The following is a 55,932-nucleotide window of genomic DNA, read 5'->3' on the forward strand; positions in this document are numbered from 1 at the left end:
ACCCACGCGCTGTTCTTCGGGCTCGTCCTCGCGGGGCTGTGGGTGCCGTACCGCGCTTCCGGCAAGCGGTGGAGCCCCGCGCACTACCTGCTCGCCTTGGCCGTGGCTGCCGTCGCGTTCGTGCTGACCGGGCTGCCTCCGACCGAGGTCGCGCCACACCCGCTGATCGTGCTGCTCGCGGCCGGTATCGCGGTCTGCGCCCTTGTGCTTCCCGGCCTGTCCGGCTCGTTCCTGCTGCTGACCTTCGGGCTGTACACGGTGACCCTGGACGCGGTCAACGAGCGCGACATCGGCTACCTGGCCACGTTCGCGCTCGGAGCGTTCGCGGGCCTCGCCCTGTTCGTGAAGCTGCTGCAATGGCTGCTGCTGCACCATCACCACCTCACGATGGTGGTGATGACCGGGCTGATGGCCGGGGCGCTGCGCGCCCTGTGGCCGTGGCAGCCCTGGGAGGGCGAGCAACGCACCCTGCTGGCCCCGAGCGGCGACGTCGCCGTCACGACCGGCCTGATCGTGCTCGGTGCGCTCGTGGTCGCGGGCGCGCTGGTCGTCGAGCGACGCGTGGCTTCCGGCGCACACCGCGGGTACGCGTACCGGTGACCCGGTGAGACCCGCAGCGCCGTCCGCCCGGGACGGCGCCGGGACCGGCACGCGGACCGGCACGACCGGTGACAGTGCCGGCCATCGCCCTACCCCCGGCAGGCGCACTACCGTGGGGACATGAGCTCCGAGCTGTTGAACCGCCTGCGCGCCGAGGTTGGCGGCGAGTCCGTGATCACCGACGAGGACATCATGGGCAGCTACTCGCGGGACATGATGCCGATAGCGCCGTACGGCAAACCGCTGGCCGTGGTGATGCCCGCCGACGTCGAGGGTGTCCAGGCGTGCGTGCGGGCGTGCGCCGATGCGTGCGTGCCGGTCGTGCCGCGTGGCGCCGGTAGCGGCCTGACGGGGGCCGCCAATGCCATCGACGGCTGTGTCGTGCTGGTGACCACGAAGCTCGACGAGATCGTGGAGATCGACGCCGCGAACCGCCTCGCGGTGGTGCAGCCGGGCGTGGTGAACCTGGACTTCCGGGACGCGGTCAGCAAGCACGGCCTGTTCTATCCCCCGGACCCCTCCAGCTACGACTGGTGCACCATCGGCGGCAACCTCGCCACCAACGCAGGCGGCCTGTGCTGTGTGAAGTACGGTGTGACCACCGACTCGGTGCTCGGGCTCGAGGTCGTGCTCGCCGACGGGTCACTGCTGCGGACCGGCCGCCGCACGGTCAAGGGCGTCGCGGGCTACGACCTGGCCAAGCTGTTCATCGGCAGCGAGGGCACGCTCGGCGTGATCACCCAGGCGACGGTGAGCCTGCGCCCGCTGCCGCAGGCGCCTGCCACGCTCGTCGCGGGGTTCCCCACCACCGCAGCCGCGGGCGACGCGGTGGCCAGGATCGTCGGCGAGGGCCTTGTGCCCTCGCTGATGGAGATCATGGACGCCGGCTCGATCCGGGCCTCCGAGGACTATCTGCGTACCGATCTCGGTACCGGGGACGACACGCAGGCACTGCTGCTGTGCCAGTCGGACTCCGGGGGCGAGGTCGCGCGCCGCGAGATGGAAGCGCTCGAACAGATGTGTCGCGACGCGGGCGCTGGCATGACCTACTCGACCGACGATCTCGCCGAGGGCAACATGCTGCTGCATGCGCGCAGGGTGGTGCTGACCGCGTTGGAGCTCTACGGCACCTGGCTCACCGATGACGTCGCCGTGCCCCGCACCAGGATCGCGGAGCTGATGACCGGCTGCGCGCGTATCGGCGAGGAGGTCGGCCTGCGGGTCGCCGTCGTCGGGCACGCCGGGGACGGCAACATGCACCCGACCATCGTGTACGACCCCTCGTCGGAGGACGAGACCGCGCGGGCACACCGCGCGTTCGACGACATCCTGTCCGTCGGCCTGTCCCTCGGTGGCACCGTCACCGGGGAGCACGGCATCGGCAAGATCAAGCAGGCCTGGCTGGAGCGTGAGATCGGCCCGGTCGGCATGTGGGTGCACCGGCAGATCAAGGGGGCGCTCGACCCGCACAACCTGTTCAACCCGAACTCCATGTTCGCCGTGCACGGCGAACATGGTCCGGAGGGGGACAACGCAGGCGAGTAGTCGCCGTGCGGGTACTGCCGTGGCGCTCACAGCAGGGTGAGTACCCCGAGCCCGATCCCCGTGACGAGGCCGAGGGCGCAGGACAGCAGTAGGACGCGCCGCGCCCCGATTCCGCGTGGGCGGCGCTCACTCGCCCCGGATCCCGTCGCGGCGGCCTCCACGCCGCGCTCGGCGTGCGCCTGCAGTGCCCGGGCGAGCTCGTGCTCGTGCTGGACAGGTGGTTCGTGCATGGTCTTGGCAGCGGAGCCTACTGCCGCATGGCACGGTGCAGCGACTCGAGCGCGCGACTGGCGGTGGATTTGACGGTGCCCTTGGAGATCCCGGTCGCGTCCGAGATCTCCGCCTCGCTGAGCCCCCCGTAGTAGCGCAGCACGAGCACTTCCCGCTGCCGGTGCGGCAGGGTGCTCAGCGCATCCACGACCGCCTGGTGCTCGCTGCTGAGCATGGCGACGCTCTCCGCGGACCGCGCGTTGACCCCGTGCGGCGGGATGTAGTCGCGGGCGGTCTTGCGGCGGCGCAGCACGCTGCGGGCGCGGTTGACGACGGCGGCGCGGAGGTAGCCGAGCGCGGCCGAGGAGTCCCGCAGCTCCGCCCACTTGCGGTACAGCCCCGCGAAGGAGTCCTGCACCACGTCCTCCGCGGTGGCGGCGTCGTCCACAAGCAGTACGGCGAGCCGTATCAGCTGCATCCGGTGTCGCCGGTACAGGTCCTCCAGGGTGAGCGGCTCGGCTTGCTCGTGCGGTTCGGGGGCATCGATGGTGCGCAGATGGCCGAGCGTGCGCTCGACCGTTCGCTCAGCACTGGAATCGGACACGGACACGGACCAAGCGTATCTGTGTGCGTGGTCATTTGCCTACGCGCCGTGAACACCTGCGACCGTGCGTCGCACCGGTACCCGCATCACCGCCGGTGCCGTAGCGGTACGGTCGCAGCGCACACCGATTCGGTTGGGAGGCGTTCGTGGCCTGGTACCTGGTGGAGATCGAGTACGTGCAGGACAAGCTCGCCGATGTGCGGCCGAGGCACCGCGAGTTCCTCAACGACCTGGCCGAACGCGGCCGGGTCGCGGTGGCAGGCCCGCTCGCCGACGACACCGGCGGCATCGTACTGGTGCAGGCCGAGGACCTCGACGATCTGCACACGGTGATCGACGCCGACCCCTACCACGTGGAGGGCGTCATCGCGCGGCGCTCGGTGCGTGAGTACAAGCCGGTACTGGGTGCCTGGGTGCCGTGAGCGCGGTGGCTCAGTACGCCCCGCCCAGCTTGCTGTGATCCCATGTGACGATCTTCGTCGGGGTGAGCACCAGACCGACGCGCTTGGTCGCCTGGGCGCGTAGCGCGTCGACGGCCTCGTCGGGGATCTCGGCGCCGTCGAAGGTGTACCGGCGCATCAGGTCCGTGCCGATGGCCAGCGTCCGCTCGGTGTCGTCGATGATCTCGACGTCGGTCTCCATCGAGACCCCGCTCAGCTCCTCGTAGGCTTCGCCGGACTCGACGAGCACCGTGGCCTGCGCGAGCCTGCGCAGGTTGGCGACCTTCTGCGAGCGGCCGTACGTCCACGTCTCCAGGCGCAGCGCCCCGCCGTCCGTGTCACCGCCCCCGTGCGGGACGTACCACAGTGGCGCCAGGTGCGGCCTGCCGTTCGGCCCCATCGTGGCGACGTTGATCACGCGCTGCTCGGCAAGGTAGTCGCGGATCTCGCTGTCGGTCATCTTGATCTGGTCGCGCCGGGACATGCGGCCTCCTGCGTCATCGACGAACCGATGTTGATCTCGCCGGGTAGCTTAGCCGTAGCCTACGTGTCCGCGTCGCGCTGCGTGGCCGCACGCCCGCCGTGCCCGGTGATCGCGGACTCCCGCGCGCCGCGGCGTTCGATGTCGGCCAGCGCGTCGCGGTCGGCCCGGGGCACGCCGGTCATCCGCCCGCCGATCTCGATGACCGGCGGGAGGAATGCCCTGAGCAGCTTCAGCCCACCCACCCAGCGGGGCACGTGAATGGTGCGGGCCCTGCGCAGGATGCCGCGTTCGAGGCAGTCGAGGGCGACGGGCAGCGGGTAGGTCTTGCCGAGCAGGCCGGGCATCCCGGTACGCAACTTGCCGAAGACGGGGTGCGCGTCGGCGGACTCCACCAGGTCGGTCCTGATCCACGTGGGGTGGGCGACCCCGACGCGGACGCCGAGGTGTTTCAGCTCGGCGCGCATGCTGTTGGACAGCGCCTCGACGCCTGCCTTCGCTGCCGCGTAGCTGGCCATGCCCGGCGCGTGGCAGATCGCGGCCAGCGAGGACACGGTCAGCAGGTACCCCTTGCGTTCGAGCACGTGCGGCAGGGTGACCCGGAAGGTGCGCCATACCCCGAGCAGGTCTACCTCGATCACCTTCTCGAAGGCGTGCACGTCGACCGAGCGGGTGAAGCCGGTGGAGGCGATGCCGGCGTTGGCCACGACGATGTCGATCCCCCCGAAGTGCTCGACGACACCGGCCGTGGCCTGCTCCAGGTCGTCCCAGCTTGTGACGTCCGCGGTCCAGGAACGCGCGTTCGGCCCGATGCGGTCGGCGACCGCGCGCTGCTCGTCGGGCTCGAGTCCCACGAGCGCGACCTTGGCCCCGCGGGCGGCCAGCCGCTGCGCGAGGCCCGCACCGATGCCTCTGGCAGCTCCGGTGATCAGCACGACCCTGCCCTCGACGGTCTCGGTCCTCGTCAGGGCGGACAGCGGGTTGAACGGCATGGTGCCTCCAGGTCCTGTGCAGTGTGTCGGAGTAGCAGCATAACTTACTCGTAGTAAGATAATCACGGGTAACTGTTGCTGGTATTCGCGCCGCCTTGTCCTCGGGTGCGGGCGCGCCGGACGCTGCGCGGTGTTCGTACGATGAGGGTGAGCCCGTCGGTAGTCGAACCCGACAACGTCAGGCGCACCCAACCCACCGTTCCAGCCGGTGCCGCAATCAGGACGGCAGCTGCGAGGAGGAGCAACGATGCCCATCGCCACACCCGAGGTTTACAACGAGATGCTCGACCGCGCGAAGGCGGGCGAGTTCGCGTATCCGGCCATCAACGTGACCTCGTCGGAAACGCTGAACGCGGCGATCAGAGGCTTCGCCGAGGCGGAGAGCGACGGGATCATCCAGTTCTCCACCGGCGGCGCGGAGTTCGCCTCCGGGCAGAAGGTCAAGGACATGGTCACGGGGGCGACGGCGCTGGCCGAGTACGCCCATGTGGTCGCGGAGAAGTACCCGGTCAACATCGCGCTGCACACCGACCACTGCCCGGAGGACAAGCTGGACGGCTTCGTCCGCCCGTTGCTGGAGATCAGCCAGGAGCGGGTCAACAGGGGGCAGAACCCGCTGTTCCAGTCGCACATGTGGGACGGTTCGGCCATCGACCTGGAGGAGAACCTGCGGATCGGTGCCGAGCTGCTGGAGAAGGCCAAGGCAGCGAAGATCGTCCTGGAGGTCGAGATCGGTGTCGTCGGCGGTGAGGAGGACGGCATCGCCAACGACATCAACGAGAAGCTGTACACGGCCGAGGGTGACTTCGTCCGCACCGTCGAGGAGCTGGGCGCGGGCGAGAAGGGCCGTTACATGCTGGCGGCCACGTTCGGCAACGTGCACGGCGTCTACAAGCCGGGCAATGTCAAGCTCCGGCCCGAGATCCTCAAACGCGGCCAGGATGTGGCCGCCGAGAAGCTCGGCCAGCCCGCGGGCTCCCGCCCGTTCGACCTGGTCTTCCACGGTGGCTCCGGCTCGCTGGACTCGGAGATCCACGAGGCGGTGTCCTACGGCGTGGTGAAGATGAACGTGGACACCGACACGCAGTACGCTTTCACCCGCTCGATCGCCGACCACTTCTTCCGCAACTACGACGGGGTACTCAAGGTCGACGGCGAGGTCGGCGACAAGAAGGCCTACGACCCGCGCAGCTACCTCAAGCAGGCCGAGGGGTCGATGGCCGAGCGAGTCGTGCGTGCGACCGAGGACCTCAAGTCGGCGGGTAAGAAGCTCGGCTGAGTACCGTGCGGGGCGCTCGCGTGCCCGGCCGTCCCCGTCGTCTGTGTGCACGGAGCAGTGCGAGGGCACGCGAGCCCCGACCGGCCCGATGGGAGAATCACTACGATGATGCCGAAGCGACTGATCGCGACAGTGCTGGCCGCCGCGCTGGTGCTTTCCACGGCGAGTGTGGCTGTGACCTTGCTCTTGTGAGCGAGCGGCAGCCGGCCATGCGGCGTCGCTTTCGGATCCACCCGCCTCGACCAGGAAGGCACCATGAACAGCACCGACTTGCTCGGCCCTGACCCCACCCTGCTTCCCGAGCGCACCGACGCGCAGGCCGCGATGGACGCAGAGACCACACCGTCCGAGGTCGCCGCCGAACACCCGGACTTCAGCGAGGCCTGGGCGGCACTGGCGGAGAAGGCACTGGCGGCGGGGGAGCCCGTTGCCGCGTACGCCTACGCCCGGACCGGCTACCACCGGGGGCTCGACCAGCTCCGCAAGTCCGGCTGGAAGGGCTACGGCCCCGTGCCGTGGCAGCACCGGCCGAACCAGGGCTTCCTGCGTTCCGTGGCGGCGCTGGCGAGCGCGGCGCAACGGATCGGCGAGACCCCCGAGTACGAGCGCTGCGTTCAGCTGCTGAACGACTCCGACCCGGAAGCCCTCGCCGCGACGGGCCTGCAGGGCGGTTCCTGAGTCATCACCCCGGTGGGGTGGCCGGCGACGCTCAGCCGACCACTCCCCGGGCCAGGCGCAGGTCCTCGGTGTGCCGGTACCAGCTCAGCCGGGTGACCTCGCGCGGGTGCGCGACCCCGTCGACCACGGGCACCGTCGGGTCGCAGCCCAGCTGGAAGGCCCGGCCGGTGTAGGTCTTCCGGCGCCTGCCGAGCAGGCCACCGACCACCTGCAGCACCAGGCCGGGACCACCGGAGTTGTCCGGCTCGGCGTGGATGCGGCGGGCGAGGCCGCGCAGCGCCGTGGTGTCGTCGCAGTAGCCGACCCCACGCACCTTGGTCAGCACGCCACCACCCATGAGGACCCCTCCGGAATCGTCCCGGATCAACGGGACCCGGTCGATCTCGGCCCGCGTGGCGACGTCGAACGCGCGGGCGGGGTCGGTCGGCAGTCGCCACACCGCCGCGACGGCGGAGTTCCGCTCGACCGGCACGTATCCCACGGACAGCGTGGCCAGGCGGTCGGTGCGTAGCAGGCGGAGGACGACGGCAGCCAGGTCGCCGTCGGTCCCTGCCACGACGACGTCCGCGCCGGTCGCCCCCTCGCCCGGGTCGCCGGCGGCGTCTCCTGCCGACTCGGCGGCCCTGGCGAGCACGGGGTCGACCTCGTCCTTGCCGGGCCGGTGTCCGACGTGCGCGACGTGATCATCGGTTACGCCCGGCAGTGGTGGGATCCGTCTCCCGCAGGCGATCACTGCTCCCCGCACGGCACCTACCTCCGTTACCCTCGTGCATCGGCCGTGACTGGCCTCGCGTGCCATATGCTCGTCCGAGAAACCTGCTGTCGATCAACCTGGAGTGTCACATGTCGGCCATCGTGCTCATCGGAGCCCAGTGGGGCGACGAAGGTAAGGGCAAGGCCACCGATCTGCTGGGCGACCGGGTGCAGTGGGTTGTGCGGTACCAGGGCGGCAACAACGCCGGTCATACCGTGGTGCTGCCGGATGGCCAGAACTTCGCCTTGCACCTGATCCCCTCGGGCATCCTCACCCCCGGGGTGACCAACGTGATCGGCAACGGGGTGGTCGTGGATCCCGGGGTACTGCTCGACGAGCTCGACGGCCTCGACGAGCGCGGGGTGGACACCTCCGGGCTGTTGATCTCGGCGGACGCGCACTTGATCATGCCGTACCACGTCGCCATCGACAAGGTCGCCGAGCGCTACCTGGGTTCTCGCAAGATCGGGACGACGGGTCGCGGTATCGGCCCGTGCTACCAGGACAAGGTCGCCCGTGTCGGCGTGCGGGTGCAGGACCTGCTCGACGAGAAGATCCTGCGGCAGAAGGTCGAGGCCGCGCTGGAGGTCAAGAACCAGATCCTGGTCAAGGTCTACAACCGCAAGGCGCTGGATCCCGAGCAGGTGGTCGACGAGGTCCTCGAGGCGGGCGAGAAGTTCGCGCACCGCATCGCGGACACGCGTCTCGAGCTGGATCGCGCGCTCGGCAGGGGCGAGTCGGTCCTGCTGGAGGGGTCCCAGGGCACGCTGCTGGACGTCGATCACGGCACCTACCCGTTCGTCACCTCGTCCAACCCCACCTCCGGCGGGGCCTGCGTCGGTGCCGGTATCGGCCCGGGCAAGCTCACCACGGTGCTGGGCATCATCAAGGCCTACACCACGCGGGTCGGTTCGGGACCGTTCCCCACCGAGCTGTACGACGAGATGGGTGAGCACCTGCGCGCCAAGGGGGGCGAGCACGGCGTCACGACCGGCCGCTCCCGCCGCACCGGCTGGTACGACGCCGTGATCGCCCGCTACTCGGCGCGGCTGAACGGGATCACCGACTACTTCCTGACCAAGCTGGACGTGCTGTCCGGGCTGGAGCGCATCCCGGTGTGCGTCGGCTACGAGATCGACGGCTTCCGGCACGAGGAAATGCCGATGACGCAGACGGACGTGCACCACGCCGTGCCGATCTACGAGGAGCTGCCCGGTTGGGAGGAGGACATCAGCGCTTGCCGGTCCTTCGACAACCTCCCTGCCAACGCGCGTTCCTATGTCGAGCGCCTCGAGGAGCTCTCCGGAGCGCGGATCTCGGCCGTCGGCGTCGGCCCCGGCCGCGAGGCAACCATCGTCCGCCACGACATCCGCTAACCCCGTGCGGGGGGTGGGAGCCGAATGTTGCATTCGGCTCCTTCTATGGAACCGAGGTCACCTTCGGCTCCCCACGCCGAGCCGGCAAATCGTGACATGCCGGCCGCTGGCGCGGTCAGGTGCGATCCTTGATCACCTCGACGGCGATGTCCGGGTGGTCGATGAACAGCCCGTCGATGCCGGCGTCGAGGAAGATCTCGAGGCTGCGGAACAGGTCGCCGAGGTGGGCAGGCTGATCCGAGGAACGGTAGCCCGTGGGGAGGAACGCGTTCTCCGCCCGCCAGATGTAGGGATGCACCTCGAGCCCGGCGGCATGCGCGTCATCCACCAGCGAAGTCGGCTCGCCGAGTGACCCGTCGGGGTTGCGCGGGATCACGCTGCCCTTGGTCGGGCCGATGCCTTGCGCGTAGGTGGCGATCTCGGCAAGGCCTTCCGGTGTCATCATGTCGCGGTAGGTGTGTGCGTGCCCGGCGGTGACCCGGTCGTACGGTGCGCCGTGGCTGTCGGTGAGCTGGATGAACGGCACCCACAGGTGGTCGCGCAGCATCCGGAGGTTGGCGACCTCGAACGACTGCACGTAGATGTTGGCGCCCGCCCGGTTCAGCCCGTTGCTGTCCAGGATGTCGATCAGCGCTGGTTCCAGTGGCGTGCCCAGCCCCTGGAAGTACGTGGGGTGCTTGGTCTCCGGGTAGACCCCGACGTCGATGCCCAGCTGCCCGGACAGCCGCTTGGTGAGGTCGATGACCTCCTGGAACGTGGGGATCTCGAACCGGCCGTCGTAGATCGTGTTCTGCTGGCGCAGCTCGGGCATGGGCTCGCGGGCACGTAGCGTCTTGATCTCGTCGATCGTGAAGTCCTCCGCGAACCACTGGTCGCGGATGACATGGCCGTCGATCGTCTTGGTGGTCCGCCGCTCGGCGAACTCCGGATGGTCGGACACATCGGTCGAGTCACCGAGGTACGGCTCGTGGCGCGCGATGAGGACGCCGTCGCCGGTAATGACCAGGTCCGGTTCGAGGTAGTCGGCCCCCATGCGCGCGGCGAGCTCGAACGCCGCGAGCGTCTGCTCGGGCCGGTATCCGGAAGCACCCCGGTGGCTGATGATGTGCGGCACGCCGCGATCGTTGTGGGGCTTTCGTGTGCCTTGCATGGCGTCAGGCCTTCTGTTCGGTGTCGGGTGCAGCGCACCCGGCCCCGCCACGGCACGTGCTACGGGAACGGGTAACCCGACGGGGGTCGCACCACAGGGTGCGCTGGTGCTGCTCCGCGCCCCGTGCGTTCGCTGAGCAGCTTCTCATGCCGTGCGCGTCGTGGGCGCGTGCCGTGTGATCTTTCCGACTCCGTGTCGCCGCATGAGACCGACCGCACACCTGCGTAAACATCACGGAACGATCGAGCCTCCTCGCTTTCGCGAGAGTCGCACGGACCGGGCGGGGTCGGCAATCTCGACAACACGCGTTACGGGTGTTTACTGTTCAGGTCACGGGTACCGGTCGCGGGGCCTGTGCGTACCGACCGAGGACAGGAGGCTGGCGCGAGATGACGCGGACACGGCTGACCAGCGAGGAGGCGCGGGCGCTGACGCTCGGACCCGACTCGGTGTCCTGGCAACACGCCAGCGACATCCGTGGATTCCTCGGCGCGGGGTACGCCCTGCTGCTACAGACCGCCCACCCCACGGTCAGCTCGGGTGTGCGCGACCATTCCGAGTTCCGGGCCGAGCCGTGGCAGCGGCTCTACCGCACGCTGGACTACGTCAACCTCACCGTGTACGGCGGCGAGGACGCGGTGGAGGTCACCCGCAGGCTCCGCGAGATGCACAAGCGCATCAAAGGGGTCAACCCGGACGGCAGCAGGTACCACGCCCTCGAACCGGAGACCTACGCCTGGGTGCAGGCCACGCTGGTCCGGGCCGTGATCGATGTGAACCGGTGGTTCGTGGGGTCCATGACGGAGCGCGACCACGAGCGCCTGTACCAGGAGTGGCTGGGCCTGGCCCGGCTGCTCGGCATCGGTGCCGGGGACCTGCCGCCGAGCTGGGCGGAGTTCGACGAGTACTTCGACGAGATGGTGGACAGCAAGCTGGCGCGCACCACCTCGGCGGTGGACGTACTCGACAGCCTCGCACGGCCTGCTCGCCCGCCGGTCCTGCCGCGTTGGACCGAGCCGCTGTGGCGGGCGCTCAGCTTTCCCGCCTCCTACGTGCTGCGGCTGGCCACGACCGGGCTGTTGCCTCCCGTGCTGCGGGAACGGCTGGGTTTGCGCTGGGGTCCGATGCGGGAGCGTCAGCTGCGGGCCCTGGCGGCGCTGTCCCGCGCGTGCACACCGCTCCTGCCCGGCTTCCTCCGCGTGACCGGCCCCAACTACCTGCGCGCGCGCCGCCGGTACATCGCCGCCGACGAGTTCGCACCAGCCACCTACCACCACCACAGTGGGAGCCCAGGGTGAGCCGGGAGGCGAGCCGAGGGGCTCCTTCTGTCCACATGGTGTACCCGAGGGGGCCTTCGGCTCGCCTGCCGTGCGGTGTCAGCTGACGTAGGAGATCAGCCAGTCGCCGTCCTCGCGGACGAACTCGAAGCCGTCCACCGAGTCGCGGTCCGTGTCGTTGGTCTCGGCGATGTCCTCGGCGCTGAGCGTCGCTTCGCCGTCGGTGACCACGACGTCCTCCGCGTCCAGCCGGATGATCGACATGCGCTTGTCCCCGAGGTTGTCGTGGATGTCCTCGATGGCAGCCGGGCAGTCCGCGGCCTGCTCGGCGTAGAACGACTGCATGGTGTCGACGAGCAGACCGCACGCCCTGTCGCCGTCACCCTCGTCGATCGCGAGGTAGAACTCCTGCACGACGGCCACGACGGCTGCTTGCTCCTCGGTGTGCGCCGGTTCGGGGCTGGTGTCGTCCGTCCCGCCCTGCTCGGCAGCCGGCTCGTCCTGCTGCGTGTCCTCCTGGGCGTCCTCGTCGCCGCCGCACGCCGCCGCGAACGAGACGGCCCCGGCGGCGACGATCGCGCCGCATGCCTTGCGTCGTGACTTCCAGGTCTCGCCCACTGCTACCTCCACCGGCTCCGTTCGACCGCCGTCCAGTATGCCTGCAACGCCGACGCGCACGGCTGCCGACACATCCCCTCGCGTCGCCGGAGGCGGGGTACGGCTACCCTGCTGAGCGTGCGCGTCCTGGTTATCGGCTCCGGAGCCCGTGAACACGCCCTGCTGACCGCGGCGTCGAACGACCCCGCGGTGACGGCCCTCGCCTGCGCCCCCGGCAACGCGGGCACGGCCGCCGTCGCCGAGCAGCTCCCGGTCAACGCCGTCGACTCCGCCGACGTCGTCGCGCGTGCCCGCGAGTGGCTCGCCGATCTCGTGGTGATCGGCCCGGAGGCGCCGCTGGTCGCCGGTGTGGCCGATGCCGTGCGGGCGGCAGGGATCCCGTGTTTCGGCCCGTCCGCCGAAGCCGCCCGCATCGAGGGGTCGAAGGCGTTCGCCAAGGAGGTCATGCTCGCCGCAGGCGTGCCGACCGCAGCGAGCGAGGTTGTGGACAACCCCGCTCACCTCGACGCGGCCCTGTCCCGCTTCGGGCCTGTCTGGGTGGTCAAGGACGACGGGCTCGCCGCAGGTAAGGGTGTGGTGGTCACCGGGGACTACGACGAGGCCCGCAAGCACGCGTTGACGCTGCTGGAGAACGGCCACCCGGTACTGCTGGAGACCTACCTGGACGGGCCGGAGGCGTCGCTGTTCTGCCTGGTCGACGGGCACACGGTACGGCCGTTGCTGCCTGCCCAGGACTTCAAGCGGGTCGGCGACGGCGAGACCGGCCCGAACACCGGTGGGATGGGGGCGTACGCCCCGTTGCCGTGGGCTCCGGAAGGGCTCGTGGACGAGATCGTCGGGCGGGTCGTGCAGCCGGTGGTCGACGAGCTGGCCGGGCGCGGCACGCCCTACTCCGGGCTGCTGTACGCGGGCCTTGCGCTGACCTCGGACGGCCCGCGGGTCATCGAGTTCAACTGCCGTTTCGGCGACCCGGAGACCCAAGCCGTGCTCGCCCTGCTGAACACGCCGGTCGCGGGCGTGCTGCACGCCACCGCCACCGGCGTGCTCGACGAGCAGCCGCCGCTCGACTGGCGGGACGGCGCAGCCGTGACCGTCGTACTCGCGGCGGACGGCTACCCGGGGCCGCCGCACACCGGGGACACCATCACCGGTGCGGATGGTGCCGGTGTGCTGCACGCCGGCACCATCCGCACCGAGGACGGCACGGTCGTGTCCTCGGGCGGTCGGGTGTTGTCGGTGGTCGGGGTCGGCGATGACCTTGCGGCCGCGCGCGAGCAGGCGTACGAGCGTCTCGCCGGGGTGCACCTTCCCGGCGCGCACTACCGCACCGACATCGCGATGCAGGCGGTGCGCGGCGAGGTGGCGGTACCCGCGCACTGACTCTCGCGACCGCTGTTTCCACGAAACCCGGCGCGTCGTGGCGCCTGCGTTGGTAACCTCCGGAGAGGCCATCCGGACAGGCACGGTACGGCTACCGTGTGTGCCCGGGAGCAGGGCTGCACCTGCGGTGCGACGGTCGAGCTGAAGCGGTGGTGGTGATGCACGAGGATCCGGCGGACGCGGCCGTACCGTACGGCGCGCGCGCCACGTCGATCGAGGTAGAACCGGACAAGCTTGTCGAGGCCGCGGAGATCGTCGAGGAGGAGGTCTACGCGCTGGACTCGGTGCTCTACGACGCGGAAGGCGCGTCCCGGATGGGCCCACCGGCGAACGACATCGTCAGCGAGCACGCGATCCCGACCTGGAACTCGCTGCTGACCGAGCTCGGGCACTCGCACCTGGCGCGGGTGCGGGACTACGTCCAGGAGCTGAACGGTTTCGCGCACCAGCTGCGGCTGGCGGCCGAAGAGTACGAGTGCGCCGACGACGAGGCCGCAGAGACGCTACGCGAGCGTGGCGGCGGTCCCGGCTAGCCGATGGGGCCTCCAGCGTGGAGGTCGCGGCCACCGGAACCCTCGCGTGGCGGTCGGACCGGAGCCTGAGGTACAGCAGCCGTTCGTGAGTACGGGCGTGAAGGAGGCACCATGAGCGTCCCCGAGGCCGGTCGGACGATCCAGCGCATCAACGACCAGCGGTTCGACGGCTACACCGAGAACATGCTCGCCGAGCAGATCGACGAGTTCCGTAGCGGCCCCGGTACCGGCGATATCGGCGCGGCGGTGCAGGCGCTGCGGCGGCTCGCCGACGCGTTGCGCTCCGCCGAACAGACGCTGCGTACCGAGCTGGGTAAGCTCGGCGTGCACTGGTCGGGCGACGCCGCCGAGCAGGCGCGCCGGGTACTGACCGAGCACGCGGACTTCACGACCGAGGCGAGCGAGAAGATCGCCAGGGCGGCGGAGCTGCTGTTCGCGCAGAGCGAGTCGTTCAACCGGGCGCTGCACAAGCTGCCGGACGCCGGGACGCTGCGCGCCGGATCCGGCGGTACCGGTGTCGGTGACTTCCTCGGCAGCCTGATCGGATACGAGACGGACCAGGCCAAGCGCGTGCGCGAGGCCGAGGCCGCCAGGCAGCAGGCCGTCGACGTGTTGAACACCTACGCCGCGGAGACCGCGGAGCACCTCGAGGGTGTCGACACGGTGCCGCACCCCGGCCATCTGGTGCTGTCCCACCCGACCGGAGGGACCGGCGAGGCCGAGCCGTCACCCGACGAGCCCGAGACCGGCACGTGGGACATCGGGGGGCCGGGAGTGACCCCGCTGCATCCGGGCCCGGCGGAGGGGCCCAGCGACACCACCGCGTCGGCACAGGGCAACGCCGGGGGCTCGGGTGGGCACGACCGCTCGGCCGGTCGGCCCGGAGGCGAGCGGCCGGTCCCCGGCACCGGGCAGGCGCCGCCCGCCTCCGGTGGCGCGTCCTCGCCTGCGCCGGGATCGGGTCCGGTCCCCGGTGGGAGTGTGTCCTCTTCGGCTGCGGGCGGCGGTGGCCCTGCCGGTGCTGCGTGCCCGCCCGGCGCGGCTCCCTCGGCGGCGCCGGGCGACCAGCAGGTCGCGGGTAAGCAGCCGAACGGCGGCGCGACCGTGGGCCAGTCCGCGTCGGCAGGCACGGTGCACGGCACCGAGCAGCACCCGGCCAGGTCGGCGAGCCCGCACGCCGTGTCGAGCACACCCGGTGGGCATGCCGCTCAGGGTCCCGGCCAGGGGCCCGGTCACGGACCCGGCCACGGGCAGGGCGGCGCGCTGGCCGGTGCCGGCCAGCAGCACGGGCACGCGGCGCGCCCGCTACCCGGCGGTGGTGCGCCCGGTCAGGGCGGTCCGGAGGCGTCGCCCGGCAAGGGCAGGGTTTCCGGCCCGGAACCGCTGGCGGAGGGTAGTCTGTCCGGTTCGGAGCAGCTGGGGCAGGCAGGCGAGGTGCATGCGCGAAGCGGCGGCGAGACGGGCTCCGGGGCGCGCCCCTCGATCAACACCGTCGGAGCCACGGCCACCGCGCTCGGGGCGGCCGGTATAGCCGGTGCGCTCAGCGGTGAACCCGACAGGAAGCCCAGGGGCGAGCGCGCGGCGAGCCGGGTGTTGCGGGACTACCCGTTCGACGACGCGGATGGTGCGCAGGACCCGGTGACGATCGCGGCCGACGGGGATCCACGGGAGCACCTGCGCCCCGCGCCGGGCATCCTCGAGGAAGCGGCTTCCGAGGGCGGCCAGGATGGCTCCGGCGAGAAGGAGCGGGTGCGGCACCGGCCCGTCGAGGGGACCGATGTTGTCGCTGACCAGCGGCCCGTCGTCCCCGAGGTGATCGACGACGCCCAGCCGGAGGTGCCGGGACACCCCGGCGACACCGGTGCCGGGCGCGGCCCTGGCGAGCACGACGACGGGGACGGTTCGGCGCGGTGAGCGCGGCTTCCTCCGCGGGCAGCGTGGTGCTGTCGGCGCTCGAGTTCGACGTGCTGTGGGAGGCCGAGCAGCTCGGGTCGCGGCATCCGGCGCTGGCGGTGCCCAGCCCGGGCACGACGCACACGGAGCGCGCCGAGCTGGTCGAAGCGACGTGGCCCGCGCTGGAGCGCCGCGGGCTGGCGCGCGGGCGGCGTGCCGGCGGTGAGCTGTTGGACATGCTCGCCGTGCTCGCGCGGCCCACGGTGACGTTCGATGTGTGGGTGTGGGCCGATCGCCGTATCTCGGGACTGGCTGCCGGCACGGGAGACCACGCGATGCTCGGGGTGGTCGACGCCGGTGAGGTCTGGCTGATCCCGACCACCGACCCGGCCCTGGCGAGCGCAGCGATCTCGGTGGCCGGTGACGTCCCGCAGGGTGGCGGGCAGTCCGTGACGCTGCCGTACGAGACGCTTGTCGACGCGGATGCCCAGGCCGAGGGGGATCCGCACGCGCTGGTCACCGCACTGGAGGACGCGGGGGTGCGGCTGTGGGAAGCGCAGGAGGTCGCCGGCATGTTCCTCGGCACCACCTGCCGGGGCCAGGTCGGTGCCCAGCGCCGCGACAAGCAGGGGCTGACGCGGCGTGCCCCCCGGGTCGTCGCCTTCCACGACACCGATGCCGGCCGGTACCTGTTCCAGGTGGAACACATGTCCGACGGGTTGAGCTGGGCCACGCTGGCGCCCGCGGACAACCACCTGCTGGCCGCCAGGACCTGGGAGTTGCTTGCGGAGGTGTGACGTGTCGAACCGGCAGCACAGGGACACCGCGTGTGGTGGAAGGTGGCGTGTGGACGGACGCGTAGCGCGGAGCTGATCGTATCTGGCATGCCGTCCCGGCGTGGGTACACAGACGAGCTCGGTGGATGGATGTGTCAACTATCCTGGCGCCATGGTCGATGCCGCTCCGTTCCCCGGCCCATCCGCACGCTCCGATGTCGCACCGTTCCACGTGATGGAGGTGCTCTCCGCGGCCCAGGCGCGGCAGCGGACGCACGGGGATGTCGTCTCGCTGTGCGCGGGCCAGCCCACGTCCGGAGCACCGAAGCCCGTCAGGGATGCGGCCATCTCGCTGCTCACCGAGGGCGACCTCGGGTACACCAGCCAGCTCGGTGTCGTCGAGCTGCGGGAAGCGATCGCCGGCCACTACGCGCACCGCTACGGCATGCGGGTCGACCCGGACGACGTGGTCGTCACCACCGGCTCGTCCGGGGGCTTCCAGCTGGCGTTCCTCGCGGCATTCGATCACGGCGCCCGCGTGGCCATGCCGCGACCGGGCTACCCGGCCTACCGGAACCTGCTGTCCGCGCTGGGGTGTGAGGTGGTCGAGTTCGGGGTGGGCGCCGAGACGCGCTTCCAGCCGACCACCGAGCAGCTCGACCAGCTGGGCCCGATCGACGGGCTGGTGATCGCGAGCCCCAACAACCCGACCGGGACGATCCTGGCCTCCGAGGAGCTCTCCGCGATCGCGCTGTGGTGCGCGGAGCGCGGTGTGCAGCTGGTCAGTGACGAGATCTATCACGGGGTGAGCTTCGGCAGCTCCACCGGCGGCCCGGCGGAATCCAGCGCCTGGGAGTTCGGCACCGAGGCGATCGTGCTCGGGTCGTTCTCCAAGTACTTCGGCATGACCGGATGGCGGCTCGGCTGGATGCTGGTGCCCCCGCGGCTACGCCGTGCCGTGGACGTGCTGAGCGGCAACCTCGCCATCTGTGCTCCCGCGCTCGCCCAATACGCGGCCGTTGCGGCGTTCACCGACGAGTCGTACGCGGAGCTGGACGAGCATGTGCTCCGGTACCGCGCGAACCGGGACACGTTGCTGGCAGGTCTCGCCGAGCTCGGCATCGACCGGGTGGCCCCGGCCGACGGGGCGTTCTACGCGTATGCCGATGTCTCGGAGTTCACCGCCGACAGCCTCGGGTGGTGCCAGCGATTGCTTGCCGACACCGGCTTGGCCATCACGCCAGGCATCGACTTCGACCCGGTCGATGGTGGCGGTTTCGTGCGGTTCTCGCTGGCTGGCTCGGCCTCCGACATCACCGCGTGCCTGGAGCGGCTCGGCCGCTGGTTGTGACGCCGAGGAGTCCGGCGGGTTCGCCGGGACGGGCGATCCGGTCCGGGTCGTAGCCAGGGATACCCGGAGAAATCCCTGACTTCCGGGCGGAACACGAGCCATCCGGCCCGTGGGCTGGCAGGCTGGTGGAGAAGCAGTAATCCGAAAGGCGCGATCGTTCTCCCCGTGTGGCTCGGCGCGGCCGTTGCCACCGTCCGGTGGGCGGCCTTACCGGGTAGAAAGGTTGACCATGTTCTGGAAGATCATTGGTGCGCTCCTCGTGATCTGGCTGGCGTTCACCATCCTCGGGCCGGTGCTGACAGGCTTGTTCTGGCTCGCGGTCATCGGCGTGGTGTTGCTGGGTGCGACGGCGGCCTACGGAGCCATCAAGAGCAAGAGCCAGCCCAAGCGCATCGGCGACCAGCGCCTTCGCTGAGGCCGACGGTGCCGCCGGGTCGTGAGGCCGTCCCGGCGGCGCTCGGCGGAGTGGACACGGGGCGGTCGCCTGCACGCGCCTGCGTGCGGTGCCCTCAGAGGTGCAGTCGCATGCCTGCCTGTGAGGTGCTGTGCACCGCGCTGGAGGGTAGCTCGGTGCTGATGCGCTCGAGGGCCTCCTCGATGACCGCGGAGGTGATCGCCCTGTGGACCACGAATCGCACCCGGCCCGCCATCGGCATCGCCAGGATGTCCAGCTCCCGCAGTGAGTGCAGGGTCCTCTCCACGTCGGCCACCGCGCCGAGCACGATGTTGGTCTGCGGCGTCGGCACGTCCCAGCCGAGGTCGCTGAGCCCGGATGCCAGCCGGGCGGCGTTGGCGTGATCGGTGGCCAGCTCGTCCATCCGGTCGAGCGCCTTCAGGCACGACGCGGCGAGGACGCCGCCTTGCCGGACACCGCCACCGAGCATCTGGCGCGTGCGGCGCGCGTGCTCGATGAACTCGGCACTGCCTGCCAGTGCGGACCCGACCGGTGCGCCGAGACCCTTGCTGAAACACACCGACACGCTGTCGGCGCCGACGGTCAGGGCGGCAGGTGGCACGTTGAGCGCCACGGCGGCGTTCCACAGCCTTGCGCCGTCGAGGTGTACGGACAGCCCGCCGTCGCGGGCCGTGGCGACCAGCTGGGCGTGCTCGTCGGCGGGGATCACAGCGCCCCCGGCCGCGTTGTGGGTGTTCTCCAGGCAGAGCAGGCTCGTGCGGAGGGCGTAGTACGGGGCGTTCCGTCCGGCGCTGATGATGCGCTCGAGCGTGTGCGGGGACGGGCGACCGGGACCGAGGTCGGTTCCGATGGCTTCCGGCATGCCGCCTGCGAGCCAGGCGGCGGAGCCGAGCTCGTTGAGGAGCACGTGCGCATCGCGCGGGGCGAGGAACCGGTCACCGCGCTGCAGGTGCAGGCACAGCGCGATCACGTTCGCCATGGTGCCGCTCGGGGTCCACAACGCAGCCGGCTTGCCGAGAAGCTGGGCCGTGCGCTGCTCGAGTGCCCGAACCGTGGGATCGCCGTCCAGCACGTTGTCGCCGACCTCAGCTCCCGCCATCGCGGCACGCATGGGCTCGTCGGGGACGGTCAGCGTGTCCGACCGGAGGTCGATCAAGGCGCGGCGTACTGAGGTCACGGTTCGATCACATCACACACCGTCATCGTTATCAACGCTCAGAACAATTCCACAGGATGAACTTGCGCCAGCTCCCCGCGGGATCCCGGCGATGAGCGACGGTCTGCACGTACTGCGCGTAGTACGCCAAATCTCACCCACCTTCGCGAACGGGTGGTGGGAGCCGAAGGTGACATCGGGTTCTTAGAAGGCGCCCAATGTCACCTTCGGCTCCCACCACTTTGGTTTGGTGGGCGACGCAACCCGCCCCCCGCCCCGCGCGTCTACTCAATGTCGGCACTTCCACCGCCAGTCACGTGGTCCAAGCAGGGGGGCGGCGTGACAACACGGCACCGGATGGTCGGCGGCACCTCCCTGGTGCGGTCTGGGTGCTGGGGGGTTCGCCATCACCCTCGCTGGCGAACTCCCCAGCTCCGTACCCGTCCCGGCGCGGCCGTACGTCGGCGCGACGGGGTCTGCTGGCAAGATGTCCGACCATGACCGCTGGGAGCACCCCCAAGGGCGAACGTCGCCGGGCGGCACTGCTCGATGCCGGGGTGGAGCTTCTCGTCGAAGGCGGGTTCGGCGCGGTACGCCATCGCGCCGTGGCCGAGCGAGCCGGACTCCCCCTCGCATCGACGACCTACTACTTCGCCTCCCTCGACGAGCTCGTGGCCGCGGTGGTCGAGCGGCACGCGCGCGCCGACCTGGAACGCGGCAGGCAGCGCCTCGCCGAGCTCGACACCAGGGAGCGGCAGATCGACACCCTGATCGACCTCGTGCTCGACATGTTGCTCGGCCCCCGGCAGGACGGCGGCGAGGCGGACGCGGAAGCCGTACTCGTGCGCTACGAACGGCTCGTGGCCACCGGGCGCAGACCGCACCTGCGGCCGTTGATGCGCACCCTCGCCGGCGAGCTGCGGGAGCTGCTGGCCGAGATCTTCGCGCGATCCGGGCGGCCGACATCGGCCGACGAGCTCGAACGCCTCATCTCGCTCGTCGACGGGGCCGTGGTGAACGCGCTCATCGAGATCGACCCGGACCCGCGGGGGGCTGCTGTGCGGATGCTGCGCGCGGCACTCGTCGAGGAGCCGGGGCGGTGACCGCCGCTACGACGGCCGACCGGTAGCTCGACCGCCGCGCGGGCATGACAGGCGGGGCAGTACGCTGAGCAGGCGTGACCGCAGCTGACAAGCCCCGCATCCCGAACGTTCTCGCGAACCGGTACGCCTCGCGCGATCTCGCCACCCTCTGGTCTCCCGAGCACAAGGTGGTGCTGGAACGGGAGCTGTGGCTTGCCGTGCTGCGCGCGCAGTCCGAGCTGGGCGTCGCCGTGCCTTCCGGGGTGATCGACGACTACGAGCGCGTGCTGCACACCGTCGATCTCGACTCGATCGCCGAGCGCGAGCGTGTGACCAGGCACGACGTCAAGGCTCGTATCGAGGAGTTCAACGCGCTCGCCGGTCACGAGCACGTGCACAAGGGGATGACCTCCCGCGACCTCACCGAGAACGTCGAGCAGCTGCAGGTACGCCGCTCGCTGGAGCTGATCAGGGACAAGCTGGTGGCCGTGCTGTCCAGGCTGTCCGCGCTGGCAGGCGAGCACGACGACCTGGTACTGGCAGGCCGTTCGCACAACGTCGCAGCGCAGGCCACCACGCTCGGCAAGCGTTTCGCCACCGCAGCCGATGAGCTGCTGGTGAGCTTCGGGCGCCTCGAAGACCTCCTGGAGCGGTACCCGCTGCGGGGGATCAAGGGTCCGGTGGGGACCGCGCAGGACATGCTGGACCTCGTCGGGGACCACGCCACGATGAGCGCCCTGGAAGGCGCGGTCGCTCGCCACCTCGGCTTCGAGCACGTGCTCACCAGCGTGGGCCAGATCTACCCGCGCTCGATGGACTACGAGGTGGTCTCCGCGCTGGTCCAGCTCGCTGCGGCGCCCTCCAGCCTGGCCACCACCATCCGCCTGATGGCCGGGCACGAGCTGGCGACCGAGGGGTTCCAGCCGGGCCAGGTCGGTTCCTCGGCGATGCCGCACAAGATGAACACCCGTTCCTGCGAGCGGGTGAACGGGTTCGCCGTAGTGCTGCGCGGTCACTCGTCGATGCTCGCCGAGCTCGCCGGTCACCAGTGGAACGAGGGGGACGTATCGGACTCGGTGGTGCGCAGGGTGGCGCTGCCCGACGCGTTCTTCGCGCTGGACGGCCTGCTGGAGACGTTCGTGACCGTGCTCGACGAGTTCGGCCCCTTCCCCGCGGTCATCGACGCCGAACTCGCCCGCTACCTGCCGTTCCTCGCCACGACCAAGGTGCTCATGGCGTCGGTGCGTGCCGGCATGGGACGCGAGGTCGCGCACGAGGCGATCAAGGAGAACGCCGTCGCGGCGGCCCTTGCCATGCGGGAGCGAGGCATCCCGGGCAACGACCTGCTCGACCGGCTCGCAGCGGACGAGCGCATCCCGCTCGACCGGGCCGCGCTCGGCGAGCTCCTTGCCGACCCGGTCGCGTTCACCGGCCTGGCCACCACGCAGGTGGCCGATGTGGCGCGCAAGGTGGGCGAGGTCGTCAGCCGGTATCCGGGTGCGGAGTCGTACCGGCCCGACCCCATCCTCTGATCGCTCCGGGCTGCCCCAGGCCGCGCGCGGTGACCGGGAAACGAGCACGTTGCCCCTCGCGAGCCCTGCTAGCGTGCGGGTCATGGCCCCCCTCGTGACCGGGTTGATCCACTACCCGGTGAAAAGCTGTGCCGGCGTCGCCCTCGATCGCGCCCGGGTGGCGCCGACCGGCATCGAGCACGACCGCAGGTTCCTCATCGTCTCCGCAGCGGACGGGACGTTCCTCAGCCAGCGCACGAACCCGGCGATGGCGCTGATCCGCCCCGCGGTCCTCGACGGCGGCGCGCGGCTCTCGCTGGCGCTGCCCGGCGGGGACGAGCTCGTTGTCGATGTCGACCCGGACGGCCCGCCGCGAACCGTCACCGTGCACTCCTGGGAGGGCACGGCCATCGATCAGGGTGACGGCGCGGCGAGCCGGCTCAGCGAGGCACTCGGCGAGGAGGTGCGGCTGTGCTGCGCACCGGAGAGCATGGACCGGAGCCGTGCCGGCCGGTTCGCCAGCACCACCCACTTCGCCGATGCCTACCCGATCCTGCTCGCATCGCAGGCATCGCTGGACACGCTGACCGCGCGCCTCGGTGAGCGCGGCGGCGACGGTGTGCCGATGAACCGGTTCCGCCCGAACATCGTCGTCGGCGGGTGGGACGAGCCGCACACCGAGGACCGCGTCGACCGGCTCGGCGTCGCCGGCGTCGAGCTGGGCTTCGAGGAGGAGTGCACGCGCTGCACCATCCCGCTCGTCGATCAGGAGACCGGGCGCAAGGACGGGCCGGAGCCGATCCGGACGCTGGCCGACTACCGGCGTGGCCCGGAAGGCGGTGTGACCTTCGCGGCCAACTACGCGGTGCTCACCCCCGGCACCGTCGCCGTCGGCGACACCGTGACCGTGCACTCCTGGCTCGACCACCCGGAGCCGAGTCCCAGCTGAGCGGCAGCGGAACCGCCGTTGATCGCCAGCGCGGCGTGACCGGCCGAGTCGCGGAGCAGCACGAGGTCACCGGCCGGGGCGTCGGCGAACGTTCCGCCGTGCAGCGCTGTGTGGCGACTGCCGCGCACCGTGACCGCCACCGGCTCGCCGGCCCGCAGTCCCAGCTCGGCAAGCTGCGCACCGGTTGCCGCCAGCTGCACGTTGCCGAACCCGTCCACGGTGAGTGGCTCGGTGCGCAGCATGCCGTCGCCCAGCCGCGCAACCGGCTCGTCGATGCGTTCCAGCCGGCCGAGAGGAATCTCCTGCCCGAACCGCTCCGGGGCGACACCGGTGGCCAGGTGTGCCGCGGCGGGCGCGAAGATGTCCCTGCCGTGGAACGTGGCGGACACCTCGGGCAGCCGGTAGGCGCTGGAGGTGAGCTCGAAAGCCGCTTCGGCGCCACCGAGCGCGTCCGATGCCGGTAGCAGGAGGCCGTTGTCCGGCCCGACCAGCAGGCCCTGCGCCGCAACGAGGACGATGCCCCGGCGAGCCGTGCCGACACCCGGGTCCACCACAGCGCAGTGCACCCCGCAGGGCAGGTACGGCACCGCCTGGGCCAGTGTGTGCGCACCCTGCCGGATCGCGCCCGCGGGAATGCCGTGGGTGATATCAATCACACGTGCCTCCGGGGCGAAGCGGGCGATCACGCCGTGGCACGTGCCGACGAACGCGTCAGCGAGGCCGTAGTCCGTGGTGAAGGAGATCCACTCGTACCGCATGCACTTCCCTGTTGCGTACTTCGCTGTGCTGGCCGCGCGCTGCGTGCGCCTGTTGCGTACTTCGCTGTGTTAGCCGCGCGCCGCGTGCGCCTGTTGCATACCTCGCTGTGCTGGCCGCGCGCTGCTGGCGCCTGTTGCGTACTTCTCAGTATATAAGAGCGGGTGGATCATTCGGTCGGGTTCTGTCAGGATCTCAAGCGTGGCATTGGACGAATTGTACTCAGCAGCGACCGCGGCGAGTGCCGCGGCGGCGGCTGAGGCTCTCGCGCTCGTGCAGCGGCGCCACATCGATCTTCTCCGCGTGAACTCCGCACTCTGCCGCAGGTGACACCTGGCGAGTGGTGCCGTGATAATCGGCGCTACCCAGCCACTGCGAGCCCAGTGCACGGACTCGGTCGCGACCACAACCGCGACCGGAGAATACGCGAAGGTCGTCATGGAATCTCTGTTGCTGTTCGTCGTTGCCGGTTTCCTGGCTCAACTGGTCAACGGCAGCCTGGGCATGGGATATGGCGCACTGTCCACCACCGGGCTGCTCGCACTCGGAGTGCCGCCCGCGCCCGCCTCGGCCGCGGTGCACTACTCGCAGATGGGCATCGCACTCGCCTCCGGGGTCTCGCACTGGAAGTTCCGCAACATCGACTGGCGAACCGTGGGAATCCTGGCGCTGGCCGGTGCCGGGGGTGCCGTGGCGGGCGCCTACGCGCTCGTGGCGCTGTCGGAGTTCTCGATGGACGCCGCGAAGGTGTGGATCGCCTCGATCCTGCTGCTGCTCGGGCTGTACGTGCTGATCCGGTTCTCTTTCCTCAAGCTGGGCAAGCTGATCACCGAGAAGCGCCCGGACGCCCGGTTCTTCGCACCGCTCGGTCTCGTCGCCGGCTTCACCAACGCCACAGGCGGCGGGGGGTGGGGCCCCATGGCGACATCGACCCTGCTCTCCAGCGGCAGGCTCGAACCGCGCAAGGTGGTGGGTTCGGTCAGCGCCGCCGAGCTGTCCGTGGCGGTCGCCGGTAGCGCGGCCTTCCTGGTCATTCTCGGCGCCGGCGGGATCGACTACCGCTCCGTGGTGGGGCTGCTGATCGGTGGCGTCATCGCCGCCCCGCCTGCTGCCTGGCTCACCCAGCGGATCCCGCCGCGGCTGCTCGGCGCGATCGCCGGAGGGCTCATCGTGCTGACGAACGTGTGGATCCTCCTCGGCGCGCTCGAGGCCTCGCCTGCGGTGGCCGTGCTCGCCTACCTCGTCGCGGTCGCGCTGTGGGTCGCGGCGATCGCCGCGGCCATGCGCTCGATGCGTGAGGAACGCAAGCTGCGCGCCGCCATCGAGGCCGACATCGCCAGGGACCGCGCTAGCAAGGTCGCGGCCGCCGACGACGACGGTGGGCACGCCGCAGTGCGCTGAGCACGTACGACGGTGTTCCGGTGGCCGTGCGGGGTCGCCCGCCGCTGCCGCTCGCCGCGACGTAAGGTCGGATCGTGACCACGCTGACCGACTACCCCAAGCTCGCCGAGGGCAAAGTGCGCTCGCTGTACGCGGTGGACAGCGAGCACCTGCTGTTCGTCGCCTCCGACCGCGTCTCGGCCTACGACCACGTGCTGGACACCCCGATCCCGGACAAGGGCCGGGTGCTCACCGCGATGAGCGTGTTCTGGTTCGAGCTGCTCGCAGGCGAGATCTCCAGCCACCTGGTGGCCTGGGACGACCCGCGGATCCCCGCTGAGGTGCGCGGGCGGGCCCTGCTGGTGCGCAGGCTGGAGATGGTCCCGGTGGAATGCGTCGCGCGCGGGTACCTCACCGGTTCCGGGCTGGCCGACTACCGGGCGAGCGGCGCGGTGTGCGGCGTCGCGCTACCGGGCGGACTCGGTGAGGCCTCGCGGCTGCCGGAGCCGATCTTCACCCCGGCGACCAAGGCGGAGATCGGCGCGCACGACGAGAACATCAGCTTCGACTCGGTGGTGCGGGAGGTGGGCGCGCGCCGCGCGGAGCAGCTGCGGGAGGCGACCCTGCGGGTCTACGCGCGCGCTGCCGAGTACGCGGCGACCCGGGGGATCATCCTCGCCGACACCAAGTTCGAGTTCGGCGTGGATGCCGCGGGCGATCTCGTGCTCGCCGACGAGGTCCTCACCCCGGACTCGTCCCGGTACTGGGATGCCACGGCCTACCAGGAGGGCGTTCCCCAAGAGCCGTTCGACAAGCAGTACGTGCGGAACTGGCTGGTCAGTCCGGAGTCCGGCTGGTCGCGGAATGCCGGTACGCCGCCACCGCCACTGCCCGAGCATGTCGTCGCGGCGACGCGGCAGCGCTACATCGAGGCCTACGAGCGGGTCACGGGCCGGTCACTGGACGACTGGCCGGCGTGACGCCTGCCGCGCCTGCCGGGCCACAGGCGGGTGTCGGCGTGGCTCACACGGTGGTGGGCCTGCCGTGCTCCAGTACGCGCACCTCGGTGCCGTCCGGGGCGAGGTTGGTGAACAGGCCGTAGTGCATGGTCGGGTAGGCCAGCACGGCCTCGTGGATGGGAACGGCGACGCGCGGGCCGACGGCACGCAGGAAGTCCACGGCCTCGGATGCCTTCAGCCAGGGAGCCCCGGTCGGCAGACCGAGCACGTCCACCCGCTGCGACGGCACGTGGAAGGCGTCGCCCGGGTGGTAGAAGGCCCCGCCGCCGATGACGTAACCGACGTTGGCGATGCCTGGGATATCCGGGTGGATGATGGCGTGCTCGCCCCCGGTGACCTGCACCGATGTGTCGCCGATCTCCAGCCGCTCGCCCGGGTAGGTGGTGTGCGCGGTCAGCCCCAGCTTGTCCACGGTGTCCCGGGTGCCGGGGTCGGTGACCAGCCGGGCATCCGGGTTGGCCTCGAGCAGGGGCGGCAACGCCTCGCTGTCGATGTGGTCGTGGTGCTGGTGGGTGATCAGCACCGCGTCGAGGTCCTGCTCCTGTTCGTACCCGCTCGAGAACGCGCCCGGGTCGATCAGCAGTCGCGTCACCCCGGTGTCGACAAGTACACATGCGTGTCCATAGTGGACGATTCGCATCGGCTCTCCTCTCGTACGCACCGGGCCCTGGGCGGTCACCAGCCTACGGGTGCGGTCGCTCGCGACCAAGCGGGCCGCGCCGTGTTCGCGGCGGCGTCCGGGCGCGCCCCCGGGTATGATTCACCACACCGGCACCCTGTAGCGGGACAGCTATTGGCGTAGTGCCAGTAACGGCGTAACCTTGGTCCCAGCCGAGTCGACGGAGGCAAGAGATGACCAGCGTGCTCCCCGAGCAGTCCACGGTGCGGGAATCCTTCGAGTCGCTGAACCCGGCGACGGACGAGGTGGTGGGTACCCACCCCGTGCACTCTCGCGAGGATGTCGAGGCGGCCGTGTCCAAGGCGCACGAGGCCGCCGTCTGGTGGGAGGCGCTCGGCTACGCCGGTCGGGCCGAACGGTTGCGCCGGTGGAAGGGCGTGCTCACCCGCAGGCTGGCACAGCTGGCGGAGGTCGTGCGCGCCGAAACCGGCAAACCGACCGGGGACGCCCAGCTGGAGGCGGTCCTGGCGATCGAGCACATCGACTGGGCGGCGCGCAACGCGCGTAAGGTCCTCGGCCGCAAGCACCGGGCGCCCGGGCTGCTGCTGTCCAACAACGACGCGACCGTGGAGTACCAGCCGTACGGCGTGGTCGGCGTGATCGGCCCGTGGAACTACCCGGTGTACACCCCGCTGGGCTCGGTGACCTACGCGCTGGCAGCCGGTAACGCGGTGGTGTTCAAACCGAGCGAGTACACCCCTGGCGTCGGGCAGTGGCTGGTCGACACGTTCGCCGAGGTCGTGCCGGAGTACCCGGTCCTGCAGCAGGTGACCGGTTTCGGGACCACCGGCGATGCGCTGGTGCGCAGTGAGGTCAACAAGATCGCGTTCACCGGGTCCACGGCCACCGGCAAGAAGATCATGGCGGCGGCCTCCGAGAGGCTCACTCCGGTCGTGATCGAGGCGGGCGGCAAGGACCCGATGCTGGTCGACGCCGATGCCGACCTGGATGCGGCGGCCGACGCCACCGTGTGGGGCGCCTTCTCCAACGCCGGGCAGACCTGCATCGGCGTGGAGCGGGTGTACGTGCACGAGCGGGTGCACGACGAGTTCGTCGCGAAGGTGCTCGACAAGACCAAGGACATCCGAGGGGGCGCCGACTCGCGGGCGCAGTACGGCCCGATGACCATGCGCTCGCAGATCGAGGTCGTCCGCTCGCACATCACGGACGCGCTGGCCCGGGGCGGCCGTGCGCTGGCAGGCGGGCTCGAGGCCGTCGGCGACCGGTGTGTGCAGCCGACGGTGCTGGTCGACGTGCCGGAAGAGTCCAGCGCGGTGCGCGAGGAGACGTTCGGGCCGACCGTGACCATCGCGAAGGTGCGGGACATGGAGGAGGCCATCGCCAAGGCCAACGACACCGTCTACGGGCTCGGCTCGACGGTGTTCTCGCACTCGCGCGGCACCGAGATCGCGCGCAGGTTGCGTACCGGGGCTACGGCGATCAACGCGCCGCTGGCTTTCGCGGGGATCGCGTCGCTGCCCTTCGGTGGCGTCGGCGACTCGGGCTTCGGCAGGATCCACGGGCCGGAAGGCCTGCGCGAGTTCGCCAGGCCGAAGGCGATCGCCCGCCAGCGCTTCCCCGCGCCGCTGGCGCTGACCTCGTTCACCCGTAGCGACAAGACCGAGCAGCTCGTCTCCAAAGCGATGGCGATCCTGCACGGCCGCAAGTGAATGCTGAATGACGCTTTCAGTCCATCTCACGAGCTGAAAGCGTCATTCAACCATTGGTACGGACTGAAAGCGTCATTCAGCGCACCGCGCGGATGTCGTCGGCGGCTTTCTCGGCGATCATGATGGTGGGGGCGTTGGTGTTGCCGCGCGGGATTCGCGGCATCACCGAGGCGTCGACCACCCGTAGCCCGTCGACGCCGCGTACCCGCAACCGCGGGTCGACGACCGACTCCTCGGTCTCGCCCATCGCGCAGGTGCCGACGGGGTGGTACAGCGTCTGGGTCGCATGGCGCGCGTGCTCGGCCAGCTCCGTGTCGTCCATGCTGTCCACCTCCGTACGGTCCGGGAGGAAGGGCCGATCCAGGTAGGTGGCGAGCGGGCCGTGCCTGCCGATCTCGATCAGGGTGCGTAGCCCGGAGACCACGGCGTCGAGATCGGGCGGTTCGGCGTAGTAGTTGGGGTCGATCTCCGGCCGCCACAGCGGGTGCGCCGAGCGCAGGCGCAGCTTGCCCCTGCTGGCCACGTCCACGAGGGTCGCGGCGGAGGTGAAGCCGGGCAGCGTCGCCTCCCGGAGCCCGTGCTCGTAGAACAGCGTCGGCGCCACGTGGAACTGCATGTCCGGAGCCGGTTGCCCGTCTGTGGTGGACATGAACCCGCCGCCCTCGCCGATGTTCGACGTCAGCGGCCCGCGCCCGGTCAGCTGCCAGCGTGCCAGGCCGGCCGGGTTCGCCGATCCGGCGACATCCGTCGTGGCGCGGGTGGACCAGATGATCGGGGCAGCGGGGTGGTCGTGCAGGTTCTCCCCGACGCCGGGCAGGGCCGCCGCGACGTCGATGCCCAGCTCGGTCAGGTGCCCTGCGGGGCCGATCCCGGACAGCATCAGCAGTTGCGGCGAGTTGATCGCCCCTCCTGCCAGCAGCACCTCGCCGTCGGTATGCACGGTGTGTTCCTGCCCGTCGCGCAGGTAGCGCACCCCCACCGCGCGGGTACCGGACAGCACGACCCCTGTGGCGTGCGCTTCCGTGCGCACCACCAGGTTCGGCCTGTCCAGCGCGGGACGCAGGTAGGCATCCGCGGCCGACCAACGCCTGCCACCGTGGCAGGTGACCTGGTAGGTACCGGCCCCGTACTGGCTGGTGCCGTTGAAGTCCTCGGTGCGTTTGATACCGCAGGAGACCGCCGCGTCCACCCACGCGTGGGTCAGCTCGTGGGTGAACCGCCGGTCCTGCACCCGCAACGGCCCGGTCGTGCCGTGCAGCGGGCCCGCGAACCGGGTGTTGCTCTCGGAGCGCACGAAGTAGCGCAGCACGTCCCGGTAACCCCACCCGGTGGCACCGAAGTCGTCCCGCCACCGGTCGTAGTCGGCCCGGTTGCCACGGATGTAGATCATCGCGTTCATCGACGAGCTGCCGCCGAGCATCTTGCCGCGCGGCCAGTAGAGCGAGTCGTGCAGGTGCTTCTGCGGCGTCGTCCGGTAGTTCCAGTCCCGGTTGGTCTTGAACATCGCCGCGAAGGCCGCCGGGATGTGGGCTTCGTCGATGTCGTCGGCCGGTCCGGCCTCCAGGAGCAGGACCCGGGCGGCCGGGTCGGCTGTGAGCCGGTTCGCCAGCACGCACCCCGCGCTTCCCGCGCCGACGATGATGTAGTCGAAGGATTCAGTCCCGGCCACGTTGCCTCCCGCTTTCCGGTTTCGTCGGCCCGGCCGGAACGGCCCGGGTCGTGGTGGGCGCGGTCCCGCCGGTCGTGCCTGCAGCGTGCGCCAGCCACGCGTACGACCCTCCCGCCGCGATCAGCTCGTCATGGCTACCGAGCTCTGTGATCCTGCCGCCTTCCAGCACCAGGATCCGGTCCGCCACGCGTGCGGCGTCGAGCCGGTGCGTGATGGAGATGATCGTACGACCGGACAGGGCGGCGGACAGCGCCGTGGAAGTGGATCGCTGCAGATCCCGCATCGCGCCATCGTCGAGGGCGGACATCGCCTCGTCAAGCACCACAACGGGTGGATCGGCCAGCACCACGCGCGCGAGCGCGATCTGCTGGGCGTGTCCGGGCGTGACGGGATGCTCGCCCGGCCCGAGCCGGGTGTCCAGCCCGTGCGGCAGCGACTCGAACCACTCCCGCGCGCCGACCACGCGCAGCGCGTCGACCAGCTGCCCGTCCGTGCGCGGCCGCTCGGCCAGGGCGAGGTTCTCGCGCAACGTGGTGGCGAACACGTGGTGCTCCTGCGTCAGCAGGATCAGCTCACGACGCAGCTGCTCCGGCGGCAGGTGCGCGATGTCCACGCCCCCGATGCGCAGCGTTCCGGAGTCGGGTTGGGACAACCCCGCGAGCAGTCGCGCCAGTGTGGACTTACCGGAACCGGACGGCCCGACGACCGCGAGCCGCTCGCCCTGCGGCACGGCCAGGGTGATGCCGTGCAGCACCTCGCGGCCGGGAAGGTAGGAGAACCGCACACCGTCGAGCCGCAGGTCGTGTGCGGTGGGCCGCTCGGGGGCCGTGTCGTGGCCCGCCGGCACCCGCCGCACGCCGAGGATCCTGCGCAGGGCTGTGTTGCCGATCTGCAGCTCCTCCAGCCACAGCATCAGTTCGTTCAGCGGACCGCCCATCGCGAGCAGGTAGAGCACCACCGTGGTGATCGTGCCGAGACTGACGTGCCCGGCGTTGTATGCCCACGCGCCGAGCGGCAGGATCACCACGACAGGCAGCAGGTAGGACAGCTCAAGGCAGGACAGCCAGCGGGTGAGCAGACCGCGGTGTGCGTGTTCCGCGTCGCGCGCCGAACCGACGGCGCGCCGGTTGAGCTCGACCCGACGCCCCGCCTGCCCCAGCGTCTCGATGGTGCGCGCGCCGTGCACCGACTCCGTGGTGCCTGCCTGCACGGCGCCCCAGCCGGACAGGATGCGTTCGATGACGGGCAGCGCGCGCGGCAGGTACCAGCGGGTGCTCAGCACGATGACCGGGACGGCCACCAGCATCCCCGGCGCCAGCAGCGGGGAGGTCACGAGCACGGCACCGGCGGTCAGCGTGACGGTGACGGTCGAGGTGAGGATCTGCGGTGCCGCGTACCGCGCGGCGTACTCGATGCGGTCCACATCGGTGGTCGCCCTGCTGAGCAGGTCGCCGGTTCCTGCGGCCTCGATCGTGCCGACCGGCATGACCAGCGCGTGCCCGACGAACTCCTCGCGGGCGGTCGCGAGCACGTGCTCGCCGAAGGCCGCAGCCCGCATGTGGGCCATCTTGCTCAGCACGGCGTGGCAGGCAAGGATGCCGAGGAAGGCGAGCGCGAGCGCGTCGACGGACAGGCCGGTCTCACCGGCAACGGTGTCGACGATCAGCCCGAGTATCCGCGGGCCGGCCAGCCCGCAGGTGGCGGCGAGGAGGAACAGGGCGAGCATGCCGACGAACAGTCGCCGGTGGCTGCCCGCGACGCCGCGCAGCCAGCGCCGTACGTCCCGGGTGCCGGCCAGCGGCAGCGGTGCAGGGGTCATCGGGTTACCTCCTGGCCGTTGTCGTTTCCGTACGCGTCCTGGGCCGATTCCGCCGCCTGCCGCCACAGCTCGCTCCCGGTGAGCACCACGGTGGTGCGCCCGGCCCGCAGACGTGCGACCCGCCGGGAGATGCGCGCCTCGCTGTGCGCGTCCACTGCGGAGGTGGGGTCGTCGAGGATGAGCACGTCCGGGTCGAGCGTGAGGGCGCGAGCCAGGTTCAGGCGTTGACGCTGGCCCCCGGAGACCGACCGGCCGCGCTCGCTGACGGTCTCGGCGTAGCCGTGCGGGAACGCGTCGATGATGTCGGTCGCGTCGGCGGCGGCGACGGCCTGCGCCACACTCACCCGGTCGCCTGCTGCCAGCTCGGCACCGACCGGGCCGGAGAACCACAGGTCGTCGCCGAGCACCAGGACGACGCGGCGCCGCAGTTCGTGGTGGCTGACGCGCGCCGTGTCGATCCCGCCGACGCGTACCGCCCCCGGTTCGACGCCAGCGAGCCGTTCGGCGCGGGCGCGTCCGGCCGGTAGCACGCTCAGCCTGCCTGCGGGCAGGTGGGCGTGCTCGTCGGTCACCGAAAGCGGCCCGGGTGGCAGCGGCTGGGGGTCGGCGGGATCGCCGGTTTCGTCGTGCGAACGGCGACGCCGGACGAGGCTGTCGACCTTGCGGACCGCGACGATCGCCGACGCGAACTCCTCGGCCGCTTCCGTCGCGGCCTTCACCGGCACGACCAGGAACGCGGAGGCCCCGTAGAAGGCGATCAGCTGCCCCGTCGAGATGCTGCCGTCCAGGGCCAGCCGCGCCCCGAGCCAGGTCACGGCGACGGTGACCAACCCGGGTAGGGCGACCTCGGCCGCGGCCAGCCAGGACTGCACCGTGCCGACCCGCAGCCCGGCGCGGAGCACCTCGCGGCTGGTGCGGACGAACCGTTCCCGGAACCGCCCTTCTCCCCCGATGCCGCGCAGGATGCGCAGCCCGGACACGATGTCCGCGCCCATCGCGTTGACCTCGGACGCTCGCTCGCGCTGGGCTTCCTTCCTGCGCACAAGCGGCCGCATCAGGGGGCCGATACCGGCCACCGCGAGCGGGACACCCACCATCGCGACGGTGCCGAGCAGCGGGGAGATCGTGATGAGCGCGGCGCCGAGCACACAGAAGGTGATCAGCGCTCCCGCCGCGCGCCCGAACAGCTCCATGGCGTTGCCGGTCTGGTAGACGTCTTCGGAGCCCGTCGCGACGACGTCACCGGTCGGCACCTGGCGCGGAAGGTCGGCCCCCAGCCCGGTCACCGCCGTGATCAGTGCGTGCTGCGCGCTGGTCGACCCGTGCACCCACATGGTGTGCGAGGTCCATGCGGACAGTCCGGCGGCGCAGGCCTGCAGTAGCGCGAGGGCGAGTACGGCAGCGACCCAGAACCCCAGTGTTCCTGCGTCCCCGGCGGCGATGCCGTCGTCGATGGCCGCACCGACCACGAAGGGCAGGGCCGCGCCGGGCAACAGGGTGAACGCGCCTGCGATCGCCGAGGCTGTGGCCAGCCACGGCCGGGTGCGTAACGGTGTGCGCAACCGGAAGCGACGGCTGTTGTCCGCGGCCGTGCTCCTGGCGGCGCGGCGCATAGGTCAAACGAACCCGGAAGTGTTCATGCCCGGAAGCTACTCGCGGTGGCCCGGCGACTCAACGGAATTTTGCTTCGTGCCTACCGGTGGTCCGGCAACAGACGGCGTGTGATGCTCCGGGGCTCGTCAGGCGAGGTCACCGTCGCGCATGCCCGCCGTGCGCCGCGAACGCCACCTCGACACAGCCCTGCGCCCCTCGCTGCGCCTGGACTTTCGCCAGCACGCGTGTTCCGCTCTTGCAACAGCACGTCGTCGCACTTCTAGCGCCTACACTGACAGTTCCTTGATGCGCCGCTCGAGCAGTTCCAGCGTGCGTTGCGGGTTCAACGCGGCTGTCCTCGTGTCATAGGCGAGGCGGTAGACCCGCACGTACTCGCGACCGAGTATGGTCACTGGCGGTCAGGGCTTCAATATAGACGATGCCTGGCCTGCCCTCGATCAGCGTAACGAGCGTGAATGCAAGCGCGTGATAAGGATACGCTCCACCGTCGAAAGGCACGAGCCGTACGGCACAGCGATCGGAGGTGCTCAAGCTGGCCCCGCAGCACGTCCTTGCCGCCGATCTCGCGGTGCAGCGCCTCCATTCCGACGATGAGCTAGAGCCGCGTCGGCTCGCCCCGTATCAACGTCTCGATCCGCGCTGCTCGCTCCTCGGCTAGGGACTCCACCTCAGACGGCGCCATGCCGTCTGCACTGCTCAACATCGCGCGAGCTTAGACGAGCGTCGGGTCTGTGCCGAGGAAGTAGTCGGCGAAGAAGATCCTGACTTCGGTCGCGGCAGTTTTGAAGTCAACGTACTTGGTGACCCATTCGGGCATGCGGGCCGGTGGGAGCTTGCGCCTGGCCTCGATGGCGAGCTTGTTGAATACGCTCGCGCGGTCCGCCTCAATACCGAAGGCAGTTGCGAGCTTCGTGAGGTCTCGGTCGGTGACGCCCCGTCACCTTGCTCGATCTTAGAGATGTTTCCGGCGTCGGCGCTGGCGAGGTCCATGCCGCATTGATTGGCGACAGCTAACGCGCCCGTGCCGGGTGACCGAACCCGGCTGGTGAGTGCACGGCCACGGATCATCGGAGTGAAGCTCGGTCTGTCCCGAGGTCACACTCAACGCATTCGCCAGATGCGCAAGCTCAGACAACTTCCAGTGCTTCTCGTCGCTATTGATAACAGTTGACTAACGTAACGCAGTTGCTCGCATTCGTACGGTAACAGGCCGATGCTTCGGGGCGACATACACGGAAAGTATTAGGTGTATACGATAGATATGGGGCGAATAATATGGCGCGCAAGCAGTCGCCATCGGTGCGGACGACTCTTTATCGGCTAGTAGATGTACCGATCTTGCTGGATGGAGTCCGGTCCAAATATACCGACGAAAACTCGGATTTCTCATGGCAGTACGTGATCGTGAATGATCGGGAGGCACTTCTCGTTACGGGCGTCATGGTGACCCAACTCGTCCGGTGGGCAGATACGCTTCAGCAGCTTACAGACCATACGGTCGAAATCGGGAATAGGATAGCCGCTGCCGCGCTTTTGATTCGTAACGGAGACGACGCCGCTTGGGCGTTGACATACGGAATGGGGTTTCACTTGCTAGAGCAAGCCAAGGTTGACCCCGGCTTCGGGCAGCGCATTGCGATCCGAACAGTTGATCCCAACGAGCTCAACTCTCTGACGCGTACGACGCTCGATTATCGCTCGCGAACGGACCGGTTGTCCATCCCGAGTGGAGAGCATCTACGCGGGTTCGGCGTTTCGGATTTTGGTGAGCTGGTCACACGGCTAGTTGCCAAGGCAAAGATTGAGGGTCTGACAGCGGGAGCGAACCCGCTTGTTATTCGTGGTGCTGATGCACTCAACATGCCGCTAGGTAGGCGTCCCGACGCTTTGCTTGCCGATCTGGACTTGATCGATTCGATTTTGAATCTACAAGCGCCTGCCGAATTGGAAGTGTTGGAGCAGTTGGTTGCGATCAAGAATCAAACGAAGCTGAAAGATCGGCTGGAAAGTCAATTGGCTAGGAAACTCGCCGGGCACGATATCGGGCGTCTGGCGCTGTCGTGGCCACATGAGCAGATTGACGAGAACGGTACTCCTTCGTCCTACAGGCTGATTAGCGCGGGTCGTGAACACGGATTCGTGCAGGATGGAATCCCCGACCTCGATTCGCTCTTGGCTCCGCTTGGTGGGCTCGATCCAGAGGATAGACTTGCCAAGCTAGATCGCATGCGCATCGTGCTCTTTCGAGATGCTGAAGGGGAAGAAGCGATCACCAGCGCGATCGCTGCACGCAAGTGGCTTGCGTTCGAGACATACGAGGATGGCAGGTGCTACTGCCTACACGGCGGCTCATGGTACCTCATGGCCTCGAATTACGCGGAGAAGCTCAGCAGGCGTGTGCAGGAGATATTTGAACGCGATCCGGGTATTAGTCTGCCTGACTGGCCCGCCGACGGCGATGAGGACGAAGCAATGTACAACACGCGTGCAGCTCAGTCGCTCGGTGGGACGCTCATGGACCAGAAGCTTATTCACACCGGCCTCCATAGGCACGGGATCGAGGCGTGCGACATTCTCCTTTCCGAGGGGGAGTTGGTGCACGTGAAGGACATCGACAAATCTGCACCGGCTAGTCACCTGCTCGCCCAAGCGCTCGTGTCGGCAGATGCGTTACTTCATGATGAGGAGGCGCGGGACGAATTCCGTGCAATCGTCGAGCGCTCGAGAGGTGACGTATCGGAGATGACGACGCCCATCAGATCCGTCATCCTTGGAGTAGCGCGTAAGGCGCGGCCAATATCGGCGGAAGACCTGTTCACATTTACCAAGGTAAATCTGGTACGCCACGTGGCATCCCTGGAGGAGCGCGGTGTGCAGGTCTTCGTCGTGCCGATCATGCGACCGTGATCAATGAACGATATTGCGCGTCGAGCGACGTATGCCCGATTGCGAAGGTCCAAGTGATTGTTACCTAGTTGGGGTACTTGGGGTAGCGCACGTCAACATCCGTTGGTCTCGTGGGGAGGCTAGACGCCTCTAGGCCATCGGCACGCGGTTGCCCTTACGCCGGGACCACGTTGTAGTGCCGGGCCAGCTCGCTGAACGGCGCGCCTTGCCGACGTGGTGCGCAGTCGACGAGGCGTCGCATGGTCGCGATACCGAGTGGTTGCCTCCGTGCCCAGTCGGGCGCCAACGAGCGCGCCTCGTCGAGTAACGAAAGCGCCAGCTTGTGTCGGCGCACGTCCATCGCTGCGGCCGCGAGACGTAGCCTGTGCCCGGATTCCCAGAACGCGGGCACGCTACCGCGGCTCGCCGGGACGGTGCCCGCCTGATGTAGTGCGTGTGCGGCGTCGCCGGAATGGGCGATGAGTTCGACACGTTGGAACGCAACGACGCGAGGCCCGAATATGGCAGCTTCGTTCGCCGTGTCACGCTGCGTGCGGACGGCCGCAGCGTGTGCTTCGGCAAGTAGACGCTCGGCTCGCGCGGAGTTTCCTGAGAACAGGGCGGCTGATGCGGCATTGAAGAGTAGGTTGCCGAACACTCCGGCACGGGTGTCATTTTGATCGAACATAGCCGGTTGGATCTGTTCAGCTGCTTGTACGGCCACACGCTCGGCTTGCTCGAATCTGCCCTGCCTGACGAGAGTCCATGTGAGGTAGCGGATAGTGATGGCCGATTCTTCATCAGGCGCGTCTGAGTACCGTGCCGCGTCAAGACCCCGTTCGGCAGCTGTCCATGCGAGATCATCAAGGTCCAGCCGGCCCGCCAGTCCAGCACTGACCCGGTATGCGGTTGAGAGTGCCCGGTAGGCGCGAGCTTTGTCATCGCAGCCAGCGATGTCGATGAGCTGGCGAGACACCGTAAGTAGTTCGGGTAGAACGTGGATCAGCTCAGCGTGGCGCCCGTCGACGTATGCACGCCATGCCTGGTGAGCGTCGCTGAGTAATACATGAGCGGTGACGCCTTCGCGTGCTGCTCCTGTGTCGTCGTGCAGGCCGGGGATATGGTGTCCGGCTGTGATTGCGCATCGGAGCGGGGCAACGTCGAGATCTGCCGAGTCTCGTGTCGTGGTCTGGCCCAGCAAAACGTCGACTGTGACATCGAGGGCAGCAGCGAGCCGTCGCAACGTTGCTGGGCGGCAGGTCACCCGGAGACCTTGCTCGATCCGGGCGACGGTATCCACGCCAACGGATGCGGACTCAGCCAGGCGCTCCTGAGACAAGTCCCGTGCCTTGCGAAGGCGTGACACGTTTTCCGAGAGTGCGCCCACGCTCATGACCCCCTAAAGCCAGTCACAGAAAGCACTCATCCTATAACGTAATGCGTTCACCGTCATTGCACAAAGCGAGATTCCCGGTAGCGACAACAGACCAAGCCACGGACAGGCGCCGTGCGAGGGAAGGCTTCACTTTTGTAGCCACCTGGTCGACTGGGACGAGGTCAACCGAAAGGATCTCCGGGTCCGTGAGGTCGAGCGCGTCCACGTCAGCTTGATCGATCAGCCCTCCGTCGAAGATGAACGCGATACCTTCGGGCATGCGTGGATCCGACCGGATGTGATCGATCACGAGGGGTGGGCCGAGCGTCCTGACGATTCCGAGCTCCTCGCGCAGTTCGCGAACGGCAGTCGTCCACGGGGCCTCTTCGGCATCGACCGCGCCGCCAGGGATGTCCCAGTGCGGCTTGTAGGACGGTTGGATCAGTAGAACGCGCCGGTCACCGTCGCGTAGTAGTACCCCAGCCGACATGCGCTTGCGGTTGAGTGAGCGAACGTAGTCGTCGAACGGAAGGAGATCCACGGCCGCGAGACTACCCGCCGCCATTATTTGTGACCGCGCTGCCGAAGTCGCTCGGTGCCGCCTATGCCTCAGACGCATAGATCGTGTGACCTGCTGGTGAGAAAGCATGGCGGAGAGCGCTGTTGCTTAGTGGTCGAACACGCGACAGTAGCGAAGCAGACGGCCTAGTAGTTCTCCAGCCGCCATCGAACCAAGTACTTGAGGGGTGAGTAGTCATGAGCGGAGACAAGCCGGGCAGGCATGACGGTTCTCGAGATGGGCACGGCGAACCGCAACCGGAGAAGTGGACTAACGCCGGTAACAAAGACGACGGCGACAAGCACGACAAGGATGAGAAGTGACGCGCGCCGTGACCGACTGGTTCGATCTCCTCGCCGAGGTGCCCCGTGAACCGTTCCTTCCGGACATCGTATGGACCGACGGGTCCGGGCGCACGTTCGTTCCTGTATCCCGGGCCAGTGACCCGCAACTGTGGGCGAAGCTGACGCGCGGCGATCAACCAGTGATCACCCAGGTCGATGATGGTTACGCCGCGAGACACGGGGTGACCCCGACCAGTTCGGCGAGCATGCCGAGCGTCGTGGCGGGAATGCTCGATGCTCTCGACGTGCAATGCGGCGATAACGTGCTGGAGATTGGCACCGGTACCGGCTGGAACGCGGCACTTCTAGCGCATCGCGCCGGCGAGCGCGGCAGGGTCATCAGCGTGGAGATCGACCCAGCCGTAGCCGACAATGCGCGTCGAGCGTTGCGCGCCGAGGAAGCAGACGTCGAAGTCATCACAGCCAACGGCGAGTACGGGTATCCGCCGGCCGCGCCGTATGACCGGGTTATCGCGACAGCGTCAGCGCGTCACATCCCCCACTCATGGGTAGCACAAACACGAGTAGGTGGAATCGTCGTGGCGCCATGGGGCACCGATTACTGCAGTGCCCTGGCACGCCTTCAAGTAACGTCGGCGGGACATGCTGTCGGTTCGTTCAGCGCAGGCTACGCGTTCATGCGGCTGCGTTCACAGCGCCGTAGCCTGACCCATGCCGACGGCGGTGCGCTCGACATGTCGAGTGCCGATCATTCCCTTACAGAGCTGGATGCGAGTGACCTGTATCGGATGGTGGCAGCGTCGAAGGCAGCGTTCACGATCGGGCTCCTCGTGCCCCAGTGCAGGATGCATTACGAGGAAGACGCTCGCGGTCATAACCAGCACATTGTTGAGCTACACGACAGTACTTCGCGGTCGTGGGCACAGGTCGATGTTGATCTCGATCATGGCACTCCGTTCGACGTGTACCAGCAGGGTCCCCGTCGTCTGTGGGATGAAGCCGTAGCGGGCTACCGCTGGTGGCAGCAGCACTGCACACCGGATCCCAGCCAGTTCGGCATCACGATTGCCGAAGACGAGCAAGCAATATGGCTGAACAGTCAGGACGGCGAGTATCGCTGGACACTCGCACCGTGACATCGCCGCCGCAAGTTGGTCGTGGGACATCCGTATGCGTGGGTACTTGTACGGGTGTGTGCTGTGCGTGCCTCCGGCTCGGGCACGGGGCACGGTAAGGAATCGGAAGGGACACTGACAGATGGAAGGCACTGGGACCGTGGACTCGCTTGAGGCGCAGCAGGAGGCGGACACGGAGTACACCGGCTACGTCCACCCACTCGATCGGCTTGTGCCGGATCCGTCCGGAAAGGCTCCGCTGTGCGACGAGGAGACGTTCGCCGCTATCCTCTCCGGCATCGTTGCCGACGAGGCTCCACGTTTGTTCGCGGTGGTGCAGGAGTACGGGCGGCGCGTGGATGCCCGTATCGCCGGTTGGGGACTGGCCTTCGACGATCGTGCCGAGGTGGTCAGCATCGACGGTGCGCTGCGGATGAAGCTGAACGCACCGGAGGAGGCGTTACGCGGATTCGGATTCGGCAGCCACGTCTCCGGCCGGCTCGTCTGGTTCGACCCGGATGCCGTCACGCCGGACCCGTAATCCGCTAGACAGCTCTTGCCGAGGTCGCGCTCGAACTGTATGGGTGGAGTTCACGAACGGCACAAGGAGATTCGCGCGGACGGTGCCTGCCGTGACAAGATCATTGCCGACGACGCGGAGAGGGTAGCGGAGCGCCGCCGAGGAGACGTTCCGGTAGGCGACACGACTAGCCGGACGGTAATAGTTCAGCGGCCGGATACGTAGGTCACGGCGACGTGGTCACGAACTCCGTTCCAGCATCTTCAGCACCGCGCGCTCCTCCTCGGGCGACAGGCCTGCCTGGCGTGGCCGGTCCAGGCCGAGCGCGCGCTCGTGTTCGAGCGCACCGAGTGCCGCGTCGTGCAGTGAGCGTGGTCGCAGCCCTGCCTCGAGCGCGGGCCGCGCGTCGTGCGAGGCCAGGCCGTAGTGGCTGGGTGGCAGCCACAGCGGCAGCGAGCGCGGGCCGCTCCACGGGTTGACCCCGGCCCGTTCCAGATCCTTTGCCGGTACGGCGACCATCTCGACCGGCACGCCCACCGCGGCGGCGATCCCTTCGAGAAGGTCGCGCAGCGCCATGGACTGCCCGACGCCGTCGAACGTCCCGGTCCGTCCGGTGGTGGCGGCGTCGACGATCCACGCGGCAAGGTCGCGGACATCGATGTACTGGATGGGCTGCTCCGGGGTGTCGGGGGCGAGGACCCGCCCGCCCCGCGCGAAGCGGGCGGGCCAGTAACCGAACCGGTCCATCGTGTCTCCGGGGCCGGTGATCAGGCCCGGCCGGACGACGAAGGCGCGGTCCCCGAGCTTGTCGCGCACCTCGTCCTCGGAGGCGACGTTCACCCTGCCGTAGGCGTCGGGGTCGCCGTTGGCGGTATTCGCCGCGTCGTACAACGGCGTGCGCAGCTCGGACCCCGGTGACTGTCCCGGTGTCGCGGTGTCCGCGTAGACGTTGACCGTGGAGACGTAGGTCCAGTGGCCTGCGCGCGGGCCGAGCGTGCGCACGGCCTCGGCGACCCACGGGTGCGAGCCTGCGGCGACGTCGACGACCGCGTCGAACTCCGCTCCGGCCAGCGGCTCCAGCGCGCCGGGATCGTCGCGGTCGAGCCGGACGTGGCGTACCCCGCCGGGAGGTTCCCCTGTGACCCCGCGTGCCGTGCAGGTCACCTCGTGCCCGCGCTGTACGGCCTCCCGCACGACGGTCCCGCCGACGAATCCCGTCCCACCCAGTACAAGTAGCCGCATGGACCCATCCTGCCGTGACCCAGCTCGCGACCACCACTCCTCTCGCCGAGTGCGAACGCGCAGGTTGGGTAGGCTGTCGCTGGTACACCGCCGCTCGCTGGCGACCCCGATTCACGACACGGAGAGAGCACGTGGCCAGAGTCGTCGTAGACGTCATGCCCAAGCCGGAAATCCTCGACCCGCAGGGCCAGGCCGTGGCGGGGGCGTTACCTCGCCTGGGTTTCCACGGCGTGCGTGACGTGCGCCAGGGTAAGCACTTCGAGCTCGACGTCGACGACTCCGTCGACGACGACACGCTCGACAAGATCGCCGAGGGGTTCCTGTCCAATCCGGTGATCGAGGACTTCGTCGTGCGGCGGGTGGACCAGTGAGGATCGGCGCGGTCACCTTCCCGGGCACCCTGGACGACGTGGACACGGTGCGCGCGATCGAGCGCGCGGGCGCAGAGGCCGTCGCGCTCTGGCACGGCGACGCCGACCTGCGCGGGGTGGACGCGGTGGTCCTCCCCGGCGGGTTCTCCTACGGCGACTACCTGCGGGCCGGGGCGATCGCCCGGTTCGCGCCCGTGATGGAGCCCGTCATCGAGGCCGCCCGCAAGGGCATGCCGGTGCTCGGCATCTGCAACGGGTTCCAGATCCTGTGCGAGGCGGGCCTGTTGCCCGGTGCGCTGGTGCGCAACCACAAGCTGCGGTTCGTCTGCCGGGACCAGTGGCTGCGGGTGGAGAGCACGACCACGGCGTGGACCACGCGTTACGAGCCGGGCGCCGAGATCCTGGTGCCGGTCAAGAGCGGCGAGGGCGCGTACATGGCCGACGAGCGCGAGCTCGACGCGCTCGAAGGAGAGGGTCGCGTCGTCTTCCGCTATGTCGAGGACAACCCGAACGGGTCGCGCCGCGACATCGCGGGGGTCTCGGACGGCTCGGGGCGGATCGTCGGGCTCATGCCCCACCCGGAGCACGCCACCGACCCGCTGACCGGCCCGACCGACGACGGGCTCGGCATATTCCTTTCCGCGATGGACAACGTCAAGCAGGGAGCGGCATGAGCCAGGCCCACCCCCAGACCCGGCCGCACGTGGAGACGGTCACGCACGCCGAGGCGACCCCGGAGGAGCCGCAGCCCTACACCGAGCTGGGACTCGCCGACGACGAGTACGCCCGGATCAGGTCGATCCTCGGGCGCAGGCCCACCGAGGCCGAGCTGGCGATGTACTCGGTGATGTGGAGCGAGCACTGCTCCTACAAGTCCTCCAAGGTGCACTGGCGGCACTGGAAGGAGAACACCACCGAGGAGATGCGGGCCAAGATGCTCGCGGGGATCGGGGAGAACGCCGGTGTCGTCGACATCGGGGACGGCTGGGCCGTCACGTTCAAGATCGAGTCCCACAACCACCCGTCCTATGTGGAGCCCTACCAGGGTGCGGCTACCGGCGTCGGCGGCATCGTGCGGGACATCATCGCGATGGGCGCGCGGCCGCTCGCGCTGCTGGACTCGTTGCGGTTCGGTGCGGCAGAGGCCACCGACACCAAGCGGGTGCTGCCAGGAGTGACCGCGGGAATCAGCGGCTACGGCAACTGCCTCGGCCTGCCGAACATCGGCGGCGAGGTCGTCTTCGACACCACCTACCAGGGCAACCCGCTGGTCAACGCCATGTGCGTCGGGGCGATGCGTGCCGAGGACCTGCACCTGGCGCACGCTTCCGGCACGGGCAACAAGGTCATCCTGTTCGGCGCCCGCACCGGGCTGGACGGGATCGGCGGGGTGTCCGTCCTCGCCTCGGAGACGTTCACGGGTGAGGAGTCCGGCAGCGGCCGCAAGAAGCTGCCCTCCGTCCAGGTCGGGGACCCGTTCACCGAGAAGGTGCTGATCGAGTGCTGCCTCGAGCTGTTCCGCGAGGAGCTGGTCGTGGGCATCCAGGACCTCGGGGGTGCGGGCCTGTCCTGTGCCACCAGCGAGCTGGCGTCCGCGGGTGACGGGGGTATGCGGGTCGAGCTGGACCGGGTGCCGCTGCGCGCGGAGGGCATGACACCCGCCGAGGTGCTCTCCAGCGAGTCCCAGGAGCGGATGTGCGCTGTGGTGCGCCCGGAGGACCTGGACGCGTTCCTGCGCGTGTGCGCCAAGTGGGACGTTCTGGTCACCGAGATCGGTGAGGTCACCGACGGGGAGCGGCTGGAGATCACCTGGCACGGCGAGACGGTCGTGGACGTGCCGCCGCGCTCGCTGGCGCACGAGGGCCCGGAGTACCACCGCCCGATCCAGCGACCCGCCGCCCAGGATGCGCTGCAGGCGGACAGCCCGGACCGGTTGCCGCGCCCGTCCGGGGCCACCGAGCTACGGGAGACGGTGCTGCGGATGGCGGCCTCGCCGAACCTCTGCTCGCGTAGCTGGGTCACCGACCAGTACGACCGCTACGTGCGGGGCGGGACCGTGCTCGCCCAGCCTGCCGACTCCGGCATGATCATGGTGGACGAGCGCACGGGCAGGGGTGTGGCCGCCGCGACCGACTGCAACGGCAGGTACGTCAAGCTCGACCCGTACACCGGCACGCAGCTGGCCCTTGCCGAGGCCTACCGCAACGTGGCGACCGGCGGGGCGACACCGCTGGCGGTGACGAACTGCCTGAACTTCGGGTCCGCAGAGGACCCCGGCGTGATGTGGCAGTTCGAGCAGGCCGTGCGCGGCCTCGCGGAGGGCTGTGCCGAGCTGGGCATCCCGGTGACGGGCGGCAATGTCAGCTTCTACAACCAGACCGGTGACACCGCCGTGCTGCCCACCCCGGTCGTCGGTGTGCTCGGCGTGCTCGACGACGTGCGCCGCCGCATCCCGACCGGCATCGGCGGTGAGCCCGGTGAGACCCTGTTGCTGCTCGGCGAGACCGCCGAGGAGTTCGGCGGCTCGGACTGGGCGGACGTGGTGCACGGGCACCTCGGCGGGCTGCCTCCGGCCGTCGACCTGCGGCGGGAGAAGCTGCTCGCGGAGGTCCTGATCGCGGGCTCCCGGGACGGCATGATCTCGGCGGCGCACGACCTCTCCGGGGGTGGTCTGGCCCAGACCCTGGTGGAGACGGTGCTCATCGGGCAGACCGGCGCGCGGGTGGTACTCGCCGACGATCAGGACCCGTTCGTGCAACTGTTCTCCGAGTCCGCAGGCCGGGTCCTGGTCGCGGTGCCGCGTACCGAGGAGCTGCGGTTCACCGAGCTGTGCACCGCGCGCGGGCTGCCGTGGCGCAGGACCGGTGTGGTCGACCCGGAATCGGACGCGCTGGAGATCCAGGACATCGCCACCTTCGGCCTCGGTGAGCTGCGCGAGGCGTGGGAGTCGACGCTGCCCGGCCTGTACGGGGCCTGAGCGGGGTGCCGCCCGCAGGGCCTACAGCGCCGGGTGCACGGCCAGCGCGATGAGGAAGTAGAACACCAGGCCCGTGGCGTCCACGAAGGTCGTGACCAGGGGAGCCGACACCACTGCCGGATCGATGCCGACGCGCTTGGCCAGCAGCGGCATGGTGCCGCCGATGATCGCCGCCCACACGCAGATCAGCACCAGCGACAGCGACACGGCGATACCCACGTTGAGATCGCCGACGAGGATCATGCCGAGCACGAAGGTGACCGCGGCCAGGGTCAGGCCGAGCAGCAGGCCCACGCGGGACTCCCGGAACGCCACGCGTAACACGTCGCCGGTGCGCAGCTCGCCGACGGCGAGCGCGCGGACAGCGGCCGTCGCGGCCTGGGCGCCGGCGTTGCCGCCGGTCCCGACCAGCATCGGGATGAAGATCGCCAGCTGCACGACGGTCTCGAGTTCCTCCTCGAAGAAGTCGAGCACGCCGATCGTCAGGCTCGCGGCGAGCAGCAGCAGCATCAGCCAGATCACCCGGGACCAGGCGAGCTGGAGCACGCTGACCGCCATGTAGTGCCCGGTCCACGGTGCTGTGGCGGACTGCCGGGCGACGTCCTCGGTGTCGGCTGCCTCGATGACCTCGACGGCGTCGTCGATGGTGAGCAGCCCGATCACGCGATCCTCGCTGTCCACGACGGTGAGGTCGAGCAGGTTGGCTTCCTGCATCAGGCGCGCCGCGGCCTCGGAGTCGTCCGTGGCCTTGGCCGTCGGGACCTCGCTGTCGGCGAGCTCGGCGACGGTGGTGTTCTCGTCACTGATGACGAGGTCGCGCAACGCCACGACGCCCTGGAACCGCCTGCTGTTGTCCACGACAGGGAGGGTGTAGACGGTCTCTGCGTCGATGCCCTTGGCGCGCACCGTCGCCAGCGCCTGCTGCGCGGTCAGCGAGCCACGCAGCAGCACGGCCTTGGGGCTCATATGGCGGCCGACCGTGCCCTCGTCGTAGCCGAGCAGCCGCGCGGTCATGGCGCGCTCGCCCTCGCTCAGCCCGGAGAGGACACGCTGGGCGAACTTGGCGGGAGCCTCGCCGAGCAACCGCGCCCGGTCGTCGGGATCCATCGCCTCGACGAGCTCGCCGAACGCCTTGTCGCGCAGGCCGTAGAGGATCTTCTGCTGATCGACCGGATCCAGCTCCTCGAACACGTCGATGGCGCGGTCCTTGTCGAGTAACCGGAACAGCAGGACGGCTGTGAGCGAGTCGCTGCGGCCGAGCTCGTCGGCGATCTCGTACGGCGCGTGCTCGCCGAGCCATTGCTGCATGCCGGGTACGTCGTTGGCCTCAACCAGCTCACTGAGCGTGTCGGTCGCCATGGCTCCTCCGGTCTGGTCGCTGGGGTACCCGGTGGGTTGTGACGGGAAAGCCGGAACGGGACCGCGTCGTCCGCTCCCGGTGTGACTCTACGGGCCGGGAGAACCACGGGTAACCGGCACCGGTGCTGTTGGTCACTCTATGTTGTCGACGCGCCAGTCGCCGTCCTCGGTGCCCAGTACCAGTGTGACGGCGAGTTCGGGGTTGTCGGTGGCCGCGTCGGTGGCGATCTCCATCGGCACCGTGGCTCGCGAGTCCGACTCCTCGGTGACCTCACCGGTGAGCGTGACCCGCTCCTGCATCATCTCGGACGTGTCGAGCAGCTCCTACGTGGGCTCCGAGTCCCGTTGCACGACCATGACCTGCTGGCAGATCACCGCGTTCATCGGTTCAGGGGCCCGGTCGTTCCAGCCCTCGACGAAGGTGGTGGCGACCTCAGCGGGGTCGTTGCTGCCCGGCGGTCGCGCGGGTTGCCGTGGACGCGCCACCGTCCAGCGTACCCCGCAGGAACGCGCTCCTGTCAGAATAGGCCGAAGCTGCTGACGCACCACGAGCCGCTGTCGCCTGCGACCATGAGGTTGCCTTCCGCGTCGCGCCCGCCGCGGGAACCGGCGAGGTTGACGCTGATCCAGTCCTCGAGTGCCATGTCCGGCTCGGAGCCGGAGATCGTCGCGTCGTCGGCGACCGCGCGTTCGATGGCGTCCTCGATCACGTCGGCGGCGTCGTCGCAGAGCATGTCGACCGCCGCACCGTCGTCCCCGTCGTTGATCGCGTCGACGAACTCCTCGATCGCGGCCATGCCCTCCTCGTCGGCCTCGACGTTCGTGTCGCCGCCGGGCGCATCGCCCCCCGGTACGTCGTCGGCGGGACCGTCGTCGGGCGTGCCTGCCGGGTCCGCGGTGACCATGTCGTCGATGCACCAGCCGTCCTCGTCGACGAGCACGAGTCGCAGGTTCACCGAGGACGCGCCGGTATCCGGGTCGGCCGCGACGTCGGATTCCAGGGCGATGGGCACGGTAGCCCCGTCGTCGGAGGTCTCGGCCGGTCCGGTGACGCTGATGTGCTCGTCGTTCGATGCCGAGTCGTCGATCAGTTGCTGGTCGATCTCCTTGCGCTGCGCGTAGCTCGAGTCGGTGCACATGACCGCGCGGGTGGCTTCGAGGTCGCGGTCGTTGACGGCGGTGGCGAACGACTCGGCGATCTCATCGGGGTCATCGCCGCTGAGGAAGAACCCCGGTGCGACGAACCCGGTGACCAGCAGGGCGGCAAGCGCGAGCACGCCGAGCCCGCCTGCCCCGAGGCCGACCCACAGGCCGGTGCGTTTCTTGGGGGGTGGTCCGGCGAACCCGGGGCCGTAGCCACCTCCGGGAGGCATACCCCCGGGAGGCATCCCACCCGGGGGCTGAGCACCCGGGTGGTAGCCGCCGGGCGGCGGGTAGCCACCCTGGCCGTACGGGTCGCCGTGACCCGGATAGCCACCCTGCTGGCCGAACCCGCCACCCGGTGGCTGTCCGGGTTGCTGCGGGTGGCCCCACTGCCCGTACTGATCGGGTTGCTGGGGATAGCCGCCCTGGCCGTAGGGGTACGGCTGCTGGCCGGGCCCGCCCGGTTGCGCCGGTCCTGGTTGTTGTGGCTGTCCCGGGTAACCACCGTGTTGGGGAGGACGTCCGTGCTGGCCGCCGCCGGCAGGCCCACCGTGATCGTGCGGATCGGGCTGTCCCGGCTGCGATGGATACGTCATACGAGTCCTCCCCAAGAAGTCGTGTCGCTGCCGTGCTCATCCGGTGGGATGCGCCACGACGAGGTGACGTTCCATCGCCCGAGCCCGAGCACGCATCATGCCGCAGCCTATTCGACGTGTGCGACGCACCTGACCCGGTGTCGGCACCGCGGGGCTGTCACCGGTAAGCCCCTGGCGACCGTCCCGGGTCGGCGGGTGGGCAGCTACCCCTTGGCGATGGCGCGGAGCTGGCTGCGCGTGCCGTTGAACTCGTTCTTGTCGATCGGGTCGTCGGTGTACTGCCAGAACGAGTGGTAGTGCCAACCGGAAGGGAGATCGCCGACCCGGTCGGAGTAGCGCGCGATCCACAGCGGGGCTGTCTCGCCGAAGTCGTGCTCGTCCCCCACGCACTTCTCCCACCAGCTCGTCGAGGTGTAGAAGATCGGGTAGCGACCGGTGCGGTCGGCGTAGGTGTCGTGGAAGTCCTGGATCCAGTCGACCATCTCCGACTCGGACTTGTCGTAGCAGTCTTCGCCGTACGGGTTGTACTCCAGGTCGGCCACCCCGGGAAGGGTCTTCCCGTCTCCACTCCACAGGCCACCGTTGTCGATGAAGAAGTTCGCCTGGGCCGCGCCGCTGGAACGGTCCGGAAGGGCGAAGTGGTACGCGCCGCGGATCATCCCGACGTCGTACGACCCGTTGTACTGCTGGGTGAAGTACGGGTTCGTGTACCCGGTCCCCTCGGTGGCCTTCACGAAAGCGAACCGCTTGCCCTCGTCCCACCAGTACTCCCAGTCGACGTCCCGCTGCCAACCGCTGACGTCGATCCCCAGGACGTCCGAGTCCCGTGAAGCGTCGGCCTCGCTCTCCTCGTCCGAGGTGGACTCGCGGTCGGACTTCTCGACTCGCTCGATCTGCGAGCCCATCGGAGTGCTGTGCGCGCGCACCTGCGCGTCCTTCTCGTCAGCCTCGTCAGCGGCGTGTGCAACCTGCTGGGCCGTCGAGCCGATCAACAGGGCGCACGTCGCCAGCACGCTTGTCAGCCTGCGTGGGCCGTGTCTCGGTACCGTACCGGATCTCACGCTGATGCCCTCCCGGATGCCGCGGTCTTGGTTGGCCTGGATACCCGGGTCGTCGTGCTGGTCTCACGGGGAGCAGGGGCAGCACACGACCCAAGATCCATTTTTCGCACAGCATCGCGGCTCGATCAGACCGGTTCGATCTATCGTGTGTCACTCGACCGAGGGGTGCTTACGGTGTGGCTACGTTGCCGCGCCGGGAGAGAGGTCTCGTCCGCCGGTTCAGCGCTGCTGCTCCGCGGACCGCAGCTGCCGTGCCGGCACCACGGCGGTGACCGCTTCGTGCGGGTTGATGGCCAGCGGATGGCCTGCGAGGAACGGCAGCAGCTGGCGGCCCGTGACCATCCGTGCTCCCGGCCAGTCCGCGGGAATCATCTCGCGGCTGGTGTAGGCGGGCACGACCACCCGGCCGGTGCGGTCGTAGAAACCGGTGAGGTGATCCTGCTGCGGAGCCATGGCGTAGACGTACAGCGTCGAGCGCAGGACGAGCGGCGGCAGCTCGGAAGCGGAACGGTGCTGCGCGTCGACCAGCTGCATGAGCTCTTCCAGCTCGCTCTGCGGTTCCGGGTAGCCCAACGCCTTCGGCGACGGGCGGTAGCTCTCGTTGGGGTGGAACGTCGCTCCTACCTCGCCGTCGCTGTCCACCGGGTACGAGCCCACCACAGCCCAGGACGGAACCGCCTCGTCCGCGTCGAAGGCCTCGTCTATCACGTTCAACCAGGTGTTCGGGTTGGCGCGGGCATGCGCGCGCATGGCTTCGGTGATGGGAGGTGCCGCCGGGGTGCGGCGTCGTGTCGTCCGCCCCGGCTCGTGTGACTGCGCCAAATTCGCTCCCCGGTTCCGGCGTGACGTCGGTTACTCGGTCATCGTAGAGGGTTGGTGACCGCCGGACGCATCCGGCGATCGCGTGGCGCACCCGCCTTCGGGCGACGAACGATCCTGGACGGGCGAGCGCCTGTCCCAGCACCGCTGGGCTGCCATCACTGGGCTGCGGTCACTGGGCTGCCATCACTAGGCTGCCATCACTAGGCTGGGAGCGTGGCATCGACGAAGCGCGCCCCGGATCCCGGCGCGGTACGCCAAGCACTCGCCGGGATGTCCGGCTGGCTCGATGGCACAGCGGACCAACCGGCGCGGGCGGAACTCGGCGAGGCCGTCCGGCTGAGCCTGCGCTCGCTGGAGCATCGCGCCCCCGGACGCAGCGTCGAGGTGCGGGTTCCCCCGTTCGCGGCGGTCCAGTGCCTCGACGGGCCACGGCACACCAGGGGAACCCCGCCCAACGTGGTCGAGACCGACCCGCGGACGTGGCTGGAGCTCGCGTCGGGCCGGCTGGCGTGGGACGAGGTCGTGCGCGACGGCCGGGTCAGTGTTTCCGGCAACCGCGCCGACCTGTCCACCCTGCTGCCCCTTGTGCCTGCCTGAACGAGCCCGCCCGGCGCGTCAGGGCTTGCGCGCGACCCCGCCCGCGATGCAGTGCGACACCTGGCTCGGCTCTCCGAGCATCGGCCCGTCCGGCCACCACTCGAAGCACTTGGCGACTCCGGGTTCGACCATTTCCAAGCCGTTGAACAGCTCCTCGATCTGGCGCCTGGTGCGGAACGTTCCGGAGCCCATCGGGCTGTGCCGGAATACCTCCTCCATCCTGCGGGCCACCTCGCTGTGCTCGTTCTCCGGGTCGAGGAAGTGGCTGATCGCCACGTACGAACCGGAAGGCAGCGCGTCGATGTACTCCCGCATGATCTCGGCAGGGCGGTCCTCCGGACCCTCGAAGTGGTGCAATGTGCCGAGCTGGAGGAAGGCGAGCGGCTCGGTGAAGTCGATGTGCTTGCGGACGACTTCGTCCTCGAGGACGGACTGCGGGTCGAAAATGTCCGCAGGAGAGAAGTGCGTCAGGTCGTTCTCCTCGAGAAGGGCACGACCGTGTGCGAGTACCACCGGGTCGTTGTCGATGTAGACCACACGCGCGTCCGGGTTGGTGCGCTGCACGGCCTGGTGGATGTTCTCGGCAGTCGGCAGGCCGGAGCCGCAGTCGAGGAACTGGTTGATGCCGGTCTGGCGCGCCAGGAAGCGGCAGACGCGAATCAGGAACGCCCGGTTGTCCTGCGCGAGCTCCTGGGCTTCCGGGGCCTTGGCCTGTACGCCGTGGAAGACCTCGCGGTCGATCTGGTAGTTGTCCTTGCCCCCCAGGAAGGCGTCGTAGACGCGCGCGATGCTGGCTCGCGTCGGATCAACCCCTACCGGAACGCGCTCGTCGGACTGGGATGACGTGCTAGTCATCGAACACCTCGCTAGGCTTCGTCGTATCGCAGATCACACATAGGGTAGTGGTAAGCCTACGTGCAATGTGCACCCGTACGGGAGGCTTGTCGCACGGAACGACCAACGGTGTGTGATTGGTCGATTGCGCTGCGCGTAGTACACTCCGTGGGGTTATTAGCCTGACCTGCGACGACACGAGGGTGCGATATGACTTCTTCGGCGCGCGGTGCTTCTCCTGGGGATTCCTCCGGCAATTCGTCCGGGGCCGAGTCCGGCGGCGCTCCGACGGCGCGGCGAATGATCCTCGGTGCGTGGCTGCGCAAGCTACGCGAGGAGATGGGTATCACGCGTGCGGCCGCCGGCGAACAGATCCGCGGTTCCGAGTCCAAGATGAGCCGCCTCGAGCTGGGCCGTGTCGGCTTCAAGAAGCGCGATGTCCTCGACCTGCTCACCGTCTACGGGGTGCATGATCCCGACGAGCGCAAGATGTACGAGGACATGGTCGACCAGTGCAACCAGCCCGGGTGGTGGCAGGGCTACACCGAGGTCATCCCGTCGTGGTTCAGTGCATACGTCGGGCTGGAGGAAGTGGCCTCGCGAATTCAGAGTTTCGAGCTGCAGTTCGTGCCCGGCCTGCTGCAGACGGAGGACTATGCGCGGGCTGTCGTCTGCAACGCGCGTAGCGGTATGACCGAAGGGGAGATCGACGAGCGCGTCGCGCTGCGCGTGCGCCGCCAGAAACTGCTGGCGCGTCCGGACGCTCCCCGGTTCTGGTGCGTGATCGACGAGTCCGTGCTGCACCGGCCGATCGGCGGCCGCAAGGTACTGCGGGGTCAGATCGACGCGTTGCTCGAGCTGACCACCATGCCGCACATCACGCTGCAGGTGTTGCCGTACGACCGCAGCGGGCAGGCCGTGGAGGGCGCGTTCTCGTTGCTGCGGTTCGCCGAGCCCGAGCTGCCGGACGTGGCCTACGTCGAGTACCTCACCGGCGCGCACTATATCGAGCGGCTCGACGAGCTCGAGGTCTACGCTCGAGCGCTGGACCGCCTCGCCGTCGACGCCGAGACCCCGGAGCAGAGCCGCCAGATGCTGTCCAAGGTCCGCGTGCAGACCTGATTCCCCGGTGCCCGCGTATCCGGTCGGTCCGTGCGTCTCAGTTACCGAGCGCGTCCGGATGCTCCGGTAGGGACAACGGCAATCGCGATCGTTGTCACCCGTATCAGTGATTGATGACGAGCTGCCCGTACGGCGTCTGCATGTGCATTCACATTTGCATGATCGACTGCTACGGTCCGGCTGCAATGGAACGTGCACATGCAGATGCACCCTTACTATTCGGGGAAAGTGGGGTCGTCGATGACGGCGGTTGTCAACGGCATGTCGGCTCGGGAACTGGCGGGAGTCGAGTGGCGCAAGAGCGCACGGAGTGGCGCGCAGGGTAACTGCGTGGAGTTCGCCCGGCTCGACTCGGGCGACTTCGCGGTACGCAACTCGCGTCATCCGGACGGGCCCGCGCTCGTCTACACCCGGGAAGAGATGGTCGCGTTCCTCGCGGGTGCGAAAGACGGTGAGTTCGATGACGTTCTCGGCTGACACCACGGCCCCGCCCGCCGAGGCCCGGGGAGTGGAAGAACGCCTGCACGAGCTGATCTCGCGCGGGTACCAGTTCGTGCACCCGACAGACGCCGACGGCGCTGTCGTGGCCGTGGTCGGGGTGCGCGTGCACGACGACGTCGTGGACGTGGTCAAGCTGCACGCCGAGAACGACGTGCATGCCGTTCGGATGCCGGGTGACGAAGCAGACATCATGGCACCAGGCACAGTGCTGTGGCAGTCCACCGGCACGGTGCACGAGGTGCTCGACAAGCTGATCGCACTGCCGGACGAGTACCCCTCCGGCGCGCCGGCGAGCAGCGGAGAGGCCGGAGTCAGCGGCTGCTGGGTTCCGGTCGGGTCGGGTACCTCGACGTGGCTGCGCAAGTCCGGCGGCAAGTCCGGCGGCAAGTCCGGCGGCGACTCCGGCGGTAGATCCGGCCTGTCCGGTTAGCCCCTTTCGTCGGGGCAGGCGCACGCGTTGTGGCCTTGTCCCGCGGGGCGGTGGATACGTAACGGCTACACTGACGGTGCACGTCCGTCGTTCTCGCGGGAGCCCTGAGGTGTCACAACCCGACCCTGACGATTTGACCGCTGACCACGGACCTCGTGAGGAGTGCGGGGTATTCGGCGCGTGGGCGCCCGGCGAGGAGGTCGCCAAGCTCACCTACTACGGCCTGTACGCCCTGCAACACCGCGGCCAGGAAGCTGCGGGCATCTCCGTCTCGGACGGCTCGCAGATCGTGGTGTACAAGGACCTCGGCCTGGTCAGCCAGGTTTTCGACGAGCAGGTGCTGTGCTCGCTGAACGGTCACGTCGCGGTCGGCCACTGCCGGTACTCCACGACCGGGGGCGGCAACTGGCAGAACGCGCAACCGACGTTCTGCACAACCGACACCGGAAGCGGCATCACACTCGCGCACAACGGCAACCTGGTGAACACCGCCGAGCTCGCCGACCATGCGCGCGACCTGGGGTTGTTCCGGAAGGACGCCGCCACGACAGATTCCGGGGTGCTCAGCGCGTTGCTGGCGCACGCGGCCACGGACAAGGGGGTCGAGGGGGCGGCCCAGGAACTGTTCCCGACCGTCCGCGGTGCGTTCAGCCTGGTGTTCTCGGACGAGAACACCCTCTACGCGGCGCGTGACCCGCACGGAGTGCGCCCGCTCGTGCTCGGCCGGCTGGAGCGCGGCTGGGTTGTTGCCAGCGAGACCGCAGCGCTGGACATCGTCGGCGCATCGTTCGTGCGCGAGGTCGAGCCCGGCGAACTGCTTGCCATCGACGCCAGCGGGCTGCGCTCCTCGCGGTTCGCGAACCCCGAGCCGAAGGGGTGCGTCTTCGAGTACGTCTACCTCGCGCGTCCTGACACGACCATCTCGGGGCGCAGCGTGCACGCCACCCGGGTGGACATCGGGCGCAGGCTGGCTGAGGAACATCCCGCCGACGGGGATGTGGTGATTCCCGTCCCGGAGTCCGGTACGCCCGCGGCGATCGGTTACGCGCAGGCCTCCGGTATCCCGTACGGCTCCGGCCTTGTGAAGAACGCCTATGTCGGCCGCACATTCATCGAGCCTTCCCAGACCATCCGGCAGCTCGGTATCCGGCTCAAGCTGAACCCGTTGCGCGAGGTCATCCGGGGCAAGCGGCTGATCGTGGTGGACGACTCGATCGTGCGCGGCAACACGCAGCGCGCCCTGGTGCGGATGCTACGCGAGGCGGGTGCGGTCGAGGTACACGTGCGGATCGCGTCCCCGCCGGTGCGCTGGCCGTGCTTCTACGGCATCGACTTCGCCTCGCGCGCCGAGCTCATCGGCAACGGTCTGGACAACGAGGGGATCCGCCGTTCGATCGGGGCCGACTCGCTCGGTTACGTCTCCCTCGAGGAGCTCATCGCCGCATCGGAGCAGCCCCGTTCCCGGCTGTGCGCGGCGTGCTTCGACGGTGAGTACCCCATCGCGATCCCCGAGGACGAGCTGATCGGCAAGCACGTGCTGGAAGGGCTCGACCCCGATGTGGCCGACCAGGGGTCGTCGCCCGCCGCCACGCAGCAGGGCTATGGTGCGCACGACGCTGTGCAGCGTCCCTAGCGTGTCGTTGAACGGAACGGAGCATCGTGACCACCCCGCCGAACAAGGCAACGTATGCAGCAGCAGGCGTCGACATCCAGGCCGGTGACGACGCCGTAGAACTGATCAAGGCACATGCCGCCCGAGCCACGCGACCGGAGGTGCACGGCGGTGTCGGCGGTTTCGCAGGCCTGTTCTCCCTCAAGCTCGACCGGTGGACCGAGCCGGTGCTTGCCTCGTCCACGGACGGGGTGGGTACCAAGATCATGGTCGCGAAGGCGATGGACAAACACGACACCATCGGCATCGACCTCGTCGCGATGGTCGCCGACGACCTCGTCGTCACGGGCGCCGAGCCGCTGTTCCTGCAGGACTACATCGCGGTCGGCAAGGTGGTACCGGCCAGGGTGGCCGACATCGTCGCCGGCATCTCCGAGGGATGCGTGCAGGCGGGGTGCGCCTTGCTCGGCGGGGAGACGGCCGAGCATCCCGGGATGATGGCCGAGGACGAGTACGACATCTCGGCCACCGGCGTCGGCGTCGTGGAGGCAGCGGACGTCCTCGGACCCGAGCGGGTGCGTCCCGGAGACGTCGCCATCGGGCTCGGCTCGTCCGGCCTGCACTCGAACGGGTACTCGCTGGCACGCAAGGTGCTGCTGGAGGACGCCCGCATGCCGCTGGACGGTCATGTCGAGGAGCTCGGCCGTACGCTGGGCGAGGAGCTGCTCGAGCCGACCAAGGTGTACGCGCGGGAGTGCCTTTCGCTGATCGCGGAGACGAACGTGCGCACGTTCGCGCACGTCACCGGCGGTGGCCTGGCCGCCAACCTGGCAAGGGTCATGCCGAAGG

The 55,932-nt window shown here is 69.1% G+C and carries 57 protein-coding genes (2 of these 57 cut by a window edge); 33 read left to right on the top strand and 24 right to left on the bottom strand.

The features are described 5' to 3' along the window. Nucleotides 1-600: the 3' portion of a DUF368 domain-containing protein gene (locus tag CHB84_RS14545; RefSeq protein ID WP_089302152.1), read on the top strand. It extends 327 nt beyond the left edge of the window; 600 of the gene's 927 nt are visible here — the last part of the coding sequence; its start codon lies beyond the left edge, outside the window; the stop codon is at nt 598-600. 120 nt (nt 601-720) lie between these two features. Next, nucleotides 721-2,145 carry an FAD-binding oxidoreductase gene (locus CHB84_RS14550; protein WP_089302153.1) on the top strand — a complete coding sequence of 475 codons (1,425 nt, stop codon included), beginning with the start codon at nt 721-723 and terminating at the stop codon, nt 2,143-2,145. 26 nt (nt 2,146-2,171) lie between these two features. Here CHB84_RS14550 and CHB84_RS14555 read toward each other — a convergent pair whose 3' ends face one another. Further along, nucleotides 2,172-2,375, bottom strand: coding sequence for a hypothetical protein (locus CHB84_RS14555; RefSeq protein WP_089302154.1), 204 nt, complete (start codon nt 2,373-2,375; stop codon nt 2,172-2,174). A 17-nt stretch (nt 2,376-2,392) separates the two neighbouring features. Further along, nucleotides 2,393-2,959, bottom strand: a complete 567-nt coding sequence (locus CHB84_RS14560) for an RNA polymerase sigma factor (RefSeq protein WP_089302240.1) — start codon at nt 2,957-2,959, stop codon at nt 2,393-2,395. Between the two features lie 146 nt (nt 2,960-3,105). Between CHB84_RS14560 and CHB84_RS14565 the strand changes: the two genes are divergently transcribed. After that, nucleotides 3,106-3,381, top strand: coding sequence for a YciI family protein (locus CHB84_RS14565; RefSeq protein WP_089302155.1), 276 nt, complete (start codon nt 3,106-3,108; stop codon nt 3,379-3,381). 10 nt (nt 3,382-3,391) lie between these two features. On the opposite strand, the gene CHB84_RS14570 is transcribed toward CHB84_RS14565, so the two are convergent. After that, nucleotides 3,392-3,883 (bottom strand): pyridoxamine 5'-phosphate oxidase family protein, encoded by a 492-nt coding sequence (locus tag CHB84_RS14570; protein ID WP_089302156.1) that lies wholly within the window; start codon nt 3,881-3,883, stop codon nt 3,392-3,394. A 59-nt stretch (nt 3,884-3,942) separates the two neighbouring features. Beyond that, nucleotides 3,943-4,872, bottom strand: a complete 930-nt coding sequence (locus tag CHB84_RS14575) for an SDR family oxidoreductase (RefSeq protein ID WP_089302157.1) — start codon at nt 4,870-4,872, stop codon at nt 3,943-3,945. Nucleotides 4,873-5,119: 247 nt separating this feature from the next. On the opposite strand from CHB84_RS14575, the gene fbaA reads away from it, so the two are divergent. Together fbaA and CHB84_RS14585 are read left to right on the top strand one after the other, a co-directional pair. Further along, nucleotides 5,120-6,151: a class II fructose-bisphosphate aldolase gene (fbaA, locus tag CHB84_RS14580; RefSeq protein ID WP_089302158.1), complete on the top strand. Its 1,032-nt coding sequence runs from the start codon at nt 5,120-5,122 to the stop codon at nt 6,149-6,151. Nucleotides 6,152-6,406: 255 nt separating this feature from the next. Further along, entirely contained in the window at nt 6,407-6,829 is a 423-nt protein-coding gene (locus CHB84_RS14585) for a DUF3151 domain-containing protein (protein ID WP_089302159.1), read from the top strand. 31 nt (nt 6,830-6,860) lie between these two features. Here the strand turns inward: CHB84_RS14585 and CHB84_RS14590 are convergent, their stop codons facing one another. Further along, nucleotides 6,861-7,574: a hypothetical protein gene (locus CHB84_RS14590; RefSeq protein ID WP_089302160.1), complete on the bottom strand. Its 714-nt coding sequence runs from the start codon at nt 7,572-7,574 to the stop codon at nt 6,861-6,863. 98 nt (nt 7,575-7,672) lie between these two features. Between CHB84_RS14590 and CHB84_RS14595 the strand changes: the two genes are divergently transcribed. Next, nucleotides 7,673-8,959, top strand: a complete 1,287-nt coding sequence (locus CHB84_RS14595) for an adenylosuccinate synthase (RefSeq protein ID WP_089302161.1) — start codon at nt 7,673-7,675, stop codon at nt 8,957-8,959. Nucleotides 8,960-9,074: 115 nt separating this feature from the next. Here CHB84_RS14595 and CHB84_RS14600 read toward each other — a convergent pair whose 3' ends face one another. Next, complete coding sequence (locus CHB84_RS14600) at nt 9,075-10,073, bottom strand: glycerophosphodiester phosphodiesterase (protein ID WP_342743972.1); 999 nt, start codon at nt 10,071-10,073, stop codon at nt 9,075-9,077. Between the two features lie 425 nt (nt 10,074-10,498). Between CHB84_RS14600 and CHB84_RS14605 the strand changes: the two genes are divergently transcribed. Beyond that, on the top strand, nt 10,499-11,407 hold the full coding sequence (locus CHB84_RS14605; protein ID WP_089302163.1) for an oxygenase MpaB family protein: 909 nt from the start codon (nt 10,499-10,501) through the stop codon (nt 11,405-11,407). Nucleotides 11,408-11,485: 78 nt separating this feature from the next. On the opposite strand, the gene CHB84_RS14610 is transcribed toward CHB84_RS14605, so the two are convergent. Beyond that, complete coding sequence (locus tag CHB84_RS14610; protein ID WP_141134700.1) at nt 11,486-12,004, bottom strand: hypothetical protein; 519 nt, start codon at nt 12,002-12,004, stop codon at nt 11,486-11,488. A gap of 117 nt (nt 12,005-12,121) precedes the next feature. Between CHB84_RS14610 and purD the strand changes: the two genes are divergently transcribed. From purD to CHB84_RS14640, 6 genes are all read left to right on the top strand, one after another. Next, nucleotides 12,122-13,384, top strand: coding sequence for a phosphoribosylamine--glycine ligase (gene purD, locus CHB84_RS14615; RefSeq protein WP_089302165.1), 1,263 nt, complete (start codon nt 12,122-12,124; stop codon nt 13,382-13,384). A 158-nt stretch (nt 13,385-13,542) separates the two neighbouring features. Then, entirely contained in the window at nt 13,543-13,917 is a 375-nt protein-coding gene (locus CHB84_RS14620; protein ID WP_141134701.1) for a type VII secretion target, read from the top strand. A 111-nt stretch (nt 13,918-14,028) separates the two neighbouring features. Beyond that, complete coding sequence (locus tag CHB84_RS14625) at nt 14,029-15,831, top strand: PPE domain-containing protein (RefSeq protein ID WP_089302167.1); 1,803 nt, start codon at nt 14,029-14,031, stop codon at nt 15,829-15,831. After that, nucleotides 15,828-16,607, top strand: coding sequence for an ESX secretion-associated protein EspG (locus tag CHB84_RS14630; RefSeq protein WP_245818755.1), 780 nt, complete (start codon nt 15,828-15,830; stop codon nt 16,605-16,607). Before CHB84_RS14625 ends, CHB84_RS14630 begins: the two co-directional genes overlap by 4 nt. A gap of 151 nt (nt 16,608-16,758) precedes the next feature. Then, nucleotides 16,759-17,937, top strand: coding sequence for an aminotransferase class I/II-fold pyridoxal phosphate-dependent enzyme (locus CHB84_RS14635; RefSeq protein WP_089302168.1), 1,179 nt, complete (start codon nt 16,759-16,761; stop codon nt 17,935-17,937). Nucleotides 17,938-18,166: 229 nt separating this feature from the next. Then, nucleotides 18,167-18,352: a hypothetical protein gene (locus tag CHB84_RS14640; protein WP_089302169.1), complete on the top strand. Its 186-nt coding sequence runs from the start codon at nt 18,167-18,169 to the stop codon at nt 18,350-18,352. A gap of 94 nt (nt 18,353-18,446) precedes the next feature. On the opposite strand, the gene CHB84_RS14645 is transcribed toward CHB84_RS14640, so the two are convergent. Beyond that, entirely contained in the window at nt 18,447-19,463 is a 1,017-nt protein-coding gene (locus tag CHB84_RS14645; RefSeq protein WP_245818766.1) for a threonine aldolase family protein, read from the bottom strand. A gap of 542 nt (nt 19,464-20,005) precedes the next feature. Between CHB84_RS14645 and CHB84_RS14650 the strand changes: the two genes are divergently transcribed. From CHB84_RS14650 to CHB84_RS14660, 3 genes are all read left to right on the top strand, one after another. Beyond that, nucleotides 20,006-20,611 (top strand): TetR/AcrR family transcriptional regulator, encoded by a 606-nt coding sequence (locus CHB84_RS14650; RefSeq protein ID WP_089302171.1) that lies wholly within the window; start codon nt 20,006-20,008, stop codon nt 20,609-20,611. Nucleotides 20,612-20,685: 74 nt separating this feature from the next. After that, nucleotides 20,686-22,122 carry an adenylosuccinate lyase gene (purB, locus tag CHB84_RS14655; RefSeq protein ID WP_089302172.1) on the top strand — a complete coding sequence of 479 codons (1,437 nt, stop codon included), beginning with the start codon at nt 20,686-20,688 and terminating at the stop codon, nt 22,120-22,122. 82 nt (nt 22,123-22,204) lie between these two features. After that, nucleotides 22,205-23,050: an MOSC domain-containing protein gene (locus CHB84_RS14660; RefSeq protein WP_176439972.1), complete on the top strand. Its 846-nt coding sequence runs from the start codon at nt 22,205-22,207 to the stop codon at nt 23,048-23,050. On the opposite strand, the gene CHB84_RS14665 is transcribed toward CHB84_RS14660, so the two are convergent. After that, a complete protein-coding gene (locus CHB84_RS14665) occupies nt 22,960-23,808 on the bottom strand; it encodes an SAM hydrolase/SAM-dependent halogenase family protein (RefSeq protein ID WP_089302173.1) in 849 nt (282 codons plus the stop codon). The two genes, CHB84_RS14660 and CHB84_RS14665, sit on opposite strands and share 91 nt — an antisense overlap. Nucleotides 23,809-24,007: 199 nt before the next feature. Between CHB84_RS14665 and CHB84_RS24045 the strand changes: the two genes are divergently transcribed. The 3 genes from CHB84_RS24045 (at nt 24,008) to CHB84_RS14675 (ending at nt 26,166) form a co-directional block, all read left to right on the top strand. Next, nucleotides 24,008-24,136 (top strand): putative leader peptide, encoded by a 129-nt coding sequence (locus tag CHB84_RS24045; RefSeq protein ID WP_425432305.1) that lies wholly within the window; start codon nt 24,008-24,010, stop codon nt 24,134-24,136. A gap of 108 nt (nt 24,137-24,244) precedes the next feature. Then, on the top strand, nt 24,245-25,207 hold the full coding sequence (locus CHB84_RS14670) for a sulfite exporter TauE/SafE family protein (protein WP_089302174.1): 963 nt from the start codon (nt 24,245-24,247) through the stop codon (nt 25,205-25,207). A 74-nt stretch (nt 25,208-25,281) separates the two neighbouring features. Beyond that, complete coding sequence (locus CHB84_RS14675; RefSeq protein ID WP_089302175.1) at nt 25,282-26,166, top strand: phosphoribosylaminoimidazolesuccinocarboxamide synthase; 885 nt, start codon at nt 25,282-25,284, stop codon at nt 26,164-26,166. A 43-nt stretch (nt 26,167-26,209) separates the two neighbouring features. Here CHB84_RS14675 and CHB84_RS14680 read toward each other — a convergent pair whose 3' ends face one another. After that, a complete protein-coding gene (locus CHB84_RS14680; RefSeq protein ID WP_089302176.1) occupies nt 26,210-26,845 on the bottom strand; it encodes an MBL fold metallo-hydrolase in 636 nt (211 codons plus the stop codon). 212 nt (nt 26,846-27,057) lie between these two features. Here CHB84_RS14680 and CHB84_RS14685 point away from each other — a divergent pair, with 212 nt between their 5' ends. Beyond that, on the top strand, nt 27,058-28,554 hold the full coding sequence (locus CHB84_RS14685) for an aldehyde dehydrogenase family protein (RefSeq protein ID WP_089302177.1): 1,497 nt from the start codon (nt 27,058-27,060) through the stop codon (nt 28,552-28,554). 76 nt (nt 28,555-28,630) lie between these two features. On the opposite strand, the gene CHB84_RS14690 is transcribed toward CHB84_RS14685, so the two are convergent. From CHB84_RS14690 to CHB84_RS23805, 4 genes are all read right to left on the bottom strand, one after another. Then, nucleotides 28,631-30,223, bottom strand: a complete 1,593-nt coding sequence (locus tag CHB84_RS14690; protein ID WP_089302178.1) for a GMC family oxidoreductase — start codon at nt 30,221-30,223, stop codon at nt 28,631-28,633. After that, nucleotides 30,210-32,042, bottom strand: coding sequence for an ABC transporter ATP-binding protein (locus CHB84_RS14695; RefSeq protein ID WP_089302179.1), 1,833 nt, complete (start codon nt 32,040-32,042; stop codon nt 30,210-30,212). The genes CHB84_RS14690 and CHB84_RS14695 overlap by 14 nt, the downstream gene beginning before the upstream one ends. Next, nucleotides 32,039-33,655, bottom strand: a complete 1,617-nt coding sequence (locus CHB84_RS14700) for an ABC transporter transmembrane domain-containing protein (protein WP_089302180.1) — start codon at nt 33,653-33,655, stop codon at nt 32,039-32,041. Before CHB84_RS14700 ends, CHB84_RS14695 begins: the two co-directional genes overlap by 4 nt. 267 nt (nt 33,656-33,922) lie before the next feature. Next, on the bottom strand, nt 33,923-34,048 hold the full coding sequence (locus CHB84_RS23805; RefSeq protein WP_281251758.1) for a hypothetical protein: 126 nt from the start codon (nt 34,046-34,048) through the stop codon (nt 33,923-33,925). An 883-nt stretch (nt 34,049-34,931) separates the two neighbouring features. Here CHB84_RS23805 and CHB84_RS14705 point away from each other — a divergent pair. Beyond that, entirely contained in the window at nt 34,932-36,563 is a 1,632-nt protein-coding gene (locus tag CHB84_RS14705; protein WP_089302181.1) for a DUF6119 family protein, read from the top strand. Nucleotides 36,564-36,717: 154 nt separating this feature from the next. Here CHB84_RS14705 and CHB84_RS14710 read toward each other — a convergent pair whose 3' ends face one another. Together CHB84_RS14710 and CHB84_RS14715 are read right to left on the bottom strand one after the other, a co-directional pair. Further along, on the bottom strand, nt 36,718-37,929 hold the full coding sequence (locus CHB84_RS14710) for a helix-turn-helix domain-containing protein (protein ID WP_245818756.1): 1,212 nt from the start codon (nt 37,927-37,929) through the stop codon (nt 36,718-36,720). A gap of 40 nt (nt 37,930-37,969) precedes the next feature. Continuing rightward, nucleotides 37,970-38,458, bottom strand: coding sequence for an NUDIX domain-containing protein (locus tag CHB84_RS14715; protein ID WP_089302243.1), 489 nt, complete (start codon nt 38,456-38,458; stop codon nt 37,970-37,972). Nucleotides 38,459-38,673: 215 nt separating this feature from the next. On the opposite strand from CHB84_RS14715, the gene CHB84_RS23810 reads away from it, so the two are divergent. The 3 genes from CHB84_RS23810 (at nt 38,674) to CHB84_RS14725 (ending at nt 40,437) form a co-directional block, all read left to right on the top strand. Beyond that, nucleotides 38,674-38,799 carry a hypothetical protein gene (locus CHB84_RS23810; protein WP_281251759.1) on the top strand — a complete coding sequence of 42 codons (126 nt, stop codon included), beginning with the start codon at nt 38,674-38,676 and terminating at the stop codon, nt 38,797-38,799. Further along, nucleotides 38,796-39,917, top strand: coding sequence for a methyltransferase domain-containing protein (locus tag CHB84_RS14720; RefSeq protein WP_089302183.1), 1,122 nt, complete (start codon nt 38,796-38,798; stop codon nt 39,915-39,917). The genes CHB84_RS23810 and CHB84_RS14720 overlap by 4 nt, the downstream gene beginning before the upstream one ends. A gap of 121 nt (nt 39,918-40,038) precedes the next feature. Continuing rightward, on the top strand, nt 40,039-40,437 hold the full coding sequence (locus CHB84_RS14725; protein ID WP_245818757.1) for a hypothetical protein: 399 nt from the start codon (nt 40,039-40,041) through the stop codon (nt 40,435-40,437). A gap of 219 nt (nt 40,438-40,656) precedes the next feature. Here CHB84_RS14725 and CHB84_RS14730 read toward each other — a convergent pair whose 3' ends face one another. Then, the gene (locus CHB84_RS14730; RefSeq protein ID WP_089302184.1) at nt 40,657-41,658 is read right to left on the bottom strand and encodes an NAD-dependent epimerase/dehydratase family protein; all 1,002 of its coding nucleotides are present in this window, start codon (nt 41,656-41,658) and stop codon (nt 40,657-40,659) included. Between the two features lie 131 nt (nt 41,659-41,789). On the opposite strand from CHB84_RS14730, the gene purS reads away from it, so the two are divergent. The 3 genes from purS to purL are packed head-to-tail and all read left to right on the top strand — an operon-like array spanning nt 41,790 to nt 45,006. Further along, nucleotides 41,790-42,029 (top strand): phosphoribosylformylglycinamidine synthase subunit PurS, encoded by a 240-nt coding sequence (purS, locus tag CHB84_RS14735; protein ID WP_089302185.1) that lies wholly within the window; start codon nt 41,790-41,792, stop codon nt 42,027-42,029. Next, nucleotides 42,026-42,703 carry a phosphoribosylformylglycinamidine synthase subunit PurQ gene (gene purQ / locus CHB84_RS14740; protein WP_089302186.1) on the top strand — a complete coding sequence of 226 codons (678 nt, stop codon included), beginning with the start codon at nt 42,026-42,028 and terminating at the stop codon, nt 42,701-42,703. The genes purS and purQ overlap by 4 nt, the downstream gene beginning before the upstream one ends. Further along, entirely contained in the window at nt 42,700-45,006 is a 2,307-nt protein-coding gene (gene purL / locus CHB84_RS14745; RefSeq protein WP_089302187.1) for a phosphoribosylformylglycinamidine synthase subunit PurL, read from the top strand. Before purQ ends, purL begins: the two co-directional genes overlap by 4 nt. 21 nt (nt 45,007-45,027) lie before the next feature. Here the strand turns inward: purL and mgtE are convergent, their stop codons facing one another. The 6 genes from mgtE to CHB84_RS14765 form a co-directional block, all read right to left on the bottom strand. After that, on the bottom strand, nt 45,028-46,365 hold the full coding sequence (mgtE, locus tag CHB84_RS14750) for a magnesium transporter (protein WP_089302188.1): 1,338 nt from the start codon (nt 46,363-46,365) through the stop codon (nt 45,028-45,030). Between the two features lie 132 nt (nt 46,366-46,497). Next, nucleotides 46,498-46,668: an ABC transporter substrate-binding protein gene (locus CHB84_RS22445; protein WP_141134702.1), complete on the bottom strand. Its 171-nt coding sequence runs from the start codon at nt 46,666-46,668 to the stop codon at nt 46,498-46,500. Nucleotides 46,669-46,689: 21 nt separating this feature from the next. Continuing rightward, on the bottom strand, nt 46,690-46,851 hold the full coding sequence (locus tag CHB84_RS22965; RefSeq protein WP_176439973.1) for a hypothetical protein: 162 nt from the start codon (nt 46,849-46,851) through the stop codon (nt 46,690-46,692). Between the two features lie 32 nt (nt 46,852-46,883). Then, a complete protein-coding gene (locus CHB84_RS14755) occupies nt 46,884-48,104 on the bottom strand; it encodes a hypothetical protein (protein WP_141134703.1) in 1,221 nt (406 codons plus the stop codon). A gap of 203 nt (nt 48,105-48,307) precedes the next feature. After that, nucleotides 48,308-49,117: a lysozyme gene (locus tag CHB84_RS14760; RefSeq protein WP_245818758.1), complete on the bottom strand. Its 810-nt coding sequence runs from the start codon at nt 49,115-49,117 to the stop codon at nt 48,308-48,310. Nucleotides 49,118-49,384: 267 nt separating this feature from the next. Then, complete coding sequence (locus tag CHB84_RS14765; protein ID WP_245818759.1) at nt 49,385-49,987, bottom strand: type VII secretion system-associated protein; 603 nt, start codon at nt 49,985-49,987, stop codon at nt 49,385-49,387. Between the two features lie 270 nt (nt 49,988-50,257). On the opposite strand from CHB84_RS14765, the gene CHB84_RS14770 reads away from it, so the two are divergent. After that, nucleotides 50,258-50,584 carry a sterol carrier family protein gene (locus tag CHB84_RS14770; protein WP_089302191.1) on the top strand — a complete coding sequence of 109 codons (327 nt, stop codon included), beginning with the start codon at nt 50,258-50,260 and terminating at the stop codon, nt 50,582-50,584. Nucleotides 50,585-50,602: 18 nt separating this feature from the next. Here the strand turns inward: CHB84_RS14770 and CHB84_RS14775 are convergent, their stop codons facing one another. Then, nucleotides 50,603-51,439, bottom strand: a complete 837-nt coding sequence (locus tag CHB84_RS14775) for an SAM-dependent methyltransferase (protein ID WP_089302192.1) — start codon at nt 51,437-51,439, stop codon at nt 50,603-50,605. Between the two features lie 279 nt (nt 51,440-51,718). Here CHB84_RS14775 and CHB84_RS14780 point away from each other — a divergent pair, with 279 nt between their 5' ends. The 5 genes from CHB84_RS14780 to purM form a co-directional block, all read left to right on the top strand. Continuing rightward, nucleotides 51,719-52,540 (top strand): helix-turn-helix domain-containing protein, encoded by an 822-nt coding sequence (locus CHB84_RS14780; RefSeq protein ID WP_245818760.1) that lies wholly within the window; start codon nt 51,719-51,721, stop codon nt 52,538-52,540. A gap of 240 nt (nt 52,541-52,780) precedes the next feature. Further along, the gene (locus tag CHB84_RS14785; protein ID WP_089302246.1) at nt 52,781-53,017 is read left to right on the top strand and encodes a DUF397 domain-containing protein; all 237 of its coding nucleotides are present in this window, start codon (nt 52,781-52,783) and stop codon (nt 53,015-53,017) included. Beyond that, nucleotides 53,001-53,471: a hypothetical protein gene (locus tag CHB84_RS14790; protein ID WP_245818761.1), complete on the top strand. Its 471-nt coding sequence runs from the start codon at nt 53,001-53,003 to the stop codon at nt 53,469-53,471. Before CHB84_RS14785 ends, CHB84_RS14790 begins: the two co-directional genes overlap by 17 nt. Nucleotides 53,472-53,604: 133 nt before the next feature. Beyond that, nucleotides 53,605-55,104: an amidophosphoribosyltransferase gene (purF, locus tag CHB84_RS14795; protein WP_245818762.1), complete on the top strand. Its 1,500-nt coding sequence runs from the start codon at nt 53,605-53,607 to the stop codon at nt 55,102-55,104. 26 nt (nt 55,105-55,130) lie between these two features. After that, nucleotides 55,131-55,932: the 5' portion of a phosphoribosylformylglycinamidine cyclo-ligase gene (gene purM, locus CHB84_RS14800; protein ID WP_089302195.1), read on the top strand. 272 nt of this gene lie beyond the right edge of the window; only the first 802 of its 1,074 coding nucleotides appear in the window; it begins with the start codon at nt 55,131-55,133; its stop codon lies beyond the right edge, outside the window.

This window comes from Haloechinothrix alba (genome assembly GCF_900188115.1).
Classification (GTDB): domain Bacteria; phylum Actinomycetota; class Actinomycetes; order Mycobacteriales; family Pseudonocardiaceae; genus Haloechinothrix; species Haloechinothrix alba.

Coding starts and splice junctions, on each gene's coding strand:
- CHB84_RS14550 (WP_089302153.1), top strand. CDS start 721: ATGAGCTCCGAGCTGTTGAACCGCCTGCGCGCCGAGGTTGGCGGCGAG.
- CHB84_RS14555 (WP_089302154.1), bottom strand. CDS start 2,375: ATGCACGAACCACCTGTCCAGCACGAGCACGAGCTCGCCCGGGCACTG.
- CHB84_RS14570 (WP_089302156.1), bottom strand. CDS start 3,883: ATGTCCCGGCGCGACCAGATCAAGATGACCGACAGCGAGATCCGCGAC.
- CHB84_RS14575 (WP_089302157.1), bottom strand. CDS start 4,872: ATGCCGTTCAACCCGCTGTCCGCCCTGACGAGGACCGAGACCGTCGAG.
- fbaA (WP_089302158.1), top strand. CDS start 5,120: ATGCCCATCGCCACACCCGAGGTTTACAACGAGATGCTCGACCGCGCG.
- CHB84_RS14585 (WP_089302159.1), top strand. CDS start 6,407: ATGAACAGCACCGACTTGCTCGGCCCTGACCCCACCCTGCTTCCCGAG.
- CHB84_RS14595 (WP_089302161.1), top strand. CDS start 7,673: ATGTCGGCCATCGTGCTCATCGGAGCCCAGTGGGGCGACGAAGGTAAG.
- CHB84_RS14605 (WP_089302163.1), top strand. CDS start 10,499: ATGACGCGGACACGGCTGACCAGCGAGGAGGCGCGGGCGCTGACGCTC.
- CHB84_RS14620 (WP_141134701.1), top strand. CDS start 13,543: ATGCACGAGGATCCGGCGGACGCGGCCGTACCGTACGGCGCGCGCGCC.
- CHB84_RS14625 (WP_089302167.1), top strand. CDS start 14,029: ATGAGCGTCCCCGAGGCCGGTCGGACGATCCAGCGCATCAACGACCAG.
- CHB84_RS14635 (WP_089302168.1), top strand. CDS start 16,759: ATGGTCGATGCCGCTCCGTTCCCCGGCCCATCCGCACGCTCCGATGTC.
- CHB84_RS14640 (WP_089302169.1), top strand. CDS start 18,167: ATGTTCTGGAAGATCATTGGTGCGCTCCTCGTGATCTGGCTGGCGTTC.
- CHB84_RS14645 (WP_245818766.1), bottom strand. CDS start 19,463: ATGCGTGCCGCGATGGCGGGAGCTGAGGTCGGCGACAACGTGCTGGAC.
- CHB84_RS14650 (WP_089302171.1), top strand. CDS start 20,006: ATGACCGCTGGGAGCACCCCCAAGGGCGAACGTCGCCGGGCGGCACTG.
- CHB84_RS14660 (WP_176439972.1), top strand. CDS start 22,205: ATGGCCCCCCTCGTGACCGGGTTGATCCACTACCCGGTGAAAAGCTGT.
- CHB84_RS14665 (WP_089302173.1), bottom strand. CDS start 23,808: ATGCGGTACGAGTGGATCTCCTTCACCACGGACTACGGCCTCGCTGAC.
- CHB84_RS14670 (WP_089302174.1), top strand. CDS start 24,245: ATGGAATCTCTGTTGCTGTTCGTCGTTGCCGGTTTCCTGGCTCAACTG.
- CHB84_RS14680 (WP_089302176.1), bottom strand. CDS start 26,845: ATGCGAATCGTCCACTATGGACACGCATGTGTACTTGTCGACACCGGG.
- CHB84_RS14685 (WP_089302177.1), top strand. CDS start 27,058: ATGACCAGCGTGCTCCCCGAGCAGTCCACGGTGCGGGAATCCTTCGAG.
- CHB84_RS14695 (WP_089302179.1), bottom strand. CDS start 32,042: ATGACCCCTGCACCGCTGCCGCTGGCCGGCACCCGGGACGTACGGCGC.
- CHB84_RS14700 (WP_089302180.1), bottom strand. CDS start 33,655: ATGCGCCGCGCCGCCAGGAGCACGGCCGCGGACAACAGCCGTCGCTTC.
- CHB84_RS14705 (WP_089302181.1), top strand. CDS start 34,932: ATGGCGCGCAAGCAGTCGCCATCGGTGCGGACGACTCTTTATCGGCTA.
- CHB84_RS23810 (WP_281251759.1), top strand. CDS start 38,674: ATGAGCGGAGACAAGCCGGGCAGGCATGACGGTTCTCGAGATGGGCAC.
- CHB84_RS14725 (WP_245818757.1), top strand. CDS start 40,039: ATGGAAGGCACTGGGACCGTGGACTCGCTTGAGGCGCAGCAGGAGGCG.
- CHB84_RS14730 (WP_089302184.1), bottom strand. CDS start 41,658: ATGCGGCTACTTGTACTGGGTGGGACGGGATTCGTCGGCGGGACCGTC.
- purL (WP_089302187.1), top strand. CDS start 42,700: ATGAGCCAGGCCCACCCCCAGACCCGGCCGCACGTGGAGACGGTCACG.
- mgtE (WP_089302188.1), bottom strand. CDS start 46,365: ATGGCGACCGACACGCTCAGTGAGCTGGTTGAGGCCAACGACGTACCC.
- CHB84_RS22445 (WP_141134702.1), bottom strand. CDS start 46,668: ATGATGCAGGAGCGGGTCACGCTCACCGGTGAGGTCACCGAGGAGTCG.
- CHB84_RS14755 (WP_141134703.1), bottom strand. CDS start 48,104: ATGACGTATCCATCGCAGCCGGGACAGCCCGATCCGCACGATCACGGT.
- CHB84_RS14770 (WP_089302191.1), top strand. CDS start 50,258: ATGTCCGGCTGGCTCGATGGCACAGCGGACCAACCGGCGCGGGCGGAA.
- CHB84_RS14775 (WP_089302192.1), bottom strand. CDS start 51,439: ATGACTAGCACGTCATCCCAGTCCGACGAGCGCGTTCCGGTAGGGGTT.
- CHB84_RS14780 (WP_245818760.1), top strand. CDS start 51,719: ATGATCCTCGGTGCGTGGCTGCGCAAGCTACGCGAGGAGATGGGTATC.
- CHB84_RS14785 (WP_089302246.1), top strand. CDS start 52,781: ATGACGGCGGTTGTCAACGGCATGTCGGCTCGGGAACTGGCGGGAGTC.
- CHB84_RS14790 (WP_245818761.1), top strand. CDS start 53,001: ATGACGTTCTCGGCTGACACCACGGCCCCGCCCGCCGAGGCCCGGGGA.